Consider the following 57,671-nt stretch of genomic DNA (forward strand, 5'->3'; position numbering starts at 1 on the left):
CATCCAACATCGATGTTGACTGACAGACCGCCATCGCTGGCAAGCCAGCTCCTACAGTTTTTGCGTCGAACACAAATTATTCGCACGGCACTAAACCTGTAGGAGCAAGCTTGCTCGCGATGAGGCCGGTACATCCAACATCAATGTTGACTGACAGACCGCCATCGCTGGCAAGCCAGCTCCTACAGTTTTTGCGTCGAACACAAATTATTCGCACGGCACCCAACCTGTAGGAGCAAGCTTGCTCGCGATGAGGCCAGACCATCCAACATCGATGTTGACTGACAGACCGCCATCGCTGGCAAGCCAGCTCCTACAGGTTTTGCGTCGAACACAAATTATTCGCACGGCACTAAACCTGTAGGAGCAAGCTTGCTCGCGATGAGGCCAGTGCAGGCAACCTCCAACTCAGCCCTGAAGCAGCTCATCGATATGCCGGTATTCAGCCTGCAACTGCGCCGCCAACACCTTGCTGCGCCCCAGCCGAATTGGCCCACGCTCGATATCAATCAACAACCCCGGACACGCCAGCTCCGACAGAATCGGCCAGTCCTTCAATCGCCCATCCGTCACCAGCAACAACCGTTGCTGTTCCGCCGGAAAGCGCTTCTGCCGCGCTGCCAGCCAGTGCCCCGCCTCACCCAACGCGGCCAATAACGGCGTCCCGCCACCCGCACCCAACCCATCAAGCCAACCGCGCAAACTCGTCGATGCTTTCAAACCCTGCACCTGCCACTTTGGCGTGGCACCGCTGGCGGTCAGCAGTGCCAGGCGCGCACGTTGGCGATAGGCGTCATCGAGCAATTGCGCCAGCAAACCTTTGGCGTCACTCAATGCCTGATGGCGACGGGTCGAGGCCGAGGCGTCGACAATCACCAGCCACAGCTCATGGGGTGAACGGGTACGCAGATGGAACAACAGCTCATCGCGCTGACGTGGCCGGCCGTTGAGCAAAGTACCCGGCCAATTGACCGAGCCACTTAGAGCGGCGTGACGCTTGCCTTGTTTGCCATGGTCCAGCCGTCCGGCGCGAGGTCTGGCATTCGCCCCCGCGTCAGAACGAGGGCGAATGCCTAAGGCTTTTTTGGCCAGCTCGGCACTTCACGCCGGGGGCCGACCGGTAATGATTGAGCGGGCATTTCACCCCATTGGCCCTGCCCTTCGTTCGTGTTGGTGTCTGGCGCGGACGACTGTGGGGTATGAGCGTTTTGTGGTGCAGGCGCTGAATGCTCGCGACGACGATGGCGCAAGGCGAACTCGGCGACCGCATCGATATCGTCCTCGGTGATCGCGTCTGCTCCGCGCCAGGCCGTATGGGCGCGAGCGGCGCGCAGCCAAACCAGATCAGCGCGCAAGCCATCGACCCCCGCGGCAAAGCAGCGTTCGGTGATCTGTCCCAACGCGGCATCGTCGAGGGGAATATTCGCTAATGCGCTGCGTGCCGCTTGGCAACGTTCACGCAGCGTCGCTTGCTGGACTTCCCATGCGGCGCAGAAACCTTGGGGATCGCTGTCGAAATCCAGACGCCGCCGGATGATCTGCCCCCGCTCGGTCGGTGCGGTGTGACCGGCGAGCGCCACGTTCAATCCGAAGCGGTCGAGCAACTGCGGACGCAATTCGCCCTCTTCCGGATTCATGGTGCCGATCAGCACAAACTTCGCCGAATGCCGATGGGAGATGCCATCGCGCTCGATCAGGTTGGTGCCGCTGGCCGCCACATCGAGCAGCAGATCAACAAGGTGATCGGGCAACAGATTGACCTCGTCGACATAGAGCACGCCGCCGTCAGCCTTGGCCAGAACACCGGGAGAAAACTGTGCGCGACCTTCGCTCAACGCGGCGTCGAGGTCGAGCGTGCCCACCAGCCGTTCTTCGGTCGCGCCCAGGGGCAAGGTGACAAACTGACCGCTGGCCAGCAGGTCTGCGAGGCCACGGGCCAGGGTCGATTTGGCCATCCCACGCGGGCCTTCAATCAGCACGCCGCCGATTTTCGGGTCGATGGCGGTGAGGCACAGCGCGAGCTTCAAATCGTCGGCGCCGACCACGGCGGAGAGTGGGAAATGCGGGGTGTCGGTCATTTTCATTACTCGGTCATGGTCGGGGAGCGAAAAACAATCTCAAGAACACACTCAATGTCTGTGGCGAGGGAGCTTGCTCCCGCTCGGCTGCGCAGCAGTCGCAATACAGTCTTTTTGATGTGACTGCAAAAAACCGGGGCCGCTTCGCGTCCCAGCGCGAGCAAGCTCCCTCGCCACAGGGTTGCGTTTATCCGCGTCTATGCGTCAGCCATCTTCTTCTATATCCAGCAGCAGGTTTTCCAGTGCCTCACGGTAGTCGCCGGGCTCCTTCCACATCCCGCGTTGCTGCGCTTCGAGCATCCGCTCGGTCATGTCGCGCAAGGCATGAGGGTTGTGTTCGCGAACAAAATCACGGGTTGCCGGATCAAGCAGATACGCATCGGCCAACAACGCGTACTGGTGATCGTCGATCAATTGCGTGGTCGCATCGAAAGCGAACAGGTTATCGACCGTCGCCGCCATCTCAAACGCACCTTTGTAGCCGTGACGCCTGACGCCGTCGAGCCACTTCGGGTTCGCCGCCCGGGAACGGATCACCCGGTTCAGCTCTTCCTTCAAGGTGCGGATTTTCGGCAGGTCCGGTTGACTGTGATCGCCATGATAGCTGGCCGCCGCGGCGCCGCTAAGGCTTTCGACCGCCGCGAGCATGCCGCCCTGGAACTGGTAGTAATCGTTGGAATCGAGCAAATCGTGTTCGCGGTTGTCCTGGTTTTGCAGCACCGCTTGAACCTGGCCGAGCCGTTGGGCGAACTGATCGCGGGCGGCAGTGCCTTCGTCGGAACCGCCGTAAGCGTAGCCGCCCCAGTTCAAATAAACCTCGGCCAGATCCTCGCGGCTTTGCCACAGACGCCCGTCAATCGCGCCCTGCACGCCTGCGCCGTAGGCCCCCGGCTTGGCACCGAAAATACGCCAACCGGCCTGACGCCGCGCCGCTTCTTCGTCCAGCCCCGCGTGCAACAGCGATGCTCGTTCGGCGCGCACTTTGGCGGCCAACGGGTTGAGATCGTCCGGCTCGTCCAGTTCCGCGACCGCTTGCACAGCCGCGTCGAACAGGCGGATCAGGTTGGCGAAGGCGTCACGAAAAAAACCTGAAACCCGCAGCGTCACGTCGACCCGAGGACGGTCCAGCAGGCTCAGCGGCAGAATCTCGAAATCGTCGACCCGCTGGCTGCCGGTGGCCCACACCGGGCGCACGCCCATCAGCGCCATGGCCTGGGCGATGTCGTCGCCGCCGGTACGCATGGTCGCCGTGCCCCAGACCGACAAACCGAGCTGACGCAAATGATCGCCGTGATCTTGCAGATGACGTTCAAGAATCAGGTTGGCCGACTGGAAGCCGATGCGCCACGCGGTGGTGGTCGGCAGGTTGCGCACGTCCACCGAATAGAAATTGCGCCCGGTGGGCAGCACGTCCAGCCGACCGCGACTCGGTGCGCCGCTGGGGCCGGCCGGAACGAAGCGACCACCCAGGGCGTCGAGCAGGCCGCGCATTTCTGCGGGACCGCAGGCGTCCAGACGCGGGGCGATGACGTCACGCAAACCGTCGAGAATGGCTCGCACCTCGCTCCACGCCTCCCCTTGTAGGAGCGAGCCTGCTCGCGATGGTGTATCAGAGGAACTAGTGTCGACTGACACACCATCGCGAGCAGGCTCGCTCCCACAGGGGCTATTCAATGCGTCCGAAATCAACTGTGTGGCGAATAACTCCAGGCGTTCGCGGGTATCGCCCGCCGTGCGCCAGGTTTCTTCACAAACTGTTTTCAATTCAATCGGCCGCGGCCCGGTCCACGGCTCGGCCAAGGCACAATCAAGCGGATCGAACCCCAGTCCGAATGCCTTGGCCAGCGCCCGCAACAGACTCGATTGCGCGCCACGGCCATCGCCCCTTGGGATGCGCAGCAGCGCCAGCAACGTATCGATGCGCAATCGACCGGTCGGCGACTCGCCGAACACATGCAGTCCGTCGCGAATCTGCGATTCCTTCAAGTCACACAGATAGGTGTCCAGTCGCGGCAACCAGATGGCCGCATCGGCATCGCTGTCGAGTTTTTCATCCAACTGCAATTCACGGTCGATGTGGGTGTCGCGCACCAGTTGCAGAATGTCCCGTTGCAACTCACGGGCGCGTCGTGGGTCGAGCAGTTGCGCTTCGTAATATTCGTCGGCCAGCAACTCAAGATTGCGCAGCGGGCCATAGGTTTCGGCGCGGGTCAGTGGCGGCATCAGGTGATCGATGATCACCGCTTGGGTGCGACGTTTGGCCTGGGCACCCTCGCCCGGATCGTTGACGATAAAAGGATAGATGTTCGGCATCGGTCCGAGTAACGCATCCGGCCAGCAGTTTTCCGACAGTCCCACACCTTTGCCCGGCAGCCATTCGAGGTTGCCGTGCTTGCCGACATGGATCACGCCGTGAGCGCCGTAGGTATTGCGCAGCCAGAAGTAGAACGCCAGGTAAGCGTGGGGCGGCACCAGATCCGGGTCGTGATACACCGCGCTCGGATCGACTTGATAGCCCCGCGCCGGTTGAATGCCGACGAAGGTCAGGCCGAAACGTAGACCCGCGATCATCATCCGGCCATGGCGGCACATCGGGTCGGTATCGGGTGTACCCCAACGCTCCAGCACTGCCTGACGATTGGCCTGCGGCAGCGCGTTGAACATCTGCCAGTAATCATCCATCGCCAGGCTTTGCTGGCATGGGCGCTGGTCGAGGGTGTCCAGGTCGTTGCTGACGCCGCCAAGCAATTGCTGGATCAGCGCAGTGCCGCTGTCCGGCAGTTCGGACGGTAGCGGATAACCGTTGGTGTGCAGTGCGCGCAGGATGTTCAGCGCAGCGGCCGGGGTATCGAGCCCCACGCCGTTACCGATGCGACCGTCGCGAGTCGGGTAATTGGCCAGAATCAGCGCGATGCGTTTCTCACTGTTCGGCACCCGCGCCAGATCGATCCAGCGCCGCGCCAGTTCGGCGACGAAATCCATGCGCTCGGGTGCAGGCCGATAGCAGACCACATCCGATTGGCTGCGCTCGCTGCGCCACGCCAGATCCTTGAAGCTGATCGGCCGACTGATGATGCGCCCGTCCAGTTCCGGCAACGCAATGTGCATCGCCAGATCCCGCGGGCCAAGGCCTTGTTCGCTGGCGCGCCAGCCCGGTTCATTGTCCTGGGCGCAAATCGCCTGGATCACCGGGATATTGCGGCGAAACGGCCGCAGGTGCGGCGCTTCAGGGCTGGATTGGGCGAAACCGGTGGTGTTCAAAATCACCCCGGCCTCGACTTCATCCAGCCAGTCCTCGACCACCGAGAGGCAACCGGGCTCTTTCAAACTGGCCAGCGCAATCGGCAACGGGTTCAACCCCGCGGCCTGCAAGCGCTGGCAGAAAACATCGATGAAACCGGTGTTCGCCGCCTGTAAATGCGAGCGATAAAACAGCACCGCCGCCACCGGTTGATCAGGCTGCCAGTCGGCATGCCAATCGCTCAGAGTGGCCGGGCTTTTTTTCGGGTGATAGATCGCTGTGCGCGGCAGCGTCTGCGGTTCGGACCAAGGGTAATCGCGACCCAGCCAGCGACTGGCCAGGCAGCGAAACAGCTCCAGCGCATTGGCCATGCCGCCCTGGCGCAGGAAATGCCAGAGCCGGTCGCGGTCTTCAGGGGTCACGGTGCTCAGGTCACTGAGTTCCGGATCCGGCCGATCATCGCCCGGTACCAGAATCAACTGCACGCCGCGCTGCGACAGTTCAACCAAGCGCCCGATACCGTATCGCCAGTAGGCAATGCCGCCGTGCAATGAAATCAGAATCACCTTGGCGTGACGCAGCACTTCATCGACGTACAGATCCACCGAGGCATGATTTTGCACCTGCATCGGGTTGGCCAGGCGCACGCTTGGGTAGTCATCGGGCAACTGCTGCGCCGCTTCGGCGAGCAGCGCCAGGCTGGAGTCGCCGCTGCACAGGATCACCAGTTCGGCGGGGGTTTGTCCGAGGTCGGCAATGTTGTCTTCCGACACAAAACCGCCGGGCTGGGTCCTGAGCAGGTGCATGGGTTATACGCTGAGCGCGGCGCGCAATTGCGCTTCGAGAGTCGCAGCATCCAGCGCCTGACCGATCAGCACCAAGCGCGTGGTGCGAGCCTCGTCGGCGCCCCACTGGCGATCGAAGTGCTTGTCGAAACGCGTGCCCACGCCCTGGATCAGCAGGCGCATCGGTTTGTTCGGGATCGCAGCGAAACCTTTGACGCGCAAGATGCCGTGCTGAACCACCAGTTGGGTCAGCGCATCCATCAGCAGGCTTTCGTCCGCTTGCGGCAGTTCGATGGAGATCGAATCGAAGGCGTCGTGATCGTGGTCGTCATGATCATCGCCGTCGTGATGGTGATCGTGGTGGCTGTGACGGCTGTCGATGTGTTCTTCGGAACCGGCGCCGAGGCCGATCAGCACGTCCAGCGGCAAACGACCGCTGCTGGCTTCGATGATTTTCACTGCGGGCGGCAGCTCTTCGGCGACTTCCGCGCGCACGCGGGCCAGGTCTTGCGGGTTGATCAGGTCGGCTTTGTTGAGGATCACCAGGTCGGCGCTGGCCAATTGGTCTGCAAACAGTTCGTGCAGCGGCGATTCGTGGTCCAGGTTCGGATCGAGTTTGCGCTGGGCGTCGACCTGATCCGGGAACGCGGCGAACGTGCCAGCCGCGACGGCCGGGCTATCGACCACGGTGATCACCGCGTCGACGGTGCAGGCGCTGCGGATTTCCGGCCACTGGAAGGCTTGCACCAGCGGTTTTGGCAGGGCCAGGCCCGAGGTTTCGATGAGGATGTGATCAAGATCGCCGCGACGGGCGACCAGTTCGCGCATCACCGGGAAGAATTCTTCCTGGACGGTGCAGCACAGGCAGCCGTTGGCCAATTCGTAGACGCGGCCGTTGGCTTCTTCTTCGGTGCAACCGATGGAGCACTGTTTGAGGATTTCGCCGTCGATACCCAACTCGCCGAACTCGTTGACGATCACCGCGATGCGGCGACCCTGAGCGTTGTCGAGCATGTGCCGCAGCAAGGTGGTTTTGCCCGAGCCGAGGAAACCGGTGACGATGGTGACGGGAAGTTTGGCCAGTGTTTTCATCGGATGCCCTTTGGCTTTGGTGGCGGGCATACGGGACGAGAACCGGCCACGCGCACACGCGCCGGAAGCGTTCGCCACCGGATCACCCCGCCCGGTTGTAGTGAGAATCTGTATCGAGGCAGGTCTCCTGGCTGACGGTGTGCCGGCCTTGGGGCCAGGCATTCGCTGCGCCTTCCCGCGGGCTCAAGGTTGAGCCTGCAGTGGCGTGGCAGCGAACATCACCGTTCACAGTTGCGGGGGCAGCCGCGGCATTGACCGCGTTCCCTTCTTAGCTTCGACAAATGCCGAAGAACCTCGAATGCGCAAGGCTACGCATCGTATTGGGGCGGGTCAATGCTTGCGATCCCTGTGGCGAGGGGGCTTGCCCCCGTTCGGCGGCGAAGCCGTCGCAGATTCTGAGTAGAGGTGTGTCTGTAAAAATGTAAGGGGTCGCTTCGCAGCCCGACGGGGGCAAGCCCCCTCGCCACAGGGTTTTGTGCAAAGCCCAAACAAGAACCGCTGCCAATTGACGCCAACGCCTCGCCCATGCTCTCCTACACGCCTTGTTACGGGTGCCCTTCACAGGGTGAAACGGGAAACCGGTGAATCATGTGCTTTACTCTAAAGCCATGTCAGTCCGGTGCTGCCCCCGCAACGGTAAGCGAGCGAAGCGTCAGATCCACTGTGCCAATGTGGCATGGGAAGGTGATGCTTGCAGGTTCAGGCAAATGCCTTGCGCCCCTCGTGAGCCCGGAGACCGGCCCGCAACACAAAGTGACCAGTACGGCCACTGAACAACAAACCCGCGGTGGGCGGGCGCTGTTTGAACCCTGCGCGCCCGTTCGTGCGGGGTTTTGCATGCGCCCTTATTCCCCGCTGACAGACTAGAGGGAAATGCCATGTCGATCATCAGCAGTGCCGAACACACCAGCGCGAGCAGCACTTCAACCCTGACCCAACGTCTGACCGCAGCCATCTGCGCGTCGATCCTCGGTGCCTGCCTTGTGTATTTCGCCGGTTTCTCGCACATCGAAGCGGTCCACAATGCCGCGCACGATACCCGTCACAGCGCCGCGTTCCCGTGCCATTGAGACCTGCCGACATGATCAAGCGTATTGCCCAAACCGCAGGTTTCACCGGTCTGCTGGCGGCCCTGCTGCTGACCCTGCTGCAAAGCTTCTGGGTCTCACCGCTGATTCAGCAGGCCGAGACCTACGAAAAATCCGAACCGGTCGCTGTTGAAGTCCACGAACATGCGCACACCGAGGGCGCCGTCGCCGCGCACACTCACAATGCCGAAGCGTGGGAACCCGAAGACGGTTGGCAACGCGTGCTGTCGACCACCGGCGGCAATCTGGTGGTGGCTGTCGGTTTCGCCCTGATGCTGGCGGGCCTGTACACCTTGCGCGCACCGACCAAAACGTCACAGGGCCTGCTCTGGGGCCTGGCCGGTTATGCCACCTTCGTGCTTGCCCCGACGCTCGGCCTGCCGCCGGAACTGCCGGGTACAGCGGCGGCTGATCTGGCGCAACGGCAGATGTGGTGGATCGGCACTGCGGCTTCTACGGCTGTCGGTATCGCCCTCATCGTCTTCGGCCGTCACTGGCTGATGAAAGTCCTGGGTGTGGCGATTCTCGCCGTTCCCCATGTGATTGGCGCACCGCAACCGGAAGTGCATTCGATGCTTGCGCCAGAGGCGCTGGCAGCCCAGTTCAACATCGCTTCGCAGTTGACCAACGTTGCGTTCTGGCTGGCCCTGGGCCTGATCAGCGCCTGGTTGTTCCGCCGCAAAAGCGATGGTCAATACCACGCATGACTGAAAACAGCGCAGCGCCGACGTTTGTAGTCGGCCTGGGTTGCCAGCGCGGCTGCCCCGTCAGCACGTTGCTGGCGCTGCTCGACCAAGCGTTGGCGGCGCACCAGATTGCACGTCATCAAATCAAGGCGCTGGCCAGCATCGATTTGAAGCGCGACGAACCTGCGTTGATTGAGCTGGCACAGCAGCTTGGCCTGGAATTAAAGTATTTCAGCAGTGAACAGCTGGCCGCTTATGAACCGCAACTCAGTCATCAATCGCAAATTGCCTTTGAACGCACCGGTTGCTACGGGGTGGCGGAAAGCGCCGCGCTGGCTCTGGCTGAACAACTGGCCCAAGGCCCGGCAAAACTGCTGATCCCGCGACAAAAGTATGCCCAGGCAACCCTGGCATTGGCCGGCGCGGCCTGAAAACACCGATAATCCCCGCTCTCGATCATGAACATTCTTCATCTGAAGCCCTGTTCAGCCCCTTTTCCCCACAGGAACCGACGATGACCGTCTACTTTATTGGCGCTGGTCCCGGCGACCCCGAACTGATCACCGTCAAAGGCCAACGACTGATTCGCAGCTGCCCGGTGATCATCTACGCCGGTTCACTGGTGCCCGCTGCGGTGCTGGAAGGTCATTGTGCCGAACAGGTGGTCAACAGCGCCGAACTCCACTTGGAACAGATCATCGAGCTGATTAAAGCTGCCGATGCCAACGGTCAGGATGTGGCACGCGTGCACTCCGGCGATCCGAGCCTGTATGGCGCGATTGGCGAGCAGATTCGCTACTTGCGTGAGCTCGACATTCCTTTTGAAATCGTGCCCGGCGTCACCGCAACAGCCGCCTGCGCGGCACTCCTGGGCGCGGAGTTGACCCTGCCGGACGTGTCACAAAGCGTGATCCTGACCCGCTACGCCGACAAGACCGCCATGCCACCGGGCGAAGAGTTCTCCAGCCTGGCGCAGCATGGCGCGACCATGGCGATTCATTTGGGGGTTAATCATCTGACAAAGATCGTCGAGGAACTCGTGCCGCATTACGGCGCGGATTGCCCGATTGCGGTGGTGCACCGAGCGAGTTGGCCGGATCAGGATTGGGTGGTTGGGACGCTGGCAGATATTGTCGAGAAGGTCGAAGCGAAGGGGTTTCGGCGTACGGCGTTGATTCTGGTTGGACGGGTGTTGGGCAGTGATCACTTCAGCGAGTCATCGCTGTATCGTGCGGGGCATGCGCATCTCTACAGGCCCTGAAAGCACCTGTGGCGAGGGAGCTTGCTCCCGCTGGACCGCGAAGCGGTCCCAACATCAGTCAATACATTCATCACGGGAAAATGCACTGACTGTCTTGCGACTGCTTCGCAGTCGAGCGGGAGCAAGCTCCCTCGCCACAGCGCCGTTTTTTTTATGCCGCAGCGAACACCTTACTTAGTAGTAGGCGTTTTCTTTCTGCGTGTGGTCGGTCACGTCCCGAACACCTTTGAGCTCCGGGATACGCTCGAGCAAGGTGCGCTCGATGCCTTCCTTCAGCGTCACGTCGGCCTGGCCGCAGCCCTGGCAACCGCCGCCGAACTGCAGAACGGCGATGCCGTCCTCGACCACATCGATCAGGCTGACCTGACCGCCGTGGCTGGCCAGCCCCGGGTTGATCTCGGTTTGCAGGTAATAATTGATGCGCTCGTTGACCGGGCTGTCGGCGTTGACCATCGGGACTTTGGCGTTTGGCGCCTTGATGGTCAACTGGCCGCCCATGCGGTCGGTGGCGTAATCGACGACCGCGTCATCCAGGAAAGCTTCGCTGAACGAATCGATGTAGGCGGTGAAGCTTTTTAGCCCCAGCGCGGTGTCTTCGGGTTTTTCTTCGCCCGGCTTGCAATAGGCAATGCAGGTTTCGGCGTACTGGGTGCCGGGCTGGGTAATGAAGACGCGGATGCCGATGCCCGGGGTGTTCTGCTTGGAGAGCAGATCAGCCAGGTAATCGTGGGCGGCGTCAGTGATGGTAATAGCGGTCATGGAAACTCCTCGCAGGCTTGCGCGCAGTTTACGCCAATCAACGCGCCGGACAAAGTCCTAGTATTTTTGTCAGGAAAAGATCTTTTCATACCCTGTAGGAGCTGGCTTGCCGGCGAAGGCGTCAGGTCAGTTGACATTTATATTGAATGTCTTGCCCTCATCGCTGGCAAGCCAGCTCCTACGGGGATTGTGGTGGATCAAAGGTTCTCGTAGCGATTCATGTCCAGCACGCCCTCTTCCACCGGATCGGTCTCGTGGATATAGCGGCTGGAATCATGAAAATACTGCCAGAATTGCGGATGACTGCGACGAATGCCCCAACGTTCGACGATTTTCTCGAAACTGGCAGCGTCTTTTGCGCCTTCCATCGCGTCCACAAACTCAGGCACTTGATCGGCCGGAATGTTGAACATGAAGTTCGGATAGCTGCTGAGCACACCCGGGAAAATGGTCAAGGTATCGAGCCCCGGTTGATAGCGCCTCGATTCGCCCATCATGAACGCCACGTTGCTGTGCGCGCGGTTGCGCAACAGGCTGTAGACCACACGTTTACCGCTCGCCGTCTCGACGCGCAGCATTGTGGCTTCGGGCAACTGATCAATGACTTTCAACCCGGCTGCCGGGCGCGATGCCAAGCGGCTGAAGGCTTGCTCAGCGCCCTGCAATTCCGGATCGATGTTTGGTCGGGAGCAATAGGCCCCCTCGCAGCGGTTGATGGGATCGGGCTGCGCATTAAGGTCGCCATAACGGGCCAGCAATTGCCTGGCGAAATCGCGCTTGGGATCTGCCTCGTCAAGCTTCAGTGCGGTCGGCTTGTCGTTGTCGATGGACTCGTAGTCCATCCACAACTTCAGTTGGCCGCTGTTCTGATACCAGTCATTAAGGTAACCATCGCGAGAATCAGCAGGCATCAAACGCAGGAAGTTCTGCTCCGCACCGTTGCGGATCAGGTCGAAATACAGGCGCGTCTGGGCTTGATGGGAAACGTTGCCGAACACATCGAAATTAACGGCCAACTGGTAGTAGGTGCGCTCCAGAAGCGGATAGTCGAACAGCCACATCGTTTGCGGTACTTCGCCAATCAGGCCTTTGGTCACCGAGGCGCTGTCGAAATGACGGAAAATGCTCAGCAGCGCGTTGTCGTTGCCGGCCCACAGCGTCGACCAGCTCGGCGCTGGCTCATCGGCATAACTGTCGCGGCGCAAGGCCTCGTATTCGTTTCGCTTGTCGCGGTAGTCGTGCCACAGGCTCAGGACACTGCCGACGTCATCGTTCTGCCCCGGCATCGCCAGCAGTGGCGTAGCCTGGCCGCGGTAATTCGGATCGGTGACATACAGGTCGTGCTCCGGCGCCTGGAACAGCGCCCAGAAGTTGTCGCGGATCACGTCCGTGGCGATCTGGCCGCGGCACACCGGCCCGCGAATAAAGGTCCGAACGAAGTATTCGGCGTTATCGAGCATGAACTGATAACGCGCCTGGGCCGGGATCGCCTCAAATGTGGCAAACGGATTGGCCCGGCTCTGCGGCCCATAACCCGGTAAAGCGTTGACCTGCCAGCTGCCGTTGTAGAACAGGCTTTTAACCCGGGCCATTTGCGCCGCACTCAGCGGATAGCTGATGTGGGTCTTGTGCACGATCACGCCCTGCACCGGCCACAAACGGTAGTAAAACTCGGTACCCGGATCGTCGTTCGGGCGACGGGTGTTGATCAGGTCGATCGGCTGGCCGGTCGGTGTGCGCGAACGCACCCACTGGAAGAAATGCCCGGGCTCGCCATCCTTGAAATAGAGATGCGCAAGGAACCAGTGCTCGTACAGCCAGCGCCCCACCAGACTCTCCTTGGCGCCGGGCGAGTTCAGCAGTTTTTCCCACTGCACCACTTGCAACGCTTCTTTGGCGCTGGGGACCAGGCCCTGCTCATCGATGGGTGCACCGGAGGCCAGCCAGCGTTGCAGCGTCTGGTATTGCTGAAGGGTCAGGCCGGTCACCGCCAGTGGCATACCTTCTTTGGGATGTTTTTGGGCATAACCGTCAAATTCCGCCGGCATGGCGCACATGTTTTCCCGGTTCAGGCCCAGGACGATGTCTTGCGGCAGTTTGGCGTTGGGCTGCAAAGGGGTTCTGTGGCCCAGTTCAAGCATGCGCGCCATCAGTGCCGCCTGACTGCCCTGCGCGTCGAGCACCGAATAGAAGCCTTTTTGCTGCCAGGCGGTTTTTCCGGAGGCGTCCAGAAACAGCCGTGTCGGTGCCTGCGCTTTGCTGCGGTCGCCATCATAGACCGGGATTTTCGTCGCCCCGCGCGCCGCGCCTTCGCCACTGCCGAGATTGAGCTGGCAGGCCGCATCATTGCAGGCGTGGCAGGCCACGCACTTTTCGGTGAAGATCGGTTGGATGTCGCGACTGTAGGAAATCGCCGATCCCTGCGCCGCAGCGCCCCAGCTTGAAAACAACAGCACAGCGCTGATGACGAAGCGATACGACATGTCCCTGATCCCGATCCTTTAAAAAACGCCGCGATTCTACAGCGCTGGCGTCCCCCTCAACATGAGCGATATTCATGCTAAACCCGGTCATGCTCTAAAAGCGCACAAGTTTGTTATGATCCCGGCCCTTCGTAATGGTCTTTCCGAGTAGTCCAAATGTCCGATCGCAGTGTTCGCCTTCAAGCTCTCAAGCACGCCCTCAAAGAGCGCATCCTGATTCTCGATGGCGGCATGGGCACGATGATCCAGAGCTACAAGCTCGAGGAACAGGATTACCGTGGCAAACGCTTCGCCGACTGGCCAAGCGATGTCAAAGGCAACAACGACCTGTTGGTGCTGACGCGCCCGGACGTGATTGGCGGCATCGAAAAAGCCTACCTGGATGCCGGTGCGGACATTCTGGAAACCAACACCTTCAACGCCACCCAGATTTCCCTGGCCGACTACGGCATGCAGGGCCTGGCGTATGAGTTGAACGTAGAAGGCGCACGCCTGGCCCGCAAAGTGGCCGACGCCAAGACCCTCGAAACCCCGGATAAACCACGCTTCGTCGCCGGCGTGCTTGGCCCGACCAGCCGTACCTGCTCGCTGTCCCCGGACGTGAACAACCCCGGCTTCCGCAACGTGACCTTCGATGAGCTGGTGGAAAACTACACCGAGTCCACCAAAGGCCTGATCGAGGGCGGCGCCGACCTGATCCTGATCGAAACCATCTTCGATACCCTGAACGCCAAGGCAGCGATCTTCGCCGTGCAAGGCGTGTTCGAAGAATTGGGCATCGAGTTGCCGATCATGATTTCCGGCACCATCACCGATGCCTCGGGCCGCACGCTGTCGGGCCAGACCACCGAAGCGTTCTGGAACTCCGTGGCCCACGCCAAGCCGATCTCGGTCGGCCTGAACTGCGCCCTCGGCGCCAGCGAACTGCGCCCGTACCTCGAAGAACTGTCGAACAAGGCCAACACCCACGTTTCCGCGCACCCCAACGCCGGCCTGCCGAACGAGTTCGGTGAGTACGACGAACTGCCGTCGCAAACCGCCAAGGTCATCGAAGAGTTCGCCCAAAGCGGCTTCCTGAACATCGTCGGCGGATGCTGCGGCACCACGCCGGGCCACATCGAAGCCATCGCCAACGCCGTGGCCGGTTACGCACCGCGCCAGATTCCGGACATCCCGAAGGCTTGCCGCCTCTCGGGCCTGGAGCCGTTCACGATCGATCGCAACTCGCTGTTCGTCAACGTCGGCGAGCGGACCAACATCACCGGTTCCGCCAAGTTCGCCCGTCTGATTCGCGAAGACAACTACACCGAAGCCCTGGAAGTCGCCCTGCAACAGGTCGAGGCCGGTGCCCAAGTGATCGACATCAACATGGACGAAGGGATGCTCGATTCGAAGAAGGCCATGGTGACCTTCCTCAATCTGATCGCCGGTGAACCGGACATCTCCCGCGTACCGATCATGATCGACTCCTCCAAGTGGGAAGTGATTGAAGCCGGCCTCAAGTGCATCCAGGGCAAGGGCATCGTCAACTCGATCAGCATGAAAGAAGGCGTCGAGCAGTTCATTCACCACGCCAAACTGTGCAAGCGCTACGGCGCCGCCGTGGTGGTGATGGCCTTCGACGAAGCCGGCCAGGCCGACACCGAAGCGCGCAAGAAAGAAATCTGCAAACGTTCCTACGACATTCTGGTCAACGACGTGGGCTTCCCGCCGGAAGACATCATCTTCGACCCGAACATCTTCGCCGTCGCCACCGGCATCGAAGAACACAACAACTACGCCGTCGACTTCATTAACGCCTGCGCTTACATCCGCGACGAGCTGCCGTATGCGCTGACCTCGGGTGGCGTGTCCAACGTGTCGTTCTCGTTCCGTGGCAACAACCCGGTGCGTGAAGCGATCCACTCGGTGTTCCTGCTGTACGCAATCCGCTCAGGGCTGACCATGGGCATCGTCAACGCCGGTCAGCTGGAGATCTACGACCAGATCCCGGTGGAACTGCGCGACGCCGTGGAAGACGTGATCCTCAACCGCACGCCGGAAGGCACCGACGCCCTCCTCGCCATCGCCGACAAGTACAAGGGCGACGGTAGCGTCAAGGAAGCCGAGACCGAAGAGTGGCGCAGCTGGGACGTCAACAAGCGCCTGGAACATGCGCTGGTCAAGGGCATCACCACGCACATCGTCGAGGACACCGAAGAATCCCGTCAGTCGTTCGCCCGTCCGATCGAAGTGATCGAAGGCCCGCTGATGTCCGGCATGAACATCGTCGGCGACCTGTTCGGCGCCGGTAAAATGTTCCTGCCCCAGGTGGTGAAATCCGCCCGCGTAATGAAACAGGCCGTGGCGCACCTGATCCCGTTCATCGAACTGGAAAAAGGCGACAAGCCGGAAGCCAAGGGCAAGATTCTCATGGCCACGGTGAAAGGCGACGTGCACGACATCGGCAAGAACATCGTCGGCGTGGTGCTCGGTTGCAACGGCTACGACATCGTCGACCTCGGCGTGATGGTCCCGGCAGAAAAGATCCTGCAAGTGGCCAAAGAGCAGAAGTGCGACATCATCGGCCTGTCCGGCCTGATCACTCCGTCGCTGGATGAAATGGTGCATGTGGCCCGCGAGATGCAGCGCCAGGACTTCCACCTGCCGTTGATGATCGGTGGCGCGACCACCTCCAAAGCGCACACAGCGGTGAAGATCGAACCCAAGTACAGCAATGACGCGGTGATCTACGTCACCGACGCCTCACGCGCCGTGGGTGTCGCGACCCAGTTGCTGTCCAAGGAACTCAAGGCCGGTTTCGTCGAGAAAACCCGCCTGGAATACATCGACGTCCGCGAGCGCACCGCCAACCGCAGCGCCCGCACCGAACGCCTGAGCTACGGCGCGGCCATCGCCAAGAAGCCGCAGTTCGATTGGGCCAGCTACACGCCGGTCAAACCGACCTTTACCGGTACCCGAGTGCTGGACAACATCGACCTCAACGTTCTGGCCGAGTACATCGACTGGACGCCGTTCTTCATCTCCTGGGACCTGGCCGGTAAATTCCCGCGCATCCTCGAAGACGAAGTCGTCGGTGAAGCCGCAACTTCACTCTATAAAGACGCTCGGGAGATGCTGACCAAACTGATCGACGAGAAACTGATCAGCGCCCGTGCGGTGTTCGGTTTCTGGCCGGCCAATCAGGTACACGACGACGACATCGAGCTGTACGGCGACGACGGCAAGCCAATGGCCAAGCTTCATCACTTGCGCCAACAGATCATCAAGACCGACGGCAAGCCAAACTTCTCCCTGGCCGACTTTGTCGCACCGAAGGACAGCGAAGTGACCGACTACGTCGGTGGGTTCATCACCACCGCCGGCATCGGCGCCGAAGAAGTGGCCAAGGCCTACCAGGACGCTGGCGACGATTACAACTCGATCATGGTCAAGGCCCTGGCCGACCGCTTGGCCGAGGCGTGCGCCGAGTGGCTGCACCAGCAGGTGCGTAAAGAACATTGGGGCTACGCGAAAGACGAAACGCTCGATAACGAGGCGCTGATCAAAGAGCAGTACACCGGTATCCGCCCTGCTCCAGGTTACCCGGCGTGCCCGGATCACACCGAAAAAGCCCAACTGTTCGCCCTGCTCGATCCTGAAGCCCAGGAAATGCGCGCCGGCCGCAGCGGTGTGTTCCTCACCGAGCACTACGCGATGTTCCCGGCAGCGGCGGTCAGCGGTTGGTATTTCGCTCACCCGCAGGCGCAATACTTCGCCGTGGGCAAGGTCGACAAGGATCAGGTGCAGAGCTACACATCGCGTAAAGGTCAGGAATTGAGCGTGACCGAGCGTTGGCTGGCGCCGAACCTCGGTTACGACAACTGAGACAGTCGATAAAACAACTTTGCAGCGTCGGGCAACCCGGCGCTGCAAAGGTTATCGACAGTAGCAATCAGCTGTGTGAAGGACCCGGCTGCGGCGCTATCACACTGGGATGTTCAATCGCTTCGGTCTCCTGCCGAGACAGGTCGATCATCCTCAAGCTGCGCGCGAACTGACGTTCGTTATACCGATGCTGAGCCTCCTCCAGGTTGAAGTCACCCTCCTCCGGCTCCTCCACCTCATCGAATTCCCTTAACGCCTCCGGATACTTTTCCTTTAGATAGTCCTCCCAATAGTCACGCTGGATAAGGTCCTGAAAAAACAGGTCGGATCGTTCGGCATCCATGACTTCACGACGAACGTCAGCCAGGTCTTTTGGAGTAACACCCGAGGCATAGGTCATGTGGCCGGGTTGTCCCGGCAGCTCCAGGCCGTCACTCCAGCCACTTGTCAGGCCGATTCGGTAGCCCAGACGGACTTGTGCCTGATCGAAGTGGGTTTTCTTGGCGATTTCTATCGCCTTCAGATCGATCCTGTCCAAGCGGAACATCTGCCTGGACAGTTTCAGTAATGCCCGGCCCTTTGCCGCCAGCCCGGCAGGAAGATCGAGCAACGCGTTATGCAGGAATACTTTGCTTTCCAGGACACTGAAACTGAGAATCCGGCCGTCGACACAAGTACCGTGGGTGGCGGCATTGGCGAACAGCGTCGTGCGAAGCTCGGTGTTGCTTTCGGCAGCTTCCATGACGGCCCACACCCTTCGGGTCAAATCGGCATTCGCCACTCTGAATTCACGAGTATCCGGCAAGACTGCAAGCAGGTGGAAGAAAGCGGCATTGTCCGGCTCCGCCAGCAGTCGATTCCAGGTCTCGGTTCTCGTTGCCATCTCCTCTTTCGAGGCATTCGCCAGCCATGGCGACAGTTGTTCGACATCGGGCTGCGAGTCGGCAAGGTCTTCGTCGGACTGCATGCTTTCAGTTTCACTGGCACCGTCATTGGAAATGACCTCGAGCATCTCATCGAGTTCAGCGCGTGAGAAACCCAACGCTGTAGCGTGCGAACCCGTCTCACAGTAATCCCTGAGTTCCTCCAGGCTCTCACGCGACAAATTGTAGTTGTCGCTCAAGTCTGTGCCGGATATCAGCACCTCATGGGTACCGTCCAGGGCGGCCGAAGGAATGGTCGTGATGTCATTGCCACTCAGATTCAGCACTCTGAGGCGATCGCTATCGAGCACTCCTTCCGGCCACTCGCTCAGTTGATTGTTTCGTATATCCAGCGTCTCCAACCGCGCAAGCGTGCCAGCATTGAAATGGCCCAGATTGTTGTAGCCCAGATTCAACCATTGCAGGTTTTCCAGGCGATTGAGCGAAGCGTACAAAACCTCGGGGTCATCGAATTGATTGTCTGAAAGATCAAGCCGTTCAAGACGCGCCATACTCTTGATCGCTTCGGGCATCGCCTCGAGATCATTGCCAGCGAGCGCCAATGCCTTGAGTTCGACAAAGGCCTTCAGAAACCCGTCGGAGCCTTGTGCAGAGAGTCTTGCACCGGTCAAATCCAACGTTGTACATGGGCGAACACCGCAGGCAATTCAGGAAGATCGCCCAGTTGTAAGCCATCGAGACTCAACGCAGGGTTTACAACACCCCTATCGCCGATCAGTCCTTCGCTCCAACAATCAAGGATTCGTAGCGAAGCCAGCCTGCGATTGGCCGACGAAATCTTCCAGCGCCGGCCATTGATCTCCCGCGTAAACAGCCAGCCATTCAATTGTCGTGTCAGCGTTTCGAACGACTGCTCCCATTCGCCTATCTGGTCGCTGATCTGCGCGTCAGTGGCCGCACTTGCACGCGCCTGCTCGACCCATTGCAAGGCCTCATCTTGCGCAAGTGCCGGTTTTATCCGCTGCAGGCGCTTGGCAAGGTTCGCGACGCCTTCACCGACAGGTATTTGCGGCAGGGGCAACAGATCCAGTGCGATGGTGAGCCCGCTTTCTGTCGGTGGAAAAACGGGAGGAAAACCTGGAAGCGCATCCCTTTGAGCGAAGCGTTCCAGCGTGCCGAGCGGCAATCCCCTGGCATTCTCGAATCGCTGGCGGGCTGAGTTCAGGGCTGTCCTGGCTTGCGCATCCAGCGGCGCGTTCGCCAGATTGGTTTTGAGCAACATGTCATCGGACAAGCCCGCGCTGGGCAGTGAAGATATTTTGCTGCTGCGCACATCAAGCCAAGTCAATTCCGGCAGATCCTGAACCCCAATCGGCCAGTCGAGCAGCCCCGTACTCTCAAGGCTCAGGGCTTTGAGCTGCGTCATCGCGGACACGTCCAACGCGTCCAGCGGGTTGTTGCGCAAGTTCAGATATTCAAGCGTTTGAAGGCCATCAAAACGTTGTTGCACGGCTGTGTCTACCGCGATCTGGTTACTGGAGAGGTCCAGATTCGTCAGTTTTGCAAAGTCACCCGGTACGATAGGCAGGTCCGTCAATTGGTTAGCACTGAGGTCGAGTTTTTCAACCTCGCTAAACGCTCGAACAAAATGGCGGACTTGCTCCACAGGCGCTTTCATCCCTCTCAAATCCAGCGTTTTTACATGCGGGAACACACCCTGCGGCAGATCTGGAAGCTCGCTCAGCCCCATATTTGACAAATCGAGCCTCGAAGCATCGGCCATTGCGCCATAGCGTTTAAATGTGCCATTGCGCCAGCAGGCCCTGATGGACATGTCAGCCATGCTTCGTCCCACCGCCTCATGGGTTGGCATGGGTGCTGCGTCGTTAGACAGACGATGGGACCAGCGCTTGAGACTTCGGTCGAGAACGCTGTACTCCTCGCTTAACGCCTCCACTGCCTGAAACCTTGCCTGTTCTCCCAGCCATTGTGCGGCGAACTGATTGAACAAACCCTCGACCGGCTCATTCATCCCCTGCGCCAGGCGTCTGACTTGCGCCTTGCAATATCCCCTGACCATTTCCTCGACATCGACAAGGTGATCCGGGTGGTTCTTGACATACTCGTAAGCCGGCTTGAAGTGTTCGCGAGGGATTTTCGACCAGTCCAGCGACAATCCCGACCACAGTTTTTCATGCCCCTCATAGATGGCGTCGGGAAGCGCTCGAATTGAGGTCTCTCGGAGATTCAGGCGCTCAAGGTTTGGCAGCTCAAGTATCCCGGCAGGCCATTCCACTAACAAGGGAGCCCCGAGATGAAGCTGGCGCAGATGACGCAAACGACTGAAGTCCCATGCCTCTGGCCCCCAAATTGGCGCACTGACACTCAACGCCTCCAGTCGGGTCAGTGCGTTCAACCTCGACGGCATGTCCGCTGCAAAAGGCGACGCCGAGTACAGACTCAAGCTTTTGAGATTTTCCAGTCTGACAAGCGCCTCGGGCACATTGGTGAACTCATAGCCGGTCGCGGTTATTCTCAGGTTTGTCAAACCAGGAAAGCTTTGCAAAAGCGCATTGGCATTGCTGTCATTGATGCATTGCCCGCGAATTTGTAGATGACGCACATGGGAAAAATCTGCCGACAGCGCAGGAAGCGGATCATCACAGGTCAGATCGAGGGCACTGTTCATGAACTGTGAGTCGGCCAGTGGCGAGTTGCGCCAGGATTGTTTGATGGCTCGCGCGACATAGGACCTTCCTCCGAGCATTGATTGCAGGGCAGTGTCCGGCGACGCTACGCCAGCCCATTGGTCGAGTGTCGACTCCAGCAACTCCCATTCACGCAAACGCGCCTGCAGCAGACCATAAATCTGCGGGTCGGTTTTTCCTGCCCGCAGTTGCTCCAGGATAAATCCATTGGCCTGGGCGTCAGTGAGCGCTGGATAGATAACCTGGACCCGCGAAACCAGTGAAGGATTCACGCCTTGCCCACGTCCGCTGGCGTAGTAGCCCATGACACGCTCCTTCACACGCACGGGCGGCTTGAACCTGCGAGGGTTGCCCTTTCGCTGTTCCAGCCGTTGTGCCAACTCCGCGCGGTGCTCACTGGCGCAATCGGTCATTGCCTTTTGCAAATCACCGCTTTGCCACGTATGCGGGACGCCTAAAGCCTGCCGAGCCTCATCGGGCAAGGCGTGCATGATCGAGGCGAAGAAGTTGTTGCCGTCCCGCGGCACGCTGTTGAGTGCCTCACCCCGCTCGTCAAAAGCCTGGAAGCCCGGGCCGTTTTTCACCAGATATTTACGGGTTACAGCTGTTTCCCCGCCGATGCCATCGATCAGTGGACCGTCGACGTGGCCCTCGCGGATTTCCAGTCGTACGTCATTGGACCAGCCCGGTAATTTTTCCAGCGAATGCAATGCCAGCGACTGACTGTCCGCAGTGATTATTTCCCCGAGATTCAGATCGACAAAGGCGCGGCTCACCCGTCCTTGCTGCGCATACCAGCGCGCCTCCTCCAACATTCTCAGTGGCACTCGTCGGGTGGTTTGAAACCGCGTGAGCTCTTCGGCATCGGCGTCCATCAACACCCGCTTTGCAGCGGACTCACCGAGCCCCGGACAAACACGGCGCAGCATCGCGACAGGGCCTTGCTCCAAACCGATCACCTGCGGATCGGGATCGGACAAGCTCAATGCATCCATCAAATCGGGAGGTGGAGGAAGATGGTCCATGTGCATCTTGCGCAGGGCATCGTCGCCGATGCCATTGGCCTGCGCGATCTTGAGCAACTGCTTGTCGGCAAAGCATTCTGTCGTGTGGCCAATGCGCCGCAACAGTGTCAGACGATCCCACTCAAGCGGGCGCTCCAGCGTATGACGCCAGGCGCCGTGGCCGTTGTGCTCGAGTATCGGTTGCCAGAGGCTGGTGTCGGCCGGATGTTTGATACGCCACTTTTTCAGCGATGGATCAAACCTCGTTTCATAAACCTTGCCCGCCTGCCGAATGTAGCTTTTACCGTTGAGCGAATACTGCCCCAATGCATCCGGACCCGCGTTGCCATCGAGCACAATCTGTTGCTCATAGGCACTCAAGTCTGGTTTCCATAGACGTTTTTTGCCATCGCCCCCCTGAATTTGCTCCAGCCCCTCGACCACAGGCTCCGGCGCCACGGCAGTCAGTCTGGCCAGTCCTTTACCGGCACCGGCCATGACGGCAATCAATGCGAGGTTTTCCGCGACATCGATCAGATGCGCCTTGGCGGCGGTGCGGTCCCCTTCACTCCACTCGATCACACCTTCAAACGCCTCATACAGGAGTTGGTCGACCATCACCATCATCATGACCTCACCGAGTACGGGCACGAACATTGAGACGAGGTTCAATCCCAGCATGCCGATTTCCAGCAAGTGGTTGAGTCTTTCTGCCCGCACTCTGGCATCGACGTCATCGGTGGGGACAGCCTGACTACGGGCGTCGGCGATAACCCTATCGCGGTGCTGTTCGAAGAGGTAAGTCCAGAAGTCCGTATTCAGAGACCACAAACCGTCACCTTTGCGCACCCGGCATGAAGGGTCGAGATAGGGATTTTCAACCCTCACTCGCTTGACCTGACGCTCGGGAGGAAGCTCGTTCATATACAAGAAGGGCGAGAGCGGTGGAAGATTGCGAAGAATCGTAAACCCGGTGGAATGCACGAAATCGGTGGGAGAATCTGCAGCCACTTTGGTGAACTGGCTGACGTAATACGGTCGATCGGAATACGCTACGAACTGGCTGAAAAATCGCTGATATTTTGTCGGGCCATCGTCTTTGGGCGGTTGTGCATCCCGGGCAGTGAACCGTCGTTCGAGTTCTGCTTTCATCTGCTTCAACGGGTAACGCTTGAGCGGGTGCACAGGATCGTCAGGAATATAAATAATGACGTCGGTGCCGTAGCGGTACTTTTCAGAGATAAGGAACACTGCGCAGCCAATCATCCTGCGCTTCATCAGGGCTAAATCACAAAACCATACCTGCTTGCCGCCCAGTCGAAGGTCCATCTCGCCGTCGACGAGCGAACGGATCATCTCGTAATCATTTGGTTCGATGTCCACCCTCAATAACGCCACCGCGGCCGCGGACAAAAGTGCTGCCTTCTGACTGGCAATAAACTGCTGGCGGAGCGTCGCTTCCTTATCGGCATCCGAAGGATGGAAGAACGCCTTTACATAGACCTGATATTGCGCGCCGATATCCAACGTGCGACACAGGGACAGGAACTGCCTGATCGTGATGTTGAGATCGACCACTTGAAAGGTGTCCGGGGTTGTTGTTTCTACGATAAAACTCGACTCCTCGTGAAAAGCCCCGTGCTCGCACTCCGACGCCTCGAAGTTATGGAGCGCCGCCTGCAGCAAAGAGAGCTTCAACACGTCGAATGTTGCGACATCTATTTCAAGTACGCTGATTTCGAGCGGCCGCTTCAGGCATACCAGCGTTTTGTTGACATCGACCTCAACTGCGAACTGCTCCTTCAGCGCTTTCACCAACAGCCGGGCAGCGAATATTTCAACGTCAAGCAGTGCCGACATGGTTTTATCCAGACGGGTTTGTGCCTTGAAGCGGGCAGCGAAGCTTTCCTGCAGAATTTGTTTTTGTTCAACCGACGCCTCCTGATACCAGTGCGGCAGGTGAGCGGGGGCTGCTTTCAGCTCTGCCCGCCTTGCGGGTGTCGCATTGATCAGCCAGTCGGGAGACGTTTGCTCAAGAAACGCAGCGTGAATGCTGCTTTTTCCGGCTGCCAACGTTTTATGCAACGGTGTTTTTTGATTCGTCTCGGTCGACGAAGTCGGGGGGGACGTGGACATGGGCTCGCTCCTGATAAATGGAGCATCAGGACACCAGTTCAGGACTGTTTCCCTGCGGTACATAGTTATCGCGATGGCAACAACTGATGTCGACAGTTTCAATTGCAGGCGAACCAAGGCGCGAACCGCCGGATTGACTATGCTTGGGTGAGCTATTTTCAGGCGAGGAATTTATGGACGATCCGGCCGACAACAAGCCGCCGACCTTCTGGCAAATGCTGCACAGCGTCGTGGCGGCGGCGTTCGGGGTACAAAGCGGGAAAAACCGTGCCCGGGATTTCACCCACGGCAAACCCAGTCATTTTGTGGTGTTGGGCATCGTGTTCACGGCGGTGTTCGCGTTGACGCTGTTCGGCATCGTGAAGCTGGTGCTGCACCTGGCAGGTGTCTGATCCGGCTCAGTGCATCAAGGTCTGCAGGGTGAAGGGGTAGCGCCAGGACGTCGGCCGCCCTTTGGCCGACAGTTTGTGAAAGTCCACGCCAAAATCCTGCGTAACGCTCATCGCCAGCAATCGCTTGGCTTGCTTGCGATCAATCACTTGTAGCAACGGAATCTGCCGATCCCGACCACCGTACTGGCTGATGTCCACGCCTTCGTCATAGTCGTGCAACTGCACCAACGCCCAGCCACCGAGGCTGAAATGCCCACCCAGCAACACGCTCAGGCGATTGTCCAACAGCGCCTGCAATGCGGCCGGTGAGTTATTGAAGGCGCCGAACAGTGCACCGTTACCGGGAACGCCCCCGGTTTCGACATAGGCCTGCATGACGCCAAATGCCATCTCGTCATTGGCCGCCCAAACGAGTGAAGTGTGGGGATAGCGTTTGAACAACAGCCTGGCCTGCTCATAGGCGCGTTGACGCGTCCAGCCGCCGTACACCAACTGCCGGAGCCGGACTTGCGGATGCTCGGCCAGCGCCCGGCGCATGCCCTTTTCTCGCCGTTGTGCGGACGGGGTGATCTTCAAGCCGGAAAAGGCCAGCAGCTCGATTGTCTGTCCAGGGGGCACCGGAGGATGTTGGCGGATCAGCTCCTTGAGCATCAGATAGCCGCCCTCCTCGTCATTGGGCACCAGGCTTCCCACCCAATCAGGGTATTTGTCCGGTTGCGCACTGAGCAGGTTCACCTGATCTGCTGACAGGGCGTTGTTGACCAGAAACAGCTTTACACCGCTGCCTTGCGCCAGACGCAGGACTTCGGGCGCCACAGATTGCTCGTTGACGAACACCAGGTAGTCGGGACGGTTGTGTCCCTGGAGCGCTTCACGGGCCTGCTTGATGATGTTTTCAGGAACGCGGTCGGCATACTGGATGCGCAAATCCATCCCAAGGTCTTTGGCCGCGGCTTGCATGAACTGCGAATAACTGACCCAGAACGCTTCTTGAGTGGTTCCCGGATTCAGGAACAACACCGACGCCGCTTGCGCGCAAGGTCCCCCGATCAGACCCAACGCCAGCAATACGCCCCTCAGAACCTTCAACATGTGTCGACGCAACCCCCGGAAATTCGCCGCGCATTATAGCCAGCGAATCTCCGGTACAACGCCGCCTTTTCCGGTTTTTGTCTGACAACCGTCAGAACAAGGCCCGGATTGGGTCGCCTACTGGTGACTGACCCAGAAAACCGCCGTCCCCACGACCAGAATGATCAAAAACAAAATCGCCCAGGCATCGACCGAGCTATCGCTTTTCTGTGCTTTGGTTGGGTTGCTCATTGCATCGCCTCTTGTCGGTTTTATCGGTGATTGCATAAAGACTCGATCACAGTAAAGACGACGATTGCCCGCGCCACAAACAGGGTCTTTGCAACAACGATTCTCATTAGGCGATTTGGTTCTTTACATATGCTCAAACATCACTTTTACGCATAACTGCAAACTGGTATCTTGCCCCGGCTCCGTAGGGAGTGCGCGGCCGTGCGCGCAGAATTGCAGAGGTTTTATCGGACTCCGGCAAGCACAAAAACGCAGCTGTATCCGAGCGACCCAAGCCTGAGAACAGGACTTATATGTACGTATACGACGATTACGATCAGCGGATCATCGAGGACCGCGTCAAGCAGTTCCGTGATCAGACCCGACGCTATCTGGCAGGGGAGCTGAGCGAAGAAGAGTTCCGCCCGCTGCGCCTGCAAAATGGCCTCTATATCCAGCGTTTCGCCCCGATGTTGCGGGTCGCCGTGCCTTATGGCCAACTGACTTCGCGCCAGATGCGAATGATGGCCAGGATCGCCCGCGACTACGACAAGGGCTACGCCCACATCAGTACCCGGCAGAACGTGCAGTTCAACTGGCCTGCCGTGGAAGACATTCCGGACATTCTCGCTGAACTGGCGACCGTGCAGATGCACGCGATCCAGACCAGCGGCAACTGCCTGCGCAACGTCACCACCGACCAGTTCGCCGGTGTCGCCGCCGACGAGCTGATCGATCCGCGCCCATGGTGCGAGATCGTCCGCCAGTGGACCACGTTCCACCCGGAATTCGCTTACCTGCCGCGCAAGTTCAAGATCGCCGTCAACGGGTCGACCTCCGACCGTGCCGCCATTGAAGTCCACGACATCGGCCTTGAGCCGGTGCACAACGCCGCTGGCGAACTGGGCTTCCGTGTGCTGGTCGGCGGTGGCCTGGGCCGTACACCGGTGGTGGGCGCGTTCATCAATGAGTTCCTGCCGTGGCAAGACCTGTTGAGCTACCTCGACGCCATCCTGCGGGTCTACAACCGCTATGGCCGTCGTGACAACAAGTACAAGGCGCGGATCAAGATCCTGGTGAAAGCGCTGACGCCTGAAGTCTTCGCGCAAAAAGTCGACGCGGAAATGGAGCACCTTCGCGGTGGCCAGACCACATTGACCGAAGCCGAAGTGCAGCGTGTCGCCAAACACTTCGTCGACCCGGACTACAAGGCGTTGGACAACCAGTCCGCCGCCCTGGCCGAGCTCGACCAACAGCACCCGGGCTTCGCCCGCTGGCGCGTGCGCAACACCCTGGCCCACAAGAAGCCGGGCTATGTCGCCGTGACCCTGTCCCTGAAGCCGACCGGCGTTGCACCGGGCGACATCACCGACAAACAGCTCGACGCCGTGGCCGATCTGGCCGACCGTTACAGCTATGGTCAGCTGCGCACGTCCCACGAGCAGAACATCATTCTGGCCGACGTCGAGCAGGACAAGCTGTTCACCCTGTGGGGCGAGTTGCGCGAGCAAGGTTTCGCCACGCCGAACATCGGCCTGCTGACCGACATCATCTGCTGCCCGGGCGGCGACTTCTGCTCCCTGGCGAACGCCAAGTCGATCCCGATCGCCGAATCGATCCAGCGTCGTTTCGATGACCTGGATTACCTGTTCGACATCGGTGAGCTGGACCTGAACATCTCCGGTTGCATGAACGCCTGTGGTCACCACCACGTCGGCCACATCGGCATCCTCGGGGTGGACAAGAAAGGCGAAGAGTTCTACCAGGTGTCCCTCGGCGGCAGCGCCAGCCGTGACGCCAGCCTGGGCAAGATCCTCGGCCCGTCCTTTGCCCAGGAAGCCATGCCTGACGTGATCGAAAAACTCATCGACGTGTACATCGAACAACGTACCGAAGACGAGCGTTTCATCGACACCTACCAGCGTATTGGCATCGACCTCTTCAAGGAACGCGTCTATGCAGCGAATCATTAAGAACAACGAAGTCGTCGACGAAACCTGGCACTTGCTGCCGAAGGACTTCAACATCGACGAGATCACCAACTGCGACGACTACATTGTCCCGTTGCAGCTGTGGCGCGAACACAGCCGCATGCTCCTGGCCCGCGACGGCGGCTTGGGCATCTGGCTGGATGCCGATGAAGAAGCCGAGGAAATCAGTGAAGACGTGGCGCAGTTCCAGGTCATCGCCCTGAACTTCCCGGCCTTCACCGACGGCCGCAACTACTCCAACGCCCGCCTGCTGCGCGACCGTTACGGTTTCAAAGGCGAATTGCGGGCGATTGGTGATGTACTGCGCGATCAGCTGTTCTACCTGCATCGCTGCGGTTTCGATGCCTTTGCAATTCGCCCGGATAAAGACCCGTACGAAGCCCTCGAAGGTTTGAAGGACTTCTCGGTGACTTATCAGGCTGCTACCGACGAACCGCTGCCGCTGTTCCGTCGCCGCTAAGCAAAAGCGCATAAAAAAGCCCTGAATCGGACATCCGCTTCAGGGCTTTTTTGTATCCGGCAAAACGGCTACGGCACGCGACTTACCAGAAGCGTTGCTGGGTCAACCGGCTCCACCAGCTCAGCAACACACGATCGACCGAACCGCTGGCAGCCATGCCGATACGCTCCGGCAGGCTTTTGCGTTCGGCGTAGTGCAAGTGGTAAAGCTCGGATTGTTTGGCGCGCTCGGCCAGGTACTCGTCGCTGGTCTTGAGTTCATCCACCAGCTGCTTGTCGAGTGCCGCGACACCGAGCCAGATTTCACCCGTGGCGACATCGTCGATGGCCAGTTGCGGGCGATAGCGGGACACGAAGTTCTTGAACAACTGATGGGTGATGTCCAGGTCTTCCTGGAACTTCTCCCGCCCCTTCTCGGTGTTTTCGCCAAACACCGTCAGGGTACGTTTGTATTCGCCGGCCGTGAGGACTTCGAAATCGATGTCGTGCTTTTTCAGCAGGCGATTGACGTTAGGCAACTGCGCCACCACGCCGATCGAACCAAGGATCGCGAACGGTGCGCTGATAATCTTCTGCCCGATGCACGCCATCATGTAGCCGCCGCTCGCGGCGACTTTATCGATGCACACGGTCAGCGGCACGCCGGCGTCACGGATGCGCGCCAGTTGCGAGGACGCCAGGCCGTAGCTGTGAACCATCCCGCCGCCACTTTCCAGGCGCAAGACCACTTCGTCCTTGGGCGTGGCGAGGGTCAGCAGTGCGGTGATCTCATGGCGCAGGCTTTCGGTGGCCGAGGCCTTGATGTCGCCATTGAAATCCAGCACGAACACCCGTGGTTTGACCTCGGGTTGTTTCTTCTGTTTTTTGTCGGTTTTAGCCTGGGTCTTGCGCAACGCCTTGAGTTGATCCTTGTCGAGCAAGGTTTGCTCAAGGCGTTCACGCAGCCCTTTGTAGAAATCATTGAGCTTGCTGACCTGCAACTGACCGGCCGTTTTACGTCGCCCCTTGCTGCGCAGGGCCGCAAAACTGGCGAGGACCACCAGAATGGCGATCACCAGGGTCACGGTTTTGGCCAGGAAAATGCCGTACTCGGTGAAAAACTCCACAGGGACTCCTTAAACGATGCGCAACTCGAACGCGCGGGATGCCTCCAGCATACCCATGCACCAGCCTGTCGACCAGCCGTGAAACCTCTGGCAACAGGCCTGTAACGGGCATTTCAAACAAGCGTATGTTTTTTCATTGACAGCTCACCGTCATCCTCATAACCTCGCCAAACCTTCAACGTACCGGGACGACGCGGACGTGGGCAGTATCTATTTGATTCGACATGGCCAGGCCTCCTTTGGTGCAGACGACTACGACGTTCTGTCATCGACCGGTATTCGCCAGGCAGAAATCCTCGGCCAGCACCTGGCGGAACTCGGGATCAGCTTCGATCGCTGCCTCGCGGGCGATTTGCGCCGCCAGCAGCACACGGCCAACAGCGCGCTGGAACAATTCGCTGCCGTGGGCCTGCCGGTGCCGATCCTGGAGACGGATGCGGCGTTCAACGAATTCGATGCTGACGCGGTGATCCGCGCCCTGTTGCCGGCGATGCTGCCGGACGAGCCCGAAGCCCTGAACATCCTGCGCAATGCGCCGCAGAATCGCGGTGAGTTCCAGCGCATTTTTGCCCTGATCATTGAGCGCTGGTTGACCGGCAACTACGACACCCCTGGGCTGGAAAGCTGGCTGGGCTTTGTCGAGCGGGTTCAGGGCGGTCTTGACCGAATTCTCGAGCTAGCCGACAACACCCAGAAAATCGCCGTGTTCACGTCCGGCGGCACCATCACTGCCCTGCTCCACCTCATTACGCAAATGCCTGCAAAACAGGCCTTTGAATTGAACTGGCAAATCGTCAACACCTCGCTCAACCACCTGAAGTTCCGTGGTCGCGAAGTGTCGCTGGCTTCCTTCAACAATCATGCACACCTGCAGCTGTTGAAGACCCCGGAACTCATCACGTTTCGCTGAGTCCGGACTACTGTGACCCTGGCTGTATTCACCCAGCTCTTATTACCCAAGAAAGGATCGAACCATGACCTCCGTAGCTGATGCCGTACAAGCAATGAAAGCCAAGTTCAACCCAGCCGCTGCTGCCGGTCTGGACCTGGTCTTCGGTTTCCGCATCGACGACACCAAGAACTTCTCGCTGATCGTCAAGGACAGCACCTGCGAACTGCAGGAAGGCGAAAACCCGGACGCCCAGGTGACCCTGGTGATGGACGGCGAAACCCTGGAAGGCATCGTCGACGGCTCGACCGACGGCATGCAAGCGTTCATGGGCGGCAAGCTGCGCGCTGAAGGCGACATGATGCTGGCCATGAAACTGTCCGAGCTGTTCCCAAGCTAAGTACGCCGCTCCCGACTGTCGGGAGCGCGTCTGGCTTCAAGCGAATCCCGCCCCTCGTGGCGGGATTCGTCGTTTTTACCTGCTCGCCACAGGTTCGGTGGTGCTCTTACAATGTCCGCTCTTTCAACACCGGCCAGCCCATGGACATCGACCTCGCCCGCACCTTTCTGGAAATCGTCCGCCACGGCAGCCTGGCGGCGGCAGCAGAAAAACTGCATGTCACTCAGACCGCAATCACCGCCCGCGTGCAAAAGCTTGAAGGCCATCTGGGCAGTACCCTGTTCGTGCGCAATCGCGCCGGCGCACGCTTGACGCCGAACGGTGAAGCCTTCGTGGTCTACGCCAACCAACTGGTGGAAACCTGGGAAGCCGCGCGACGGGACTTGCCGCTGCCCGAGGGTTATCACGATGTGCTGCACATCGGCGGCGAAGTCAGTTTGTGCAATCCGCTGATGCTCGGTTGGGCCCGCGAAATTCGAGAAAAAATCCCCAGTCATGCCTTGCGCATGGAAATCCGTAACGGCGAAAACCTGCTGCACCAACTGGAACTGGGGGTGCTGGATGCCGCGCTGGTGTATCAACCCGAATACTGGCCGCGCCTGCAGGTCGAGCAGGTTCTCGAAGAAAAACTCATTCTAGTGCGCTTGGCCGATCGGCCCGATCCCTATGTGTATATCGACTGGGGCCCGGACTTCCGGCGCCAGCACGACGCCGCCCTGCCGGAAAAAGCCAAGGCTGCATTGAGCTTTAACCTGGGGCCACTGGGCCTGCAGTACCTGCTTGAAAACGGCGGCAGCGGCTACTTCCGAACCCGCGTCGTACAGAGCTATCTGGAAAGCGGAGTCATGGAGCGGGTGCCCAAGGCCCCGGAATTCAATTACCCGACCTACCTGGTTTACTCCCGCGACCGCGACTCGCCGACCCTGCAACGGGCTTTCGATCTGTTACGCGAAGTCATCGACTCCCACGAAGACTGGTCACAACGCTGGGATCCACTGACCTGACTGCGTTTCTCACCGGATCATGGCGGTTGTGTCCTCAAGGTTCGACCTGTCAAAACGCCGGAATCGGCTAATCTGCTGGAGATGACAAAAAACGACAGGTGATTGCAGTGAGGCAGACCACCGAAGCATTCCGCAGCCGTTACCGCGCCGCCGTTCATCCGCTCTATAACCCTTGGCTGCACGGCGCGTTTGTCCTGCTGTTCGGAACGGTGGCCATCAGCGCTTTCTGGAGCAATGTGCATGAGGTTCGGCCCACAGAGTGGTTAGCGGTGCCCGTGGCACTGCTGGTGTTCAATCTCGGCGTCTACCTGGCCCATCGTCACCTTGGGCATCATAAAAAAAGCTTCGCCCGAATGTTTTATGCCCGGCATGCCGGTGACCATCACAGCTTTTTCGCGCCTGGCCACATGACCTACGACGACGTTCGCGACTGGCGGGTGATTCTGTTCCCGGCGTGGCTGATCGTGCTGCACACCCTTTTCATTACCCTGCCGCTGTGGTGGCTGCTCAAGCAATGGAATGACAACGTCGCCGGAATCGTCGGCGGCTGCCTGGTCCTCGGTTACCTGGCCTATGAGGTGTTTCATGCCTGCGAGCACCTGCCGCCGCACAATCCGATCACCCGGCTGCCGTGGATTCGCCAGATGCGTCGCCTGCATGAACTGCATCACCGCCGTGAAATGATGCAGGAACGCAATTTCAACATCGTTTTTCCGCTGATGGACTACCTGTTCGGCACCCTCTACTGGGAGCCGGAACCTGACCCGCTCAACCCGACGAGAACGCCCATGACCCGCATGCAGCACCAGACCGTCATTGCCGGACGTCCCATCGAAGTACTTGCCTATGCCAGCACCGTGTCCCTGTGGCCGCAATGGCATCCGTCGTCGCTGCGGATCGACGGCCCAAAAGGCCCCTTGCATGCCGGTGCGCGTTTTGAGGAAGACATTCGTGCCGGTGGACGCGATGGCCACTTGAACTGGGAGGTGCAGGAGTATTTGCCCGGACGGCGTTGGAGTGCGCGGGCTCGCGGGGACAATGGCTTATCGTTGGTGGTGACTTACGAATGCGGAGCCGAAGGTGACGGCACACGGTTTACCCGCACACTGGAATACCAATTCAGCAGCCTGTTAATGCGGATGGCCAACCGGTTGTTGCTCAAGCGTCGAATCAATCACGAGTCGGCGGTCTCGATGCTGGCGTTGCGTGAGAAGGCTCACCAACACCTGTCGGCGGGAGTCAGCGCGTGAAGGTACGTCATGTCGTATTGCTGGTGGCTATCGCCATCGGCGCCTTCTTGCTGCTCATGCCGACCAAGGTCAAACCGGTGGCCTGGACACCGCAACCGGCGCCCTCTCTTACCGATGGCCCCTACGCCAACAATCAACGCCTCAAAGATGTGGAACGCGTAGGCGCAACAGACATCGATGGGCCGGAAGCCCTGCTGCTGGAGAACGACACGCTGATTACCGGACTGCATGATGGCCGTCTGATCCGCACGAGCCTGGATGGCAAGACCACTAAAGTCCTGGCCGACACCGGTGGTCGGCCATTGGGACTGGCTCGCCACCCCAATGGTTTGCTGGTGATCGCCGATGCGGTCAAAGGTCTGTTATCGCTGGATGCCCAGGGTCGGCTGGTCGCGCTGACCACCGAGGCTGGTGGCGTGCCGTTTGGTTTTACCGACGACGTGACCATCGACAAACCCGGTCATTACGCCTATTTCAGCGACGCTTCCAGCCGCTTCGGGTACGGCAACCATGGTGAGGCGGTGCTTGAACATGGCGGTGACGGTCGTTTGCTGCGTTATGACTTCCAGACGGGCAAGACAACGGTGTTGCTCGACAAGCTGGAATTCGCCAATGGCGTCGCCATGGGACCGGACGATGCGTTTGTGCTGGTCAATGAAACCGGCGCCTACCGGATCAGCCGCTACTGGCTCAGCGGGCCGAAAGCAGGCACTCACGACCTGTTCATCGACAACTTGCCCGGTTTGCCGGACAACCTGTCGTTCAACGGTCACGACCGTTTCTGGGTAGCGCTGTATGAACCGCGCAATGCGGTACTTGACTCCACCGCGCCCTATCCATTCGTGCGCCAGATGCTCGCTCGGGCCCTGACCGTCCTGCCCAAACCGCTAGCGAAACATGGATTCGCCCTGGGCCTGGACGTTGAGGGCAACGTCATCGCCAATCTGCAGGATAGCGGCGCAGACAACTATTCACCGATCACCACCGTGCGCGAGTATGGGGACTGGTTGTATTTCGGCTCGCTGAAGTCGCGGAACATGGTGCGGTTGCCGTTGAGCAAGGCGTTCTGACAGTAAGTGTCGGAGCGAGCTTGCTCGCGATGAGGGCCTGTCAGTCAACATCGATGTTGAACAGGCTGGAGTCATCGCGAGCAATCTCGCGCCTACAAGGGCGGGTTCAATCTGGATTTTCTTCCGGCTCAGGTCACCGATTCTCGGTGACGCTTCGGTTGATCAGGATGACAACTGGAGTTGCCTGACGATCTTGTCCTTGACCTCCAAGCGCTTCGCCTTGAGCTTTGTCACCGCGTCATCGCTGGATTTGGCATCCTCTGCCTTCACCACTTCGGCATCCGCCTGGGAATACTTGTTGATTAACGAATCCAGTAACGGATCCTTGGAGCGTTTCTGCTGGATTTCTTCCTTTGAGCATTTCAGATCCTGATAAAGGTCATGGGACACCGGCATGGAACACCTCCGTTTGATGATCGGCAGTGAAACGCGATCGATTGCGTTCACCAACTATCAGAATGGCCTTGGTTGGACGGTTCTGTCGACCACCTGTCAGACCAGCGGTGCCCGTTCGTCGTCCTGTCGCAATTGCGATAAAACCTTTGCCGCTCGCCAGGCCTCCACACGTTAACGATCACCTGATCGCCCATGACAATCTGTGTGGAGAAGACCAATGGACGGATTGAACCTGCGCCACCTCGCCTTGGCTGTAGCCCTGAGCATCAGCATGGGCACCGCTTACGCTGGCACTTCCAATGATTTTGTCGACAAAGCGGCTGCCGGCAGCATCGCGGAAATCGAAACCAGCCGCCTGGCGCTGGAAAAAAGCGCCTCTGCCGACGTGAAAGCATTTGCCAACATGATGATCACCGATCATTCCAAGGCCAACGATGAGCTCGCAGCCATCGCGAAAAAGAATGACATCGAGGTGCCGGACACCACCACGCTGGTGAAACAGGCCAAGGAAAAAATTCTCGATATGCGCGATGAATCCTTCGATGAGGCCTACGCCAACAACCAGGTCAAAGCCCACGAAGACACCATCGAACTGTTCAAGAAAGAAGCCAATACCGTGACGGATGACAAGACCAAAGGCGCCACCGAGCTCAAGGGTTTTGCACAGAAAATGCTGCCGTCGCTGGAAAAACATCTGGGGATGGCCAAGAAGCTCCAGGCTGCACACCCCAGCAAATAGCTATCCCAATGGCTGGAGTGTGCTGCACCGGCGCACAACACAATCCCATGTAGGAGCGAGCTTGCTCGCGCCGGAATTTTTGTCAGCCGTTGAGGACGGTGCGCACCATTTGGGTCAGCGCTTCAGGGCCATACGGTTTACTCAGCAGATGGGTCTCGGGGCTGAGCTGGTGATTTCGCGAGATGATGTCGCGGGTATGCCCTGACGTGAACAGTATGGCTACCGGCGGAACCTGCACGCTCGCCCAAGCGGCCAGGTCCGAACTTTTGATCAGGCCGGGCATGACCACGTCGGTGAAAATCAGGTCCACCGCTGCCCCCTCCAGCAACATTTGCATGGCCACATCGGCGTTGGTGGCCGTCAGGATCTGATAACCCTCGTCACGCAGTAGCTCAACCACCGAAGCGCGCACCGCGTCATTGTCCTCGACCACCAGAATGCGTTCATGTCCGCCGCGCTGATGCACGTCAGGTTTCGGCGTTTCAGTCAGTGCCACACGTTGAGTGCGAGGGAAATACAACTGCACCTGTGTCCCCTGCCCGACTTCGCTGGTGATCTCGATATGACCGCCACTTTGCTTGACGAATCCGAACACCATGCTCAGCCCCAGCCCCGTGCCCTGCCCGTCAGCCTTGGTGGTGAAGAACGGCTCGAAGGCCTGAGCCGATACCTGCGGCGGCATGCCGATGCCGGTATCGGCCACGGACACCCGCACAAAATCACCCGCACCAATGCCCTTTCCGACGCAAAACTCGCGGTTGAGGCGGATGTTCTCGGCGCTCAGTTCGATGGTGCCTTCGCCCTGCATGGCATCCCGGGCATTGATCGCCAGATTGAGGATGGCGTTCTCCAGTTGATTGCGATCGACAAAGACATTCCAGGCATCCTCGGGTGCGCTCATGTGCACCTGGAGCGTTTCACCCAGTGCACGCTGCAACAGTTCCGCCAGACCGTCGAAGATCTGCCGCAGGGTAAAAACCGCTGGCGACAGCGGTTGACGACGAGCGAACGCAAGCAGTTGCGAGGACAGCTTTGCGCCACGTTCCACGGCGGCAATCGACGCTGCGACCCGGCGTTGCACGTTGGCATTGTCGCGCTCGTGACGCGCCAGCAAGTGCAGGTTGCCGGCGATCACTTGCAGCAGGTTGTTGAAGTCATGGGCCACGCCACCGGTGAGGCCGCCGATGGCTTCGAGTTTCTGGGACTGGCGTAACTGCTCTTCCGCCGTCATCCGTGCCTCGACCTCATCGGCCACCCGCTGCTCCAGATTGCGGGTGAACTTGAGCAAGGACTCTTCGGCGGTCTTGCGCTCGTGAATGTCGATCAATACCCCCGGAAAACGAAACGCTTCGCCCTGCTCGTTGAACTCGCAACAGCCACTGGCAAGTACCCAGAGGTAACTGCCATCGGGACGCAGGATGCGGTATTCGGCGTTGAACGGCTCCCCGGTTCCAACCGAATGCCTGACTTGTTCCTGAACCCAGTCGAAGTCATCGACATGAATGCGCGCCTCGGCGACTTCATGCGGCAGATCCCCCAGATCTTGCCCCGGCGGATAGGAAAACGTGCGGGCGAAACGCTCATCACCGGACAGCACATTGGCCTTGATGTCCCAGACGAATGAGCCCAGCAAGGCACCGGCATTCAGCGCCAGGCGTACCCGCTCGTTGTCGGCACGATAAGCGTCTTCAGCTGCCTGTCGACGGCTTTCGGAAATCACCCGTTCCGTGGTCTCCACCACCATGGCCATGACGCCGGCCGGGTGCCCGGTATCATCAGCGACCGGACTGTAATAGAGGTCCATCCAGACTTCTTCCGGGACCCCGTCACGCAGCAGTACCAATTCTTTGTTGCGGTAGGACAAGGTCCCACCCGCCAGGCAGGTATCGACCACGTGCCGGTTGAACTCGGCGACTTCCGGCCAGCCCAGCTCAACGGGCGACCCCAGCAGATAGGGATGCCGCCCTCCGGCAAACTGCGAGTAGGCATCGTTGTAGATCATGTACCCGGCCGGCCCCCAAAGCATCACCATTGGCAGGGGGGACGCGAGCATCAACTGCACCGCGCTGTTCAGGCTTCTGGGCCACGTGTCGAGTGCGCCCAGTTCGGTGCAGCTCCAGTCGAACGCACGAATGCGCCCGGCCATCTCGCCGCTCCAGCCGGAACATCCGTGGCTATCCTCTAGAAATTGCATCGGTTGGCTCAATCCAGGTCATCTACGCCCGTTTGTTTCGAGCACGTCGCACGCCATTCGTTTCATAGAGGTATAGCTGATTCTCGCGAGGCTCCTTCAGCCCACTGGGATTGCGGTGTTAGTGGAAATCGCGGCTACGCACATTGATACCCTCCAGTAGCGGGCTCAAGTCACTCAAGCGCCCGGCAATCAGGTGCCGGACTTCGCCCTCTCTCTCCCAGCGCCCATCGACCTTGAGCAACTGCGAACCGACCAGTACCTGACGTTGCCGCTCGGCCAGGTCGCGCCAGACCACCACGTTGACGTTGCCGAACTCGTCCTCCAGCGTAACGAAGGTCACACCGCTGGCGGTGCTTGGACGTTGCCTGCCTGTCACCAGGCCGGCAACGCTGACCAGTCGTCCGTGCTCGACGTCAAGCAGCTCTTTTGAGCTGCGACAGCGCCGGGCTTTCAATTCACTGCGCAACAGCGCCAGCGGATGCGGCCCGAGGGTGGTGCCCAGGCTGTTGTAATCGGCGAGCAGGTCTTCGCCGACCGTGGGTTTGGGCAGCGACACCGCACCTTCCTCCTGGCTCGGTAGCCCGGCGAACAAGCCGAGCTGCTTTTGCACGCCTGCCACTTCCCAGCGCGCCCGGTGCCGATCCCCGGCCAACCCGCGCAACGCACCGGCATCGGCCAGTTGCTCTTGGGCACGGGCATCGAGTCGCGCCCGTTCCCCGAGGTCGGCGATGTCGACAAATGCACCGTTCAGACGGGCCGTTTCAATGCGCCGGGCGTCGTCCTCACGAAAGCCCTTGATCATGCGCAAGCCCATGCGAATCGCCGGTTGCGCCCCGGTGACCGGCTCCAGGCTGCAATCCCAATCGCTGGCGCGCACGTCCACCGGACGAATCTGCAAATGATGGCGGCGCGCATCCTGCAGAATCTGGTCCGGACTGTAGAAACCCATCGGCCAACTGTTGATCAGCGCGCAGGCGAAGGCGGCCGGTTCGTGGCATTTCAACCAGCAACTGGCGTACGTCAACAAGGCGAAACTGGCAGCGTGGGACTCGGGAAAACCGTAGCTGCCAAAGCCCTTGATCTGCTCGAAAATCTGCGCGGCGAATTCGGCGGTATAGCCCTTTTTCTTCATGCCCGCAGCCAACCGCTCCTGGTGCGGCTCGAGCCCGCCGTGGCGCTTCCAGGCTGCCATGGAACGACGCAACTGATCGGCCTCGCCAGGGCTGTAGTCGGCGGCGACGATTGCGATCTGCATCACCTGTTCCTGAAACAGCGGCACACCGAGGGTGCGTTTCAACACTTCCCGCAACTCTTCGGAGGGGTAGCTTTCGAGTTCTTCCTTGTTTCGACGACGCAGGTACGGGTGCACCATGCCACCCTGAATCGGCCCCGGACGGACAATGGCGACTTCGATCACCAGGTCATAGAACTTGCGGGGCTTGAGCCTGGGCAGCATCGACATCTGTGCCCGGGATTCGATCTGGAACACGCCGATGGTGTCGGCCCGACCAATCATGTCGTAGGTTTGCGAGTCTTCAGAAGGCACGGTTGCCAGGCTCAAATCGCGGTTGCGATGACGACGCAGCAAATCGAAACAACGACGAATCGCGCTGAGCATGCCCAAGGCCAGGATATCGACTTTGAGCAGGCCGACGGTATCAAGGTCGTCCTTGTCCCACTGAATGATGGTGCGCTCGGCCATGGCCGCGTTTTCCACCGGTACGAGGTGGTCCAAAGGTTGCTCGGAAATGACGAAACCACCGGGGTGCTGGGACAGGTGTCGAGGAAAACCGATCAACTGCTGCGTCAGGCTCAACACCCGGCGCAATACCGGGCTGTCGGGGTCGAAACCGCCTTCACGCAAGCGTTCGACGGGGGGTGTTTCATCACTCCAGTGGCCACAACAATCGGCCAGGGCATTGATCTGGTCCGGTGGCAAACCCAACGCCTTGGCCACATCACGCACCGCACCGGCCGCATGGTAAGTGCTGACCACCGCAGTCAACGCTGCACGACCCCGGCCATAGCGCTTGAACACGTACTGCAGGACTTCCTCGCGGCGTTCGTGCTCGAAGTCCACATCGATATCCGGCGGCTCGTTGCGCTCCTTGGAGAGAAAACGCTCAAACAGCATGTTCATCCGGTCGGGGTCGATCTCGGTGATGCCCAAGGCGAAACACACCGCCGAGTTGGCCGCCGAACCTCGACCCTGACACAGGATTTTCTCGCGTCGGGCGAAGGCGACGATGTCCTGAACCGTCAGGAAATAGCTTTCATAACCCAGCTCGGCGATCAGCCCGAGTTCCTTGTCGATCAGCCCGCGCACCTTGTCGCTGGCGCCTTGCGGCCATCGCTCGCGGATACCGCGCTCGGTCAACTCGCTCAGCCAGGACGTGGCGCTATGCCCTTCAGGCACCAGTTCTCGGGGATATTGATAACGCAACTGACCGAGGTCGAAGGTGCAGCGCCGGGCGATAACCAGCGTTTGTTCCAGCAAGGCTGGCGGGTAAAACGCCTGCAGGACATCGAGACCGCGCAGGTGCCGCTCGCCGTTGGGGTGCAGCCGCAACCCGGCATCGGCCACGGGCAGATGATGACGGATCGCGGTCATGGTGTCCTGCAAGGCCCGCCGGCCGCGCGCGTGCATGTGTACATCGCCGCTGGCCACCGCTGGAATTCCCAACTCCCTGGCCAGGGCTGACAGTTCGCTCAGGCGTCGTGCATCGTCCTGGCCACGATGCAATTGCACCGCCAGCCACAGGCGTTCGGTGAAGACCTGTTTCAGCCAGTGCCCTTGCTCAAAAGCGTCGACCGCGTCCGGTACCCACAACACCAATAGCCCCGGCAACGGTTCGCTGAAATCTTCGCGCAGTACTTGATACTGGCCTTTCTGCGTACGACGCCGAGCGCGGGTGATCAATCGGCACAACGCCTGATAACCCTCCAGATTCTCCACCAGCAGCACCAATTTCGGGCCGTTTTCGATGCGCACTTCACTGCCGATGATCAGCGGCAGCTCCACGGATTTCGCTGCCTGCCAGGCGCGAACGATGCCCGACAAGGTGCACTCATCAGTGATCGCCAGCGCCTGGTAGCCCTGTTTTTTTGCTCGCTGAAACAGTTCGAGGGCACTGGACGCGCCGCGCTGGAAGCTGAAATTCGACAGGCAGTGCAGCTCGGCATATTCGACATTCATGCGAACCAGCCCTGCAACCACAACGGGCCGTCCTCACCCACCGCCCGGTAGGCCCAGCCCTGTTGGCCGGCGCGGGTTTCGATCAGGTAATAATCCCGGCGGACATCGCCGCCGTCCCACCAACCGGACTCGATACGTTCCGGCCCCATGAGGATGCGTGCCGAGCCTTGGTGCACGGCCAACGGTTCAGTCAGCAGCCAGCCCGGTCGCTTCACGACGGCAAGCCCCGTGCAGGAGTGATGGTCGGCCTTGGCCTGCCAGGCGCACTCGGGTCGATGATCGGCCTGAAAGCGCAGGCCATGCACCGCGTCATCCCCCAGCCGTGCGCGCAAGCGTTCGCGCAGTTGCTCCCAGGGCAAGGATTGCTGCGCACGATCATCGAACAGCTCCTGATGCTGGGGTACGAACGCCGGCAGGTCTTCGGCGCGCAGACGGAAGCCGCGCACCGGCGCCTCGACCTGAACTTGCTCCAGTCGCCCCCGAGCCAGTTCAAAGAGCATTGCCGGATCGCGCTCGGCGCTGAGCAGACCGACCTTGATCAGCGTGTCCGGCAACCCCGCGTGCTCCAGGTGCAGGTCAAAACGCTGTACGCCGCTGTCGCGACCACAAAGAAACGCCGCCAGATCGCCGGTCAGCCGGCGTAATGGAAACAGCAAGGCCTGATGGGACTGCACATCGAAATTGAGCTCGATGCGCACATCGAAACGGTCCGGCGGCAGGTAGAACGCCAGTGCGAGCCGACGCAACCCCAGCAGCGCGTCCAGATGCTTGAGCACCTGAGCCTCGAAACGCCGGGCGAGGCTATGCCGGGGTAACGCCTGAACTTGACTCAAGGTGCGCAAGCCCATGCGTAACAATGCCGTGGCAACCGATGCCTCCAGCCCGATCCGGTCGATGGGCAATTGTCCCAAGTGATGCTGCAAGGCTTGATCGTCAGGCACCACAAGACCGTCATAAGCGTTGGCCAGCACCCGCGCCGCCACCGGATTGGGCGCGGCGACAATGCGATGACGAAAACCCAGTTCGCCGAGTTCGCGACGCAAGCGCGCCTCGAGTTGCGGCCAGGCACCGAACAGCCCGAGGCTGGACTCGATTTCAAACACCACGGTGCGCGGGTAATGCACGCTGACCTGGGAGCTGAAACCATAGGCCCAGGCGGCGAGAAACTGTTGCCAGTGTTCGATGTCGGCGGCGTCGTATTCGGCCGTGGCAAAACCTTTGCTCAAAGCCTGGGCGGCGCTCATGGACTGACCGGGACGCAAGCCCAACGCCCTCGCCGGGCCATTGACCGCCTGCAACACCCGACGCTGGGCCGGGCCGGTCAGCAAAACCAGAGGTTCATCAGGATCGGCACGCTGACGCAGTACCGCGTCCAGCGCCAATTGCGGGAAGAGAATGCAAACCCAGCGCATGGCAACCTCAATGCCCCACGGCGAAGGCAATCGGCGCCGAGCGGGCCAGACCGCCCCGGCACTTGAGCACCCGCAATTGCGCCGGTTGCGCATCGATGGCGATGCGCAGGGCCGCCGGTGACGGGTTGATGGCCTCACTGAGCGGACGATAGGCAAACGCCAGGGTCTGGCCGGTTTCCGCCGCCACCTGCAAGCGACGCAATGCGCGATCATCGGCCTTGTGCGGCCAGCACAGCACGGCGCCGCAACTGCCCGAGCGCAGGCATTGTTCCGCCGCCCACAGCGCATCGCGCTCGCTGGCCTGGATGATCGACAACTGGCGCAGGTCGATCCCGGCGTTCTGCCACGCCTGGGGGTACGGTACGAAGGGCGGCGCGACCAGCACGATGCGCTCCCCCGCTGCCGCCAACCGCGCCAGCGCTGGCCACACCAGTTGCAACTCGCCGACACCCTGCCCGGTCAGGAGGATTTCGGTCAGCGCCGCTTCCGGCCAGCCACCGGTGGGCAACGTCGCATCCAGCGTGGCATGCCCGGTGGGTTGCGGGCTGACGGTCGGTGGCGCAGGCCGGCCCTTCCAGACCTGGCCGCCATTGAACAGCGTATCCAACGCAACGACGGCGCCCATCAGCCTTGCCTCACCAGACCGCAGAACACCCCTTCGATGGCCAGGTCCTGATCGGCTTCGACGATGATCGGCTGGTAGGCCGGGTTACGCGGCAGCAGGCGCACAACGTCACCCACCCGCTCGAAACGCTTGATGGTGACCTCACCGTCGAGCCGCGCGACGACGATCTGGCCGTTGAGCGCCTCAGGATTGCGGTGCACGCCCACCAGATCGCCGTCGAGAATACCGTCCTCGATCATTGAATCGCCCCGGACCCGGAGCATGTAGTCCGGCACCCGCGAAAAAATCGACGGATCGAGCAACAAGCGGCTGTGCACCTCGGCATCGGCGCCGATCGGCGCGCCGGCCGCGACCCGACCGAGGACCGGGATGTCCAGCAACTCCGGGCGCGGTGGTTGCCCGAGTAAACGAATGCCCCGGGCCTGATTAGGATTGACCTCGATAAAACCGGCCTCGGTCAACGCCAGCACATGCTTGCGCGCCACGCTTCGGGAGGCAAAGCCGAACGCCTCGCTGATTTCAGCGAGGCTCGGAGATTGACCCTGTTCGGCGATGCGCTCGCGGATAAAAGTCAGGATGGCGGTACGGCGGGGAGTTAAAGTCGTCATGGAGTACATTTGTACTCTTTTGGTTTTTTCCTGGCAAGGACCTCCAGTCAGCTGCGACACAAAAAGCTGTACATGCATACAGATAAAGATTGCCCCGATGCGCGTCAGCCTCCATTCTGTGCACCTCTCGTACCTTGATCGACGATGGTGGTTATGCAGCTGTACCTCTGTGAAAAACCTTCCCAGGCCAAAGACATTGCAGCGGTACTCGGCGCCACGCGCCGGGGTGATGGCTGCTGGCTGGGAACGGGCGTCACGGTGACCTGGTGCATCGGCCACCTGCTGGAAACCGCGCCGCCGGATGCCTACGATGCGCGTTACAAGCGCTGGGTGCTGGCGGACCTGCCGATCATTCCCGAAAAATGGAAGATGACCGTCAAGCCACGCACGGCCAGCCAGTACAAGGCGGTCAAGCGCCTGCTCGGCGAAGCCTCCGAACTGATCATTGCCACCGACGCCGACCGCGAAGGCGAGATGATCGCCCGCGAACTGGTCGAGCATTGCCGTTACCGCGGACCGATCCGCCGCCTCTGGTTATCGGCACTGGACGACGCCTCGATCCGCAAGGCCCTTGCCGCGCTCAAACCGGGGGCCGACACGTTCAGCCTCTATCACTCAGCCCTGGGACGATCCCGGGCTGACTGGCTGATCGGCATGAACATGAGTCGGCTTTTCACGCTGCTCGGGCGCCAATCCGGTTATCAGGGGGTGTTGCCGGTGGGCCGGGTACAGACGCCGACCTTGCGTTTGGTGGTGGACCGCGACCGCAGCATCGCCGATTTCGTACCGGTCGCCTATTGGGCCATCGACGTGCAGCTGCTGCACAACGGCACCGCGTTTACCGCGCAATGGCGGGCGGCATCCGAGATTTGCGACGATCAGGACCGCTGCCTGAATCAGGTCCTGGCACAACAAGCGGCGGCAGCCATAGGCAGCGCCTCCACGGCCCGGGTCATCAAGCTGCGCACCGAGCGGATGCGCGAAGTGGCACCGCTGCCGTTCGACCTGGGCACGCTTCAGGAAGTCTGTTCGAAAAAACTCGGCCTCGGCGCCCAGGAAACCCTCGACATCGCTCAGGCGCTTTACGAAACCCACAAAGTCATCACCTATCCACGCAGCGATTGCGGCTTCCTGCCGCTCAGCCAGCACAGCGAGGCACCGGCGATTCTGGCAGCGCTGCGTCAGGCCGATCCGGCCCTGAACGCCTTGCACGATCACCTCGAACCGCACCGCCGCTCGCGGGCCTGGAACGATGCCAAGGTCACCGCTCACCACGGCATCATCCCCACCGCCGCGGCGAAAAATCTCGAACGTCTGACCGGCAAGCACCGTGCGGTCTATACGCTGATCCGCGCACGCTATCTCGCACAGTTCCTGCCCAATCACGAATACGACCGCACCCAGGCCGATTTCGATTGTGCTGGCGAGGCTTTGCGCGCCGTGGGAAAACAGATCATCGAACCAGGCTGGAAACGCGCCCTGCCTGAAGCACTGGCACCGGCCAAGGGTCGTGAAGCGCCAACGCCGCAAACACTACCGAACCTGGCCGAAGGCATTGATTGCGCGGTGGCTGGCGTGCAGTTCAAGGACCTCTGGACTCAGCCACCCAAGCCATTCACCGAAGGCGATCTGATCAAGGCGATGAAGAACGTCGCCAAACTGGTGGAGGATCCACTGCTCAAGCAAAAGCTCAAGGACACCACCGGCATCGGCACCGAAGCGACCCGTGCTTCGATCATCCAGGGTCTGCTCGACCGTGGTTATCTGGTGAAAAACGGCAAAGCCCTGGCCGCAACGCCCGCAGCGTTCAGCCTGATCGATGCCGTGCCGCGCGCCATTGCCGATCCGGGGACCACAGCCATCTGGGAACAGGCTCTGGACATGGTGCAAAGCGGAGAAATGAGCCTTGAGGAATTCGTCACCAAACAAGCCGCCTGGATGAGCAAGCAAGTCAGCCGCTGTGCCGGCTTGAGCCTGACCATCAGCGGCCCGGCAAGCCCCGCCGGGCGCGGGGCCACCCCGTGGAAAAAACAACGCAAGACCGCCAAACGCAAACCAGCGAGCAGCAGCAAGCGCGCGGCAAAGCCGGCCAAGCCTTCGTAGCGTTCTTTTGAACTGAAGGACAATGGCAAAAAATTGCCAAAATTACGCCACCCGTATGACAAGAACGATTATCAGTGCAATTAACTCGCTGTTTTAGAAAGATATATATGCGATGACAGAAGTGGCTATAGAGCGAAAAAATATTTCAGATTAGAACGCTGCCACCTACGCTGCGGGATAAGGGAGCAAGCAGAGGTTTTGGATGACTCGCCATAGAGCGACCCGCCTGCGTATCAAAAGCTACGCGCCGGATTAGACCGATATTTAGCCGTTGCGCCTAAAGGGCAACCGGGTTTTCGAAGAGGGAGGCCCAAAATGCATAAGCCGTCGAGCACCCGCTCCGAACTGGCTGACGCACTCTTTCGTCTGCGCCGTAGCTTTTACTCACTGGCGGGCTTCAGCGGCGTCATCAACATCATGATGTTGACGCCAGCCGTGTACATGCTTCAGGTCTATGACCGAGCCTTGGTCAGTGGAAATGTCACAACATTGACGATGCTGACCGTTCTGGTGGTGGGCCTGTTCCTGTTGATGTCCACGCTGGAAATGATCCGAACCCGCCTGCTGATCCGGGTCGGCAACTGCCTCGACATGGACCTCAACCGGCGAATCTTCACCGCTGCGTTCGAGCGAAACCTGAGCCGCGCCGGAGGCAACCCGGCCCAGGCCCTGCAAGATCTCGCGCAGGTTCGCCAGTTCCTCACCGGCAATGGCCTGTTCGCTTTCTTCGATGCGCCGTGGACGCCGATCTACCTGCTGGTCGCCTATCTGATCCACCCGATCCTCGGACTGCTCACGTTGATCGGCTCACTGATTCTGGTGGCCTTGGCTTTTCTCACCGAGAAGGCGACGCAGAAGCCCCTGGCCGAGGCCAATCAGGCCTCCCTCTCCTCCGCCCAATACGCCAACAACAACCTGCGCAATGCCGAGGTTATCGAGGCCATGGGCATGCTGCCATCCATCAGCAAGCGCTGGTACCAAAGCCATTTGCGCGTTCTGGAAATGCAGACCCTGGCCTCCGACCGTGCCGCCGTGATCAGCGGCACCGGGCGCTTCGTACGAATCACGTTGCAGTCGCTGATCCTCGGCGCCGGCGCACTGCTGGCGATCGACGGCAAGATCACGCCCGGGATGATGATTGCCTGCTCGATCCTCACCGGCCGCGCACTGAGTCCGGTGGAACAAGTCATCGCCTCGTGGAAGCAACTGATCGGCTGCCGTACGGCCTGGGCCAGGCTCAACGAAATGCTGCATGACTATCCACGCAGAGTACCGAGCATGTCGCTGCAGCGACCACTGGGCATGCTGGCGGTAGAAAATGTGTATGCCTGCGCGCCCGGGACCAACAATACGATATTGCGCGGAGTGAGCTTCAGCCTTGTCCCCGGCGAAAGCCTTGGCATTATCGGTCCATCCGCCTCCGGCAAATCCACCCTCGCCCGCCTGCTGGTTGGCGTCTGGCCGTCACAGGCTGGCAAAGTGCGCCTGGACGGTGCGGACATGTACACCTGGAACAAGAGCGAACTGGGTCCCTGGATCGGCTACCTGCCACAAGACGTGGAACTGTTCGAAGGCAGCATCGCCGACAACATTGCGCGCTTTGGCGAAGTGGACAGCGAAGCCGTCATTCGCGCAGCCAGGAGCGCTGGCGTACACGAGATGATCCTGCGTTTCCCGCAGGGTTATGACACCCGCCTGAGCACCGATGGCAGCCCGCTTTCCGGCGGCCAGAAGCAACGTATCGCCTTGGCCCGCGCGCTGTATGGCGAACCCAATCTGATCGTGCTGGATGAGCCGAACGCCAACCTCGACGACGTCGGCGAAAAAGCCTTGATCGATGCGCTGGCCGAACTCAAGAATCGCGGCGCCACCCTCATTCTGATTTCCCACCGACCCAACGTGCTCTGTGCCGTCGACAAGATGCTGATGCTGCGCGACGGCGCCGTGCAGATGCTCGGCACCCGCGACGAAGTATTCACTGCGCTGCGCAAGGCCAGTGTGATACCCACAGGCGCACCGACTCCGCTGGCCTCCGTCAAAGCACGGGAGTGACCAATCATGCAAATGAGTCAAAGCACCGAGATCATTCAAAGCGACCCCAAGAGCTTGATCGATCTGGACGTCGCTAAACCCGCGCGGTGGGGTCTGTGGCTGGTGATTGCCGGCTTCGGCGGCTTTCTTCTGTGGTCCTGGCTGGCGCCGCTGGATGCTGGCGTGGTGGCGACAGGCACGGTCAAAGTCACCAGCAATCGCAAAACCGTGCAACACCTGAGCGGCGGTACCGTGGAGGCCATTCTCGTTCGCGAAGGCGAGATGGTGAAAAAAGGTCAGGAGGTGGTTCGCCTCGACTCATTACGCGCCCTGGCAGAACAGGGTGCGGTGAGTGCCCAGTACATCGTCAGCAAGACCGTGGAAAATCGCCTGGAAGCCGAACGGGACAACCGCGACGTCGTGAGTTACGACCCCATGCTGCTCAAGCGCTTCGACGCCGACCCTCGCCTGGTGGCTGCCATGGACTTGCAACAACGCCTGCTGGACACCCGGCGCGCCGGCCTCGCTGGCGAAATCAGCATCCTGCAGGAAAACCTCGCGGCGTCGGCGGTGCAGCTCAAGGGCTTGCAGCAGGTCTATGGTGCTCGCGCCTCGCAGATCAACTTCCTCAACCAGGAATTGCAAGGCACCCGCGTGCTGGCGGCCGAAGGCTATGTGCCGCGTAACCGTTTGCTCGAGCTGGAACGCAACAATGCCGAACTCTCCGCCGGTCAGGCCGAGAACCTCAACAACATCGCTCGCGTGCGTAGCCAGACCACCGAAATCAAGCTGCGCATCCTGCAGCGCCAGCACGATTATCTGAAGGAAGTCGAATCGCAGCTGACCGACACCGCCAAGGAAAACACCACCCTGGCCGACCGCTTGCGCGCGCTGGACTATGAAGTGACCCACACGGTGATTCGCTCGCCGATCGATGGCATGGTCCAGGCCCTGAGCGTCGCCACCGTCGGCGGGATCATTCAGCCCGGTTTCAAGATCATGGAGATCGTCCCGACTAATGAACCCCTGCAGGTCGACGCAATGATTCCCGTGCAGGCCATCGACAAGATGGTCCCCGGCCTGCCCGTGGACATTACCTTCCCGGCTTTCAACCATACCAAGACACCCAATATTCCCGGCCGCGTAATGACCGTCTCAGCCGACCGCCTGGTCGACGAGGAAAGCAAACAACCGTTCTATCTGGCTCAGGTGGAAGTCACCCCTGATGGCATGAGCCTGCTTGGCACCAATCACATCCGCCCCGGCATGCCCGCCAGCGTCACCATCAAGACCGGCGAGCGCAGCATGATGAGCTATCTACTTAAACCAATGCTTGATCGCGTCAACAGCTCCTTCAAGGAACAATGAAATGGACCGTCATTGCGTGCTTTTCTGCCTGCTTGGACTGAGCCTTCCGGTCAGCGCCATGGACCTCAAACAAGCCTGGGATCTGTTGCAGTTCCAGGGCCCCATCTACCAGGCCGCCGTACATGAAAATGCAGCCGGCAAGGAGAACCGCGCCATCGGCAAGGCTGGTTTGCTACCGCAGATCAATGCCACAGCCTACGACCACAAGGTCAATGGCACACAACGCCAGAGCGGATTCGAACGAGATCTCGACTACGATTCCAAGGGCGCTAACGTGCGCCTGCGCCAGCCGCTGTTCAACAAACAGAAAATGGCCGAATACCGTCAGGGTCAGCAGCGTGCCGACTACAGCAACGCGGTATTCGATGCCAAGAGCCAGGATGCCGCGGTGCGTCTGGCCGAAAGCTATTTCGATGTGCTCCTGGCCAGCGAAACCATCACGCTGGCCAAGTCCAAGCTGACCGCCTTCGACGAGCAACTCGCCTCGGCGAAACGGCGCATGGAACTGGGGGCAGGCACTATCACCGACATCGACGAGTCAGCCGCTCGCCGGGACCTCGCCGAAGCCGAACTGATCGAGGCGCAAGACAACCTGATCAATGCACGCCGCCAGCTCGAGGAATACATCGGTGAACCCCCCGAATCGCTGACCACCTTGCGCCCGAGCTTCGAGACACCACCGCTGCTACCGAGCAACCTGCAGGACTGGTTGGTCAAAGCCCAGACCGATAGCCCGACGATCCTTGCGCGCCGGCATAGCAGCAACCTCGCCGAAGAAGAGGTGAATCGTGCCAAAGCGGGTCACTGGCCAACCCTGGATTTCATCGCCGGCTACACCGCGGGTGAGAGCCAATCACTCTCCGAGTTGAATCAACGCAACCACTACAGCTCAGTCGGACTGGAAGTCAATTTCCCGTTGTACAGCGGTGGCGGCGTCAGCGCGCTGACACGCCAGGCCAGTGCCAATAGCAGTAAAGCCCTGGATGAACTTGACGCCGCACGTCAGGAGGTCATCACGGGAACCACCCGTGAGTATCAAGGCATCCTGAGCGGCGCCAAACGCATTCGCGCTCTAGAGAAGGCCGTAGCGTCCAACGAGCGCTCACTGGCATCGTCACGCAAGGGCTTCCTGGAAGGCGGCACCAGCACCAACTCGGACGTGCTCAATGCCGAAGAACTGCTCTTCGTTGCGCGCCACGATCTGTTCGAAGCCAAGTTACGCTATCTGATGTCGCGCTTGCGCCTGGCCTCTTCGGTGGGCAGCCTGGGCGACGACGATATCAATCAGATCAACGACTACCTTGGCCCGGAGCTGTTGGTCACCAATTGACATTATCCTGTAGCGCACGCCACTACACGCCTGCCATACGGAAACCCAGCCGATGCTTTCGATCGAATTGCACGTCGCTCAACGCGATGAACTTGAAACCATCGAAAACCTGATGCAGTTCTACACCTACGATTTCAGCGAATGGCTGCCGCTGAAACTGGGCGAATCCGGCTTTTTCAGTATCCTGCCCATGCCCGACTACTGGCGAAAACCCGCGACCCGGCCGTTTCTGATCAAGGTCAATGGAGAATTGGCCGGTTTCGTGACCGTGGACGAAGACACCCACTTGCAAGGCGCCCGCTACAACATCGGGTATCTGTTTGTCAGTCGACGCTTTCGTGGCCAGGGCGTCGCGCGATTTGTCGTGTCTACCCTCTTGAGCCGCCTCCCCGGTCAATGGCAGATTTTCCACATCGAGGCAAATCAGCCAGCACGGCTGTTCTGGGTCGCTGTGATGCCCACGCTCTGCGCCGCGGGATTCACCCGACACTCGCTCACGGTTGACGGCCATTCCTGCACGTTCTATCGATTTGAGTCACCGCTGCCATCGCCCTGACAGCACTCCCGCGCCTCCTTTTCTAATTCCGAACAGCTTTGTCCGACAATATGTAGTGCCTGAAAATATTCACTACAAAACCGTTGACGCCTTCGATTTGCCCTTGCATGATGCAGACGTCTCCCCGATCGGGAGAACAGGCAACACGTTTGAGCAAGCTCGTCTGACCGCCGAGCTGTTTTCCCCGGATACACGCTGCCCACAAGGCAGATTGAAGAAGCTGACCTGGCCTGAACGTCCAGTACAAGGGCGAGAAGACTTGGCGAGCCATCCTCATGAAGCTTGTGGCCGACCCTTGAAAAGTCGGCAGTGACTTCCAGGTATCGCCGCTTCTCTTCGTTGTGACGCTATTGCGTAGCAGTTATTCAACACGACTACATGCAACAGACGCAGGACCCCGCCCGATAAGGCGGTCGAACGCCGACGTCCTGGTTTCGGTGCCAGGGATCAACTAACCGATGGGCTACCTGTATTAGCGAATCAACTTTGAAAGATCACCAATTGGTCAAGGGGCTTTATTATGAATCTGAACAATCAACCTACTATCGAAGAACTGGCTCGTATGTTTGCGGCTAAAAAAGACAGCCACGACAACCATATTCTCTGGATCAGCAAGTCTGGCCAGGTGCATATCGACTGCCTGTCGCCACATGCCCATGAAGCCGAGTTCGACCAGAACAACCAGAACCTGCTGGCCCGCCTGAAGATGTACCGTCGCGGCCAAGGCTATGTCGGCAAGAAAGCCGCGGCCGACAAGGACTTCATCGGCAGCGTTCTGCAAACGCTGAAACAGGCATGGGATTCGATGCAGAACCAGAACGAAGTTCGGGTGATTGATCGGCTGTATTAATTATTAGTTGATTCACAAAAAGGGCCTGCTCCCATAAAGAGCAGGCCCTTTTTAATGCTTGCGTGTCCTTGTAGGAACCGGCTTGCTGGCGAAGGCGGCCTTGAATTTTGCGTCAATCTCGCGGGCCTCTTCGCTGGCAAGCCAGCTCCTACGAAGGGCAAGATTTTGTGATCGCCACATTCCCTGTAGGAGCCGGCTTGCTGGCGAAGGCGGCCTTGAATTTTGCGTCAATCTCGCGGGCCTCTTCGCTGGCAAGCCAGCTCCTACGAAGGGCAAGATTTTGTGATCGCCACATTCCCTGTAGGAGCCGGCTTGCTGGCGAAGGCGGCCTTGAATTTTGCGTCAATCTCGTGGACCTCATCGCTGGCAAGCCAGCTCCTACGAAGAGCAAGATTTTGTGATCGTCACCGTCCTGTAGGAGCCGGCTTGCTGGCGAAGGCGGCCTTTGCGTCAATCTCGTGGACCTCATCGCTGGCAAGCCAGCTCCTACGAAGAGCAAGATTTTGTGATCGTCACCGTCCCTGTAGGAGCCGGCTTGCTGGCGAAGGCGGCCTTGAATTTTGCATCAATCTCGTGGACCTCTTCGCTGGCAAGCCAGCTCCTACGAAGAGCAAGATTTTGTGATCGCCACATTCCCTGTAGGAGCCGGCTTGCTGGCGAAGGCGGCCTTGAATTTTGCGTCAATCTCGCGGGCCTCATCGCTGGCAAGCCAGCTCCTACGAAGAGCAAGATTTTGTGATCGCCACAGTCCCTGTAGGAGCCGGCTTGCTGGCGAAGGCGGCCTTGAGGTTTGCGTCAATCTCGCAGGCCTCATCGCTGGCAAGCCAGCTCCTACGAAGGGCAAGATTTTGTGATCGCCACAGTCCCTGTAGGAGCCGGCTTGCTGGCGAAGGCGGCCTTGAATTTTGCGTCAATCTCGCGGGCCTCATCGCTGGCAAGCCAGCTCCTACGAAGGGCAAGATTTTTTGATCGTCACCGTCCCTGTAGGAGCCGGCTTGCTGGCGAAGGCGGCCTTGAATTTGCATCAATCTCGTGGACCTCTTCGCTGGCAAGCCAGCTCCTACGAAGGGCAAGATTTTTTGATCGCCACATTCCCTGTAGGAGCCGGCTTGCTGGCGAAGGCGGTCTTGAATTTTGCATCAACCTCGCGGACCTCTTCGCTGGCAAGCCAGCTCCTACGAAGGGCAAGATATTGTGATCGCCACAGTCCCTGTAGGAGCCGGCTTGCTGGCGAAGGCGGCCTTGAATTTTGCGTCAATCTCGTGGACCTCATCGCTGGCAAGCCAGCTCCCCACGCAGCACCCCGGCACCCTGTTCATCACCTGTTCCGACAGCCGCGTCGTGCCGGAGCTGCTGACCCAGCAAGAGCCCGGTGAGCTGTTCGTGATCCGCAACGCCGGCAACATCGTGCCGTCATACAGTCCGCATCCCGGGGGTGGCTTCGTGGCCCTGGCCGAGCACCCGACGACTTGCGCCGTGTATGGCAGAGCGGTTGAGGCTGCTTGATCAAAGGGAAGGCTTCAGCGTTTGACGCCCAGGTCGACCTGGGTCATGCGGCTACGGATGGTGAACACGCCATCGCCCGAGAGAATCGCGCTGCGGGCAAACAGTCGTCCGCTTTCCCAGTTCGAAAGACCCAGTTCCGGTTTGTTCAGCGCGTACTGACCGTCAACCCAGCGGGTGATGCCGTTGCCGACAAAAGGCGCGTTGACCGCGTTGTAGAAACGGTCCTGAGCCTCGGCACTTTCGCTGATGAGCGACACCGTGAATTGCGGGCTGTAGCGGTTGAACAAGGCGATGGCGCTGTCCAGGTCATCGACGATTTTCAGGCTGACTTCCGGGGTTTCTTCCCATTCCCACTCGCGCCCCAGTTGATCTTCGGGCAGCGGTTCGGCCAATGCTTCGGTCTGGTAGCCTTCGGCGCGATACACCTGCACCGTTGCCGCTTGCCAGTCGCTCGGCAAGTACGCCTCGCTGCCCTCGACGATGTGCAACTTGCAGCCCTGCCCCCGCGCCTTGCCTGCCTGTTGCAGGGCATCGAGAAACAGCGGGACCAGCTCTGCAGCACGATCACGGTGAATCAGGCACACGTTCAGGGTGTTGCATACTTTGCGGTCCAGGGAGTTGCGCACCACGCTGGCGAAGCGCTGGGCATCCGCATCTGCATGGGCGACCAGCCAGGCGCCACCGGTGCCGTGCAGGCTGACAGCGGTGCCTGCCTGCTGCGCGATGCTGCCCAACTGACTGACTGCGCGGCCCGAACCACGGGCCACGGCCAGCGACAGGCGCCGGTCGGCGAACATCGCCCAACCGGCGGCATGATTGACGCTTTCCACCAACGACACCGCGCCATTGGGCAAACCGGCGTCGGCCAACGCTGGATTCAGTGCGTGACTGACGATTGCCTGAGCAGTGCCCAACGCATCGCTGCCAATGCGCAAAACGGCAGTGTTGCCGGTGCGCAATACGCCGGCGGCGTCGGCGAAAACGTTCGGTCGACCTTCGAAGACAAACGCGACGATGCCCAGCGGCGAAACCACTTGCTCGACCTTCCAGCCGTCATGCTCGACGCAACTGACCACTTTGCCGCGCGTGGCCGAAGCATCGCGCCAGGCGCGCAGCCCGGCAATCATGTCGCGACGCATGCGCTCATCGGCCAAGAGGCGTGTGGTCGAACGACCGCGCGCCTTGGCCCGCTCGATGTCGGCCAGGTTCGCGGCCTCGATCAAGGCCCAGCACTCAGGGGTTTCCAGGCGCTGGGCAAACAAATCGAAAAATGCGCTGATCGCCTGATCAGAAACGGCGGACATTGCCGTGAATGCCGCTTCAGCACGTTCGATCGCGACCGCTGCTGCTCGCTGGTCCACCACCGGAATCAGCAACAGTTCACCGCTGACCTGCTCCACCAGCAGGTGATCACCGGGCTGGAAGCGTTCTGCCAGTTCGGGGCTGACAACCGTGACACGGTTACCGGCGAAAGGGATCGGCGTGCCAGCGACTAGACGTTCGAGCGCAAGAGACATGAAGCGGTATCACCATGCTGAGGGCGGCCGGAAAATGTATAGCAATTGCGCGAGAGCGTCACGGCCCTTTGTGGTTGCGCTTTTGTGTGGAGCAAGCTTGCTCGCGATAGCGGTAGGTCAGCCACATTGAAGTATCTGGTCCATTGTCATCGCGAGCGAGCTTGCTCCTACAAGGGATAAGCGGTGTTTGAAGTATCACAGTGTGTACAACCCCGCACCGACGACACATCGCAGATACATCCCGTTGATTGAATTGGTCTGTCGATTGGCCAGGCCGATCCAAACGTCCAACTCACTCAAGGGGACCATCGCCCATGAACACCTCAATCTCCTCGGCCGTCAAAGGCCTGCACCTGAACCTGGGCCGTGCTGGCGACTGGATTGCGCCGCTGGCCTTGCGGGTGTTCCTCGCCTGGGAATTCTTCGAGTCGGGCCTGGAGAAGTTCAACGGCCAGAACTGGTTCGCCGACATTCAGGAGCGCTTCCCGTTTCCGTTCAACCACGTCTCGGCAACACTGAACTGGGAGCTGTCGATGTGGGCCGAACTGATCTGCACCCCCTTGGTCGCCTTCGCTCAGAGCTGGTTGGCCACCGCCATGTTCACGAAGCGGCTATCGAAGCGCAGCTTGATGTTGTTCTTATCACCAAGGGTAGAGCCGTCGGCAAACTGCATGCCCACCGCATCGGCGCTGGTGGCGGCCTGGCCCAGCAAGCCTTTGGCAAAGGAGAAGGTGCGCACCTTGTCCATGGTATGGCGGATGGCGTCGGAGTTGGCGAACTCGAACGCGGTGCCAGGCGTATAAAACAACATGGTTTGCGTGAGTTGTTCCTCGTAGCCTTTAAGGTCGGTACCCGAGCGCTCGGCCATCGAAGTACGTGCGGCGATGGCCTGCCCGTCGTCGCCGCTCATCAATTGCAAGGTCTCGAACCACGCACCGACCAACGCCTTGCCCAGTTCCGGATTGGCCGCCAGCGTCTCGGTGTTCACCGCCATCATGTCAATGATCTCCCCCGGTATTTCTTTGGAGGTGAAGACCTGAACCGCCGTCGGTGACTGCTTCATCACCATGCTCAATTGCGGATTCCACAATGCTGCCGCCGTCACCCCGGACGTGGAGAACGAAGCCACCGCATCAGCATCGGAGGTGTTCATGATCTTGATATCGCGTTGGCTCAGCCCATGAATGTCCAAGGCCCTGGACATCAGGTAGTCGGACACCGACAACTCCACCAGATTGACCTGCTGGCCCTTGATGTCGGCAAAGCTCTTGCCGTTCTTCAGGACGATGGCGTCGTTGCCGTTGGAGTAATCGCCCAGAATCAGCCCCGTGGTGTCCACGCCATTGGCGCTCGGGATGGTCAAGGCATCCATGTTGGTCATGCCGCAGGCATCGAATGCCCCCGCGGCGTACTGGTTGATCGACTCGATGTAGTCGTTGAGTTGCACCAGCTCAATCTGGATGCCGTACTTTTTCGCCCATTTGTCGATGATCCCGTGTTCGCTGGCGTAGCCCCACGGCATCCACCCGGAATAGATCGACCAGGCCACCTTGAACGACTGTTTTTTCTCGGCCGCAGAAGCACCGAAAGCCACACAGGACAACGCCAGCAACACGAATGCAAAACGGTAGAACACGCACGAGAATGCCTTCATGGAAACCTCACGGGTTATGAATGGGGTGACGCGTTGGGTTCAAACGAGCGGCCGGGTGTAGCGGCTCAAGGTCGGGGATTCGCGCTCGTACCATTGCGCGGCACGGTCGGTGAATCCGGTGGCTGGTGAATAGCTGACCTGCGGCTCCAGCGTGTCGATGACGAACAAGCGCTCGCGGACAACACCGTCGACCTGCAACAACTGAGAAACGTGCTGGCCGTCAGGGTGAATCTCGAAGCCTTCCAGCGAAATCAGCGGCTGACCGATGCGTGCAGCGCGGGTCGATAGGGTCACGTTGTAGCCCTCTGCGAGGGAACCACAGGCAACTGAAGTCTCGAAGTTGAAGGCCTGGCTGAGCCATGGCAGATCATCGGCATGGCGCGCAACCGCCTCACGCAGATCGAGGGGGCCGCACTCAAGCACCTCGGCACGCCCAAGCACCAGCGCCGCATGATCGCCGCACACGATCAGCCCACCACCACGGTGGTGCACGCGGCCGCTGTCCAGTTCCTTTTCGTGCAGCAGTCGCAAGCCGATCAATGCCCCCGGTGCCGATGATTGCAAGCGCCAGTCTTCGACGTAGGCGTCACTGGGTGAGAACTCGATCATGCAGTCACCGATGCGCTTGAGCAGCCCAGGCTCCGGCCAGCGATTGTGCACCTGCAAAGACGTGTCCGTGTGCCAGCTCAGGGTCTCGCCTTCCCAGGAACACAAGGCTTCCCAGCCTTCGTAATTGGCGAGCACTTGCAGCTCTTGCGCGTTGTACGCCGACAAGGGCTTGGCCGCGACCTGCTGGTGCTCGAGCGGCAGGCGCAGATCGATGGTGAAATTGCGACTCTGGAACCAGCACACGTGGGTCTGCACATCGGTCAGGCCGTCGGCATAACTGATCGCCCGGCGCTTGTAGAAACCGAGCATCCAGTCGGGAACACCCTGGGGTGATTGTTGTGCAAATTGCTCGACAAGGTCGTGAAGGTGCATGTCAAACCTCCTCGCCGATGGGGGCGTAGCCGAATGACGACAAGCCTTTGGCGCCACTGGGCAAACTCAGCTCGCCCCGCGCCATGCGTTGCTTGAGATAGCGAAAGGTTTGCAGGGTTTGTGCATACAGATGCTCACCGCAAACCACCGGCCCATAGCGGCTCGGCGTTGCCGGTTCGAGCAGTTGCGCGATAGGTTCGATGACCGTGTCATAGTCGCAAGCGCAGAACATCGGGAAGGAATAACGCTCTTCACTGACCTTGCGCACCCGATGGGCCGTGGCGACGTAGGTGCCATTGCTCAGCACCTCCATCATGTCGCCGATATTGATCACAAATGCACCTTCGACCAGCGGCACGTCGATCCACTGCCCTGCTCCGTTCAACACTTCAAGCCCCGGCGCAGTCGGCAGCAGGATGGTGAAGCATTCGTAGTCGGTGTGCGCGCCAATGCCCGGACGATCCTGCGGTGCATCCTTTGAATACGGATAGTGAATCAACCGAAGTTGGCTGGGCGGATGATTGACCCATTGGCTGATGGCGTTTTCCGGCAACCCCAAGGCCAGCGCAAAGCCCCGAAACAGCGCAAGGCTGAGGCTGAACACCGCGTCGTAGTAAGCCTTGATGTCCTGCTTGAAACCCGGCAACACTGGCCAGCGATTGGCCCCCAG

At 59.9% G+C, this 57,671-nt stretch carries 40 protein-coding genes, 2 pseudogenes and 2 riboswitches (1 of these 44 running past the window's edge); of the genes and pseudogenes, 22 read left to right on the forward strand and 20 right to left on the reverse strand.

The window, feature by feature from the left end; translation table 11 throughout:
• Window positions 1-408: 408 nt before the first annotated feature.
• The 4 genes from CKW15_RS02190 to cobW form a co-directional block, all read right to left on the reverse strand.
• Complete coding sequence (locus CKW15_RS02190) at window positions 409-954, reverse strand: VWA domain-containing protein (protein ID WP_177408815.1); 546 nt, start codon at window positions 952-954, stop codon at window positions 409-411.
• Window positions 955-1,073: 119 nt separating this feature from the next.
• Entirely contained in the window at window positions 1,074-2,078 is a 1,005-nt protein-coding gene (locus tag CKW15_RS02195) for an ATP-binding protein (RefSeq protein ID WP_095151649.1), read from the reverse strand.
• Window positions 2,079-2,282: 204 nt separating this feature from the next.
• Window positions 2,283-6,125: a cobaltochelatase subunit CobN gene (gene cobN, locus CKW15_RS02200; protein ID WP_095151473.1), complete on the reverse strand. Its 3,843-nt coding sequence runs from the start codon at window positions 6,123-6,125 to the stop codon at window positions 2,283-2,285.
• Window positions 6,126-6,128: 3 nt separating this feature from the next.
• A complete protein-coding gene (gene cobW / locus CKW15_RS02205; RefSeq protein ID WP_095058576.1) occupies window positions 6,129-7,196 on the reverse strand; it encodes a cobalamin biosynthesis protein CobW in 1,068 nt (355 codons plus the stop codon).
• A 99-nt stretch (window positions 7,197-7,295) separates the two neighbouring features.
• Window positions 7,296-7,508: riboswitch (cobalamin riboswitch) on the reverse strand.
• Window positions 7,509-7,728: 220 nt separating this feature from the next.
• A riboswitch (cobalamin riboswitch) is annotated at window positions 7,729-7,956 on the forward strand.
• Between the two features lie 118 nt (window positions 7,957-8,074).
• Here cobW and CKW15_RS02210 point away from each other — a divergent pair.
• The 4 genes from CKW15_RS02210 to cobM all read left to right on the forward strand — a co-directional run bounded on the left by CKW15_RS02210 (window position 8,075) and on the right by cobM (window position 10,231).
• Entirely contained in the window at window positions 8,075-8,266 is a 192-nt protein-coding gene (locus CKW15_RS02210) for a CbtB-domain containing protein (protein WP_095058565.1), read from the forward strand.
• 11 nt (window positions 8,267-8,277) lie between these two features.
• On the forward strand, window positions 8,278-8,991 hold the full coding sequence (locus CKW15_RS02215) for a CbtA family protein (RefSeq protein WP_095058564.1): 714 nt from the start codon (window positions 8,278-8,280) through the stop codon (window positions 8,989-8,991).
• Window positions 8,988-9,401: a cobalamin biosynthesis protein gene (locus CKW15_RS02220; protein ID WP_095058563.1), complete on the forward strand. Its 414-nt coding sequence runs from the start codon at window positions 8,988-8,990 to the stop codon at window positions 9,399-9,401. The genes CKW15_RS02215 and CKW15_RS02220 overlap by 4 nt, the downstream gene beginning before the upstream one ends.
• 83 nt (window positions 9,402-9,484) lie before the next feature.
• On the forward strand, window positions 9,485-10,231 hold the full coding sequence (gene cobM / locus CKW15_RS02225) for a precorrin-4 C(11)-methyltransferase (protein WP_095058562.1): 747 nt from the start codon (window positions 9,485-9,487) through the stop codon (window positions 10,229-10,231).
• Window positions 10,232-10,405: 174 nt separating this feature from the next.
• Here the strand turns inward: cobM and nfuA are convergent, their stop codons facing one another.
• Both nfuA and CKW15_RS02235 read right to left on the reverse strand, forming a co-directional pair.
• Window positions 10,406-10,990 (reverse strand): Fe-S biogenesis protein NfuA, encoded by a 585-nt coding sequence (nfuA, locus tag CKW15_RS02230; RefSeq protein ID WP_003225494.1) that lies wholly within the window; start codon window positions 10,988-10,990, stop codon window positions 10,406-10,408.
• Between the two features lie 197 nt (window positions 10,991-11,187).
• A complete protein-coding gene (locus CKW15_RS02235; RefSeq protein WP_095151474.1) occupies window positions 11,188-13,473 on the reverse strand; it encodes a fatty acid cis/trans isomerase in 2,286 nt (761 codons plus the stop codon).
• Between the two features lie 156 nt (window positions 13,474-13,629).
• Here CKW15_RS02235 and metH point away from each other — a divergent pair, with 156 nt between their 5' ends.
• Entirely contained in the window at window positions 13,630-17,340 is a 3,711-nt protein-coding gene (gene metH / locus CKW15_RS02240) for a methionine synthase (RefSeq protein ID WP_095151475.1), read from the forward strand.
• Between the two features lie 67 nt (window positions 17,341-17,407).
• On the opposite strand, the gene CKW15_RS28625 is transcribed toward metH, so the two are convergent.
• Together CKW15_RS28625 and CKW15_RS02245 are read right to left on the reverse strand one after the other, a co-directional pair.
• Window positions 17,408-18,901 carry an NEL-type E3 ubiquitin ligase domain-containing protein gene (locus CKW15_RS28625; RefSeq protein ID WP_256583048.1) on the reverse strand — a complete coding sequence of 498 codons (1,494 nt, stop codon included), beginning with the start codon at window positions 18,899-18,901 and terminating at the stop codon, window positions 17,408-17,410.
• A complete protein-coding gene (locus CKW15_RS02245; protein WP_256583049.1) occupies window positions 18,892-24,072 on the reverse strand; it encodes a leucine-rich repeat domain-containing protein in 5,181 nt (1,726 codons plus the stop codon). Before CKW15_RS02245 ends, CKW15_RS28625 begins: the two co-directional genes overlap by 10 nt.
• 173 nt (window positions 24,073-24,245) lie before the next feature.
• Here CKW15_RS02245 and CKW15_RS02250 point away from each other — a divergent pair, with 173 nt between their 5' ends.
• Window positions 24,246-24,464 (forward strand): DUF2970 domain-containing protein, encoded by a 219-nt coding sequence (locus tag CKW15_RS02250; protein ID WP_095058558.1) that lies wholly within the window; start codon window positions 24,246-24,248, stop codon window positions 24,462-24,464.
• Between the two features lie 6 nt (window positions 24,465-24,470).
• On the opposite strand, the gene CKW15_RS02255 is transcribed toward CKW15_RS02250, so the two are convergent.
• Window positions 24,471-25,556, reverse strand: coding sequence for an ABC transporter substrate-binding protein (locus tag CKW15_RS02255; protein ID WP_095151476.1), 1,086 nt, complete (start codon window positions 25,554-25,556; stop codon window positions 24,471-24,473).
• A 524-nt stretch (window positions 25,557-26,080) separates the two neighbouring features.
• Between CKW15_RS02255 and CKW15_RS02260 the strand changes: the two genes are divergently transcribed.
• Window positions 26,081-27,739, forward strand: coding sequence for a nitrite/sulfite reductase (locus CKW15_RS02260; protein WP_095058556.1), 1,659 nt, complete (start codon window positions 26,081-26,083; stop codon window positions 27,737-27,739).
• On the forward strand, window positions 27,723-28,217 hold the full coding sequence (locus CKW15_RS02265) for a DUF934 domain-containing protein (RefSeq protein WP_053160900.1): 495 nt from the start codon (window positions 27,723-27,725) through the stop codon (window positions 28,215-28,217). Before CKW15_RS02260 ends, CKW15_RS02265 begins: the two co-directional genes overlap by 17 nt.
• Window positions 28,218-28,299: 82 nt before the next feature.
• On the opposite strand, the gene sohB is transcribed toward CKW15_RS02265, so the two are convergent.
• The gene (gene sohB, locus CKW15_RS02270; RefSeq protein WP_095058555.1) at window positions 28,300-29,322 is read right to left on the reverse strand and encodes a protease SohB; all 1,023 of its coding nucleotides are present in this window, start codon (window positions 29,320-29,322) and stop codon (window positions 28,300-28,302) included.
• Window positions 29,323-29,521: 199 nt separating this feature from the next.
• Between sohB and CKW15_RS02275 the strand changes: the two genes are divergently transcribed.
• From CKW15_RS02275 to CKW15_RS02295, 5 genes are all read left to right on the forward strand, one after another.
• Window positions 29,522-30,232 carry a histidine phosphatase family protein gene (locus CKW15_RS02275; protein ID WP_095151477.1) on the forward strand — a complete coding sequence of 237 codons (711 nt, stop codon included), beginning with the start codon at window positions 29,522-29,524 and terminating at the stop codon, window positions 30,230-30,232.
• A 64-nt stretch (window positions 30,233-30,296) separates the two neighbouring features.
• The gene (locus CKW15_RS02280) at window positions 30,297-30,611 is read left to right on the forward strand and encodes an SCP2 sterol-binding domain-containing protein (protein ID WP_008015934.1); all 315 of its coding nucleotides are present in this window, start codon (window positions 30,297-30,299) and stop codon (window positions 30,609-30,611) included.
• 140 nt (window positions 30,612-30,751) lie between these two features.
• Complete coding sequence (locus tag CKW15_RS02285; RefSeq protein WP_095151478.1) at window positions 30,752-31,615, forward strand: LysR family transcriptional regulator; 864 nt, start codon at window positions 30,752-30,754, stop codon at window positions 31,613-31,615.
• Between the two features lie 107 nt (window positions 31,616-31,722).
• Complete coding sequence (locus CKW15_RS02290; protein WP_095151479.1) at window positions 31,723-32,865, forward strand: SRPBCC family protein; 1,143 nt, start codon at window positions 31,723-31,725, stop codon at window positions 32,863-32,865.
• Window positions 32,862-33,935, forward strand: coding sequence for an SMP-30/gluconolactonase/LRE family protein (locus CKW15_RS02295; RefSeq protein ID WP_367316919.1), 1,074 nt, complete (start codon window positions 32,862-32,864; stop codon window positions 33,933-33,935). The genes CKW15_RS02290 and CKW15_RS02295 overlap by 4 nt, the downstream gene beginning before the upstream one ends.
• A 162-nt stretch (window positions 33,936-34,097) precedes the next feature.
• On the opposite strand, the gene CKW15_RS02300 is transcribed toward CKW15_RS02295, so the two are convergent.
• Window positions 34,098-34,331, reverse strand: coding sequence for a DUF465 domain-containing protein (locus CKW15_RS02300; protein ID WP_095058552.1), 234 nt, complete (start codon window positions 34,329-34,331; stop codon window positions 34,098-34,100).
• 217 nt (window positions 34,332-34,548) lie between these two features.
• Between CKW15_RS02300 and CKW15_RS02305 the strand changes: the two genes are divergently transcribed.
• Window positions 34,549-35,070: a DUF4142 domain-containing protein gene (locus CKW15_RS02305; RefSeq protein ID WP_095151480.1), complete on the forward strand. Its 522-nt coding sequence runs from the start codon at window positions 34,549-34,551 to the stop codon at window positions 35,068-35,070.
• Window positions 35,071-35,152: 82 nt separating this feature from the next.
• Here CKW15_RS02305 and CKW15_RS02310 read toward each other — a convergent pair whose 3' ends face one another.
• The 5 genes from CKW15_RS02310 to lexA all read right to left on the reverse strand — a co-directional run bounded on the left by CKW15_RS02310 (window position 35,153) and on the right by lexA (window position 43,114).
• On the reverse strand, window positions 35,153-37,264 hold the full coding sequence (locus CKW15_RS02310) for a PAS domain-containing sensor histidine kinase (protein WP_095151481.1): 2,112 nt from the start codon (window positions 37,262-37,264) through the stop codon (window positions 35,153-35,155).
• Window positions 37,265-37,382: 118 nt separating this feature from the next.
• A complete protein-coding gene (locus CKW15_RS02315; protein ID WP_218239562.1) occupies window positions 37,383-40,481 on the reverse strand; it encodes an error-prone DNA polymerase in 3,099 nt (1,032 codons plus the stop codon).
• Window positions 40,457-41,872, reverse strand: a complete 1,416-nt coding sequence (locus CKW15_RS02320) for a DNA polymerase Y family protein (RefSeq protein WP_095151483.1) — start codon at window positions 41,870-41,872, stop codon at window positions 40,457-40,459. The genes CKW15_RS02315 and CKW15_RS02320 overlap by 25 nt, the downstream gene beginning before the upstream one ends.
• A gap of 7 nt (window positions 41,873-41,879) precedes the next feature.
• Entirely contained in the window at window positions 41,880-42,497 is a 618-nt protein-coding gene (imuA, locus tag CKW15_RS02325) for a translesion DNA synthesis-associated protein ImuA (protein WP_095058547.1), read from the reverse strand.
• Window positions 42,497-43,114: a transcriptional repressor LexA gene (gene lexA, locus CKW15_RS02330; RefSeq protein ID WP_095058546.1), complete on the reverse strand. Its 618-nt coding sequence runs from the start codon at window positions 43,112-43,114 to the stop codon at window positions 42,497-42,499. The genes imuA and lexA overlap by 1 nt, the downstream gene beginning before the upstream one ends.
• Before the next feature lie 144 nt (window positions 43,115-43,258).
• Between lexA and CKW15_RS02335 the strand changes: the two genes are divergently transcribed.
• From CKW15_RS02335 to CKW15_RS02365, 7 genes and pseudogenes are all read left to right on the forward strand, one after another.
• Window positions 43,259-45,208: a DNA topoisomerase III gene (locus tag CKW15_RS02335; protein WP_095151650.1), complete on the forward strand. Its 1,950-nt coding sequence runs from the start codon at window positions 43,259-43,261 to the stop codon at window positions 45,206-45,208.
• A gap of 315 nt (window positions 45,209-45,523) precedes the next feature.
• Window positions 45,524-47,260: a type I secretion system permease/ATPase gene (locus CKW15_RS02340; protein WP_095058545.1), complete on the forward strand. Its 1,737-nt coding sequence runs from the start codon at window positions 45,524-45,526 to the stop codon at window positions 47,258-47,260.
• 6 nt (window positions 47,261-47,266) lie between these two features.
• Window positions 47,267-48,607 (forward strand): HlyD family type I secretion periplasmic adaptor subunit, encoded by a 1,341-nt coding sequence (locus CKW15_RS02345; protein ID WP_095058544.1) that lies wholly within the window; start codon window positions 47,267-47,269, stop codon window positions 48,605-48,607.
• A 1-nt stretch (window position 48,608) separates the two neighbouring features.
• Window positions 48,609-49,937 (forward strand): TolC family outer membrane protein, encoded by a 1,329-nt coding sequence (locus CKW15_RS02350; protein ID WP_095151484.1) that lies wholly within the window; start codon window positions 48,609-48,611, stop codon window positions 49,935-49,937.
• 52 nt (window positions 49,938-49,989) lie between these two features.
• Window positions 49,990-50,493 (forward strand): GNAT family N-acetyltransferase, encoded by a 504-nt coding sequence (locus CKW15_RS02355; RefSeq protein WP_095058542.1) that lies wholly within the window; start codon window positions 49,990-49,992, stop codon window positions 50,491-50,493.
• 520 nt (window positions 50,494-51,013) lie between these two features.
• Entirely contained in the window at window positions 51,014-51,343 is a 330-nt protein-coding gene (locus tag CKW15_RS02360) for a hypothetical protein (protein ID WP_095058541.1), read from the forward strand.
• A gap of 1,287 nt (window positions 51,344-52,630) precedes the next feature.
• Window positions 52,631-52,780, forward strand: a pseudogene (locus CKW15_RS02365) (carbonic anhydrase); the annotation flags it as partial.
• Window positions 52,781-52,863: 83 nt separating this feature from the next.
• On the opposite strand, the gene CKW15_RS02370 reads toward CKW15_RS02365, so the two are convergent.
• Window positions 52,864-54,366, reverse strand: a complete 1,503-nt coding sequence (locus CKW15_RS02370; protein ID WP_095151485.1) for an aldehyde dehydrogenase family protein — start codon at window positions 54,364-54,366, stop codon at window positions 52,864-52,866.
• A 314-nt stretch (window positions 54,367-54,680) separates the two neighbouring features.
• Between CKW15_RS02370 and CKW15_RS02375 the strand changes: the two are divergent.
• Window positions 54,681-54,923: pseudogene (locus CKW15_RS02375) on the forward strand (DoxX family protein); the annotation flags it as partial.
• Between the two features lie 17 nt (window positions 54,924-54,940).
• Here the strand turns inward: CKW15_RS02375 and CKW15_RS02380 are convergent.
• The 3 genes in view from CKW15_RS02380 to CKW15_RS02390 are tightly spaced (at most 39 nt apart) and all read right to left on the reverse strand, a layout consistent with a single transcriptional unit that may run on beyond the window.
• Window positions 54,941-56,020: a putative urea ABC transporter substrate-binding protein gene (locus tag CKW15_RS02380; protein ID WP_095151486.1), complete on the reverse strand. Its 1,080-nt coding sequence runs from the start codon at window positions 56,018-56,020 to the stop codon at window positions 54,941-54,943.
• 39 nt (window positions 56,021-56,059) lie between these two features.
• The gene (locus tag CKW15_RS02385) at window positions 56,060-57,001 is read right to left on the reverse strand and encodes a hypothetical protein (RefSeq protein ID WP_095151487.1); all 942 of its coding nucleotides are present in this window, start codon (window positions 56,999-57,001) and stop codon (window positions 56,060-56,062) included.
• Between the two features lies 1 nt (window position 57,002).
• Window positions 57,003-57,671, reverse strand: the 3' portion of a protein-coding gene (locus CKW15_RS02390; RefSeq protein ID WP_095151488.1) for an isopenicillin N synthase family oxygenase. Its footprint extends 381 nt past the window's final position; the window shows 669 of its 1,050 coding nt (coding positions 382-1,050); its start codon lies off the right edge, out of view; it ends in the stop codon at window positions 57,003-57,005.

Origin of the sequence: Pseudomonas sp. Irchel s3b5 (genome assembly GCF_900187435.1) — a bacterium.
Classification (GTDB): Bacteria; Pseudomonadota; Gammaproteobacteria; order Pseudomonadales; family Pseudomonadaceae; genus Aquipseudomonas.

Bases quoted from the DNA above. Each gene is read 5' to 3' on its own strand.
- CKW15_RS02195 (WP_095151649.1), bottom strand. From the start codon at position 2,078: ATGACCGACACCCCGCATTTCCCACTCTCCGCCGTGGTCGGCGCCGAC.
- cobN (WP_095151473.1), bottom strand. From the start codon at position 6,125: ATGCACCTGCTCAGGACCCAGCCCGGCGGTTTTGTGTCGGAAGACAAC.
- cobW (WP_095058576.1), bottom strand. From the start codon at position 7,196: ATGAAAACACTGGCCAAACTTCCCGTCACCATCGTCACCGGTTTCCTC.
- CKW15_RS02210 (WP_095058565.1), top strand. From the start codon at position 8,075: ATGTCGATCATCAGCAGTGCCGAACACACCAGCGCGAGCAGCACTTCA.
- CKW15_RS02215 (WP_095058564.1), top strand. From the start codon at position 8,278: ATGATCAAGCGTATTGCCCAAACCGCAGGTTTCACCGGTCTGCTGGCG.
- CKW15_RS02220 (WP_095058563.1), top strand. From the start codon at position 8,988: ATGACTGAAAACAGCGCAGCGCCGACGTTTGTAGTCGGCCTGGGTTGC.
- cobM (WP_095058562.1), top strand. From the start codon at position 9,485: ATGACCGTCTACTTTATTGGCGCTGGTCCCGGCGACCCCGAACTGATC.
- nfuA (WP_003225494.1), bottom strand. From the start codon at position 10,990: ATGACCGCTATTACCATCACTGACGCCGCCCACGATTACCTGGCTGAT.
- CKW15_RS02235 (WP_095151474.1), bottom strand. From the start codon at position 13,473: ATGTCGTATCGCTTCGTCATCAGCGCTGTGCTGTTGTTTTCAAGCTGG.
- metH (WP_095151475.1), top strand. From the start codon at position 13,630: ATGTCCGATCGCAGTGTTCGCCTTCAAGCTCTCAAGCACGCCCTCAAA.
- CKW15_RS02245 (WP_256583049.1), bottom strand. From the start codon at position 24,072: ATGTCCACGTCCCCCCCGACTTCGTCGACCGAGACGAATCAAAAAACA.
- CKW15_RS02250 (WP_095058558.1), top strand. From the start codon at position 24,246: ATGGACGATCCGGCCGACAACAAGCCGCCGACCTTCTGGCAAATGCTG.
- CKW15_RS02255 (WP_095151476.1), bottom strand. From the start codon at position 25,556: ATGTTGAAGGTTCTGAGGGGCGTATTGCTGGCGTTGGGTCTGATCGGG.
- CKW15_RS02260 (WP_095058556.1), top strand. From the start codon at position 26,081: ATGTACGTATACGACGATTACGATCAGCGGATCATCGAGGACCGCGTC.
- CKW15_RS02265 (WP_053160900.1), top strand. From the start codon at position 27,723: ATGCAGCGAATCATTAAGAACAACGAAGTCGTCGACGAAACCTGGCAC.
- CKW15_RS02280 (WP_008015934.1), top strand. From the start codon at position 30,297: ATGACCTCCGTAGCTGATGCCGTACAAGCAATGAAAGCCAAGTTCAAC.
- CKW15_RS02285 (WP_095151478.1), top strand. From the start codon at position 30,752: ATGGACATCGACCTCGCCCGCACCTTTCTGGAAATCGTCCGCCACGGC.
- CKW15_RS02300 (WP_095058552.1), bottom strand. From the start codon at position 34,331: ATGCCGGTGTCCCATGACCTTTATCAGGATCTGAAATGCTCAAAGGAA.
- CKW15_RS02305 (WP_095151480.1), top strand. From the start codon at position 34,549: ATGGACGGATTGAACCTGCGCCACCTCGCCTTGGCTGTAGCCCTGAGC.
- CKW15_RS02310 (WP_095151481.1), bottom strand. From the start codon at position 37,264: ATGCAATTTCTAGAGGATAGCCACGGATGTTCCGGCTGGAGCGGCGAG.
- CKW15_RS02320 (WP_095151483.1), bottom strand. From the start codon at position 41,872: ATGCGCTGGGTTTGCATTCTCTTCCCGCAATTGGCGCTGGACGCGGTA.
- imuA (WP_095058547.1), bottom strand. From the start codon at position 42,497: ATGGGCGCCGTCGTTGCGTTGGATACGCTGTTCAATGGCGGCCAGGTC.
- lexA (WP_095058546.1), bottom strand. From the start codon at position 43,114: ATGTACTCCATGACGACTTTAACTCCCCGCCGTACCGCCATCCTGACT.
- CKW15_RS02335 (WP_095151650.1), top strand. From the start codon at position 43,259: ATGCAGCTGTACCTCTGTGAAAAACCTTCCCAGGCCAAAGACATTGCA.
- CKW15_RS02340 (WP_095058545.1), top strand. From the start codon at position 45,524: ATGCATAAGCCGTCGAGCACCCGCTCCGAACTGGCTGACGCACTCTTT.
- CKW15_RS02345 (WP_095058544.1), top strand. From the start codon at position 47,267: ATGCAAATGAGTCAAAGCACCGAGATCATTCAAAGCGACCCCAAGAGC.
- CKW15_RS02350 (WP_095151484.1), top strand. From the start codon at position 48,609: ATGGACCGTCATTGCGTGCTTTTCTGCCTGCTTGGACTGAGCCTTCCG.
- CKW15_RS02355 (WP_095058542.1), top strand. From the start codon at position 49,990: ATGCTTTCGATCGAATTGCACGTCGCTCAACGCGATGAACTTGAAACC.
- CKW15_RS02360 (WP_095058541.1), top strand. From the start codon at position 51,014: ATGAATCTGAACAATCAACCTACTATCGAAGAACTGGCTCGTATGTTT.
- CKW15_RS02370 (WP_095151485.1), bottom strand. From the start codon at position 54,366: ATGTCTCTTGCGCTCGAACGTCTAGTCGCTGGCACGCCGATCCCTTTC.
- CKW15_RS02380 (WP_095151486.1), bottom strand. From the start codon at position 56,020: ATGAAGGCATTCTCGTGCGTGTTCTACCGTTTTGCATTCGTGTTGCTG.
- CKW15_RS02385 (WP_095151487.1), bottom strand. From the start codon at position 57,001: ATGCACCTTCACGACCTTGTCGAGCAATTTGCACAACAATCACCCCAG.